The 56,936-nt window shown below is 66.1% G+C and carries 53 protein-coding genes and 1 tRNA gene (2 of these 54 cut by a window edge); 16 read left to right on the top strand and 38 right to left on the bottom strand.

Going from position 1 to position 56,936, the window contains the following annotated elements:
- A protein-coding gene (locus QX070_RS13130; protein ID WP_315737465.1) for an amidase crosses the window boundary here: on the top strand, nt 1-704 show its 3' portion. 712 nt of this gene lie to the left of the window's left edge; the window shows 704 of its 1,416 coding nt (coding positions 713-1,416); the start codon falls outside the window, past its left edge; the stop codon is at nt 702-704.
- 243 nt (nt 705-947) lie between these two features.
- The gene (locus tag QX070_RS13125) at nt 948-1,838 is read left to right on the top strand and encodes a crotonase/enoyl-CoA hydratase family protein (RefSeq protein ID WP_315737464.1); all 891 of its coding nucleotides are present in this window, start codon (nt 948-950) and stop codon (nt 1,836-1,838) included.
- A 250-nt stretch (nt 1,839-2,088) separates the two neighbouring features.
- Here the strand turns inward: QX070_RS13125 and QX070_RS13120 are convergent, their stop codons facing one another.
- The 4 genes from QX070_RS13120 to QX070_RS13105 all read right to left on the bottom strand — a co-directional run bounded on the left by QX070_RS13120 (nt 2,089) and on the right by QX070_RS13105 (nt 6,753).
- Complete coding sequence (locus tag QX070_RS13120) at nt 2,089-4,128, bottom strand: methyl-accepting chemotaxis protein (RefSeq protein ID WP_315737463.1); 2,040 nt, start codon at nt 4,126-4,128, stop codon at nt 2,089-2,091.
- A 92-nt stretch (nt 4,129-4,220) separates the two neighbouring features.
- The gene (locus tag QX070_RS13115; protein ID WP_315737462.1) at nt 4,221-5,198 is read right to left on the bottom strand and encodes an NADPH:quinone oxidoreductase family protein; all 978 of its coding nucleotides are present in this window, start codon (nt 5,196-5,198) and stop codon (nt 4,221-4,223) included.
- Entirely contained in the window at nt 5,198-5,806 is a 609-nt protein-coding gene (locus tag QX070_RS13110) for a 2-hydroxychromene-2-carboxylate isomerase (protein WP_315737461.1), read from the bottom strand. Before QX070_RS13110 ends, QX070_RS13115 begins: the two co-directional genes overlap by 1 nt.
- Before the next feature lie 242 nt (nt 5,807-6,048).
- Complete coding sequence (locus tag QX070_RS13105; RefSeq protein WP_315737460.1) at nt 6,049-6,753, bottom strand: glutathione binding-like protein; 705 nt, start codon at nt 6,751-6,753, stop codon at nt 6,049-6,051.
- A 142-nt stretch (nt 6,754-6,895) separates the two neighbouring features.
- Between QX070_RS13105 and QX070_RS13100 the strand changes: the two genes are divergently transcribed.
- Nucleotides 6,896-7,918: a methionine synthase gene (locus QX070_RS13100; RefSeq protein WP_315737459.1), complete on the top strand. Its 1,023-nt coding sequence runs from the start codon at nt 6,896-6,898 to the stop codon at nt 7,916-7,918.
- A 440-nt stretch (nt 7,919-8,358) separates the two neighbouring features.
- Nucleotides 8,359-11,595 (top strand): autotransporter domain-containing protein, encoded by a 3,237-nt coding sequence (locus QX070_RS13095; protein ID WP_315737458.1) that lies wholly within the window; start codon nt 8,359-8,361, stop codon nt 11,593-11,595.
- A gap of 51 nt (nt 11,596-11,646) precedes the next feature.
- On the opposite strand, the gene QX070_RS13090 is transcribed toward QX070_RS13095, so the two are convergent.
- The 3 genes from QX070_RS13090 to QX070_RS13080 form a co-directional block, all read right to left on the bottom strand.
- Nucleotides 11,647-12,264 carry a hypothetical protein gene (locus QX070_RS13090; protein ID WP_315737457.1) on the bottom strand — a complete coding sequence of 206 codons (618 nt, stop codon included), beginning with the start codon at nt 12,262-12,264 and terminating at the stop codon, nt 11,647-11,649.
- Between the two features lie 120 nt (nt 12,265-12,384).
- On the bottom strand, nt 12,385-12,906 hold the full coding sequence (gpt, locus tag QX070_RS13085; protein ID WP_315737456.1) for a xanthine phosphoribosyltransferase: 522 nt from the start codon (nt 12,904-12,906) through the stop codon (nt 12,385-12,387).
- Between the two features lie 39 nt (nt 12,907-12,945).
- Nucleotides 12,946-13,683, bottom strand: coding sequence for a competence/damage-inducible protein A (locus tag QX070_RS13080; protein ID WP_315737455.1), 738 nt, complete (start codon nt 13,681-13,683; stop codon nt 12,946-12,948).
- A 228-nt stretch (nt 13,684-13,911) separates the two neighbouring features.
- Between QX070_RS13080 and QX070_RS13075 the strand changes: the two genes are divergently transcribed.
- The 5 genes from QX070_RS13075 (at nt 13,912) to QX070_RS13055 (ending at nt 19,143) form a co-directional block, all read left to right on the top strand.
- The gene (locus tag QX070_RS13075; protein ID WP_315737454.1) at nt 13,912-15,330 is read left to right on the top strand and encodes a circularly permuted type 2 ATP-grasp protein; all 1,419 of its coding nucleotides are present in this window, start codon (nt 13,912-13,914) and stop codon (nt 15,328-15,330) included.
- Between the two features lie 80 nt (nt 15,331-15,410).
- Nucleotides 15,411-16,355, top strand: coding sequence for an alpha-E domain-containing protein (locus QX070_RS13070; RefSeq protein ID WP_315737453.1), 945 nt, complete (start codon nt 15,411-15,413; stop codon nt 16,353-16,355).
- A gap of 172 nt (nt 16,356-16,527) precedes the next feature.
- On the top strand, nt 16,528-17,376 hold the full coding sequence (locus QX070_RS13065; RefSeq protein ID WP_315737452.1) for a transglutaminase family protein: 849 nt from the start codon (nt 16,528-16,530) through the stop codon (nt 17,374-17,376).
- A 208-nt stretch (nt 17,377-17,584) separates the two neighbouring features.
- Nucleotides 17,585-18,343, top strand: coding sequence for a peptidase (locus QX070_RS13060; RefSeq protein ID WP_284419127.1), 759 nt, complete (start codon nt 17,585-17,587; stop codon nt 18,341-18,343).
- Between the two features lie 44 nt (nt 18,344-18,387).
- On the top strand, nt 18,388-19,143 hold the full coding sequence (locus tag QX070_RS13055) for an SDR family oxidoreductase (RefSeq protein WP_315737451.1): 756 nt from the start codon (nt 18,388-18,390) through the stop codon (nt 19,141-19,143).
- 169 nt (nt 19,144-19,312) lie between these two features.
- Here QX070_RS13055 and QX070_RS13050 read toward each other — a convergent pair whose 3' ends face one another.
- Nucleotides 19,313-20,539: an MFS transporter gene (locus QX070_RS13050; protein ID WP_315737450.1), complete on the bottom strand. Its 1,227-nt coding sequence runs from the start codon at nt 20,537-20,539 to the stop codon at nt 19,313-19,315.
- A 117-nt stretch (nt 20,540-20,656) separates the two neighbouring features.
- On the opposite strand from QX070_RS13050, the gene QX070_RS13045 reads away from it, so the two are divergent.
- Nucleotides 20,657-21,904: a NupC/NupG family nucleoside CNT transporter gene (locus tag QX070_RS13045; RefSeq protein ID WP_315737449.1), complete on the top strand. Its 1,248-nt coding sequence runs from the start codon at nt 20,657-20,659 to the stop codon at nt 21,902-21,904.
- On the opposite strand, the gene QX070_RS13040 is transcribed toward QX070_RS13045, so the two are convergent.
- From QX070_RS13040 to QX070_RS13030, 3 genes are all read right to left on the bottom strand, one after another.
- Nucleotides 21,842-23,863, bottom strand: a complete 2,022-nt coding sequence (locus tag QX070_RS13040) for an acyltransferase family protein (RefSeq protein ID WP_315737448.1) — start codon at nt 23,861-23,863, stop codon at nt 21,842-21,844. The genes QX070_RS13045 and QX070_RS13040 overlap by 63 nt on opposite strands.
- A 221-nt stretch (nt 23,864-24,084) precedes the next feature.
- Nucleotides 24,085-24,663, bottom strand: a complete 579-nt coding sequence (locus QX070_RS13035) for a cupin domain-containing protein (protein ID WP_315737447.1) — start codon at nt 24,661-24,663, stop codon at nt 24,085-24,087.
- A 187-nt stretch (nt 24,664-24,850) separates the two neighbouring features.
- Nucleotides 24,851-25,135, bottom strand: a complete 285-nt coding sequence (locus QX070_RS13030; RefSeq protein WP_315714735.1) for an usg protein — start codon at nt 25,133-25,135, stop codon at nt 24,851-24,853.
- A gap of 379 nt (nt 25,136-25,514) precedes the next feature.
- Between QX070_RS13030 and groES the strand changes: the two genes are divergently transcribed.
- Entirely contained in the window at nt 25,515-25,829 is a 315-nt protein-coding gene (gene groES, locus QX070_RS13025; RefSeq protein ID WP_008966485.1) for a co-chaperone GroES, read from the top strand.
- A gap of 87 nt (nt 25,830-25,916) precedes the next feature.
- Nucleotides 25,917-27,557 carry a chaperonin GroEL gene (gene groL, locus QX070_RS13020; protein ID WP_315714737.1) on the top strand — a complete coding sequence of 547 codons (1,641 nt, stop codon included), beginning with the start codon at nt 25,917-25,919 and terminating at the stop codon, nt 27,555-27,557.
- A gap of 329 nt (nt 27,558-27,886) precedes the next feature.
- Here groL and QX070_RS13015 read toward each other — a convergent pair whose 3' ends face one another.
- From QX070_RS13015 to QX070_RS12990, 6 genes are all read right to left on the bottom strand, one after another.
- Nucleotides 27,887-28,459, bottom strand: a complete 573-nt coding sequence (locus tag QX070_RS13015; protein WP_315737446.1) for a 2OG-Fe(II) oxygenase — start codon at nt 28,457-28,459, stop codon at nt 27,887-27,889.
- Nucleotides 28,460-28,609: 150 nt separating this feature from the next.
- Nucleotides 28,610-29,950: an RtcB family protein gene (locus tag QX070_RS13010; protein WP_315737445.1), complete on the bottom strand. Its 1,341-nt coding sequence runs from the start codon at nt 29,948-29,950 to the stop codon at nt 28,610-28,612.
- Nucleotides 29,951-30,617: 667 nt separating this feature from the next.
- Nucleotides 30,618-31,154: an HNH endonuclease gene (locus QX070_RS13005; RefSeq protein WP_315737444.1), complete on the bottom strand. Its 537-nt coding sequence runs from the start codon at nt 31,152-31,154 to the stop codon at nt 30,618-30,620.
- A 39-nt stretch (nt 31,155-31,193) separates the two neighbouring features.
- A tRNA-Asp gene (locus QX070_RS13000) sits at nt 31,194-31,268 on the bottom strand.
- 43 nt (nt 31,269-31,311) lie between these two features.
- Complete coding sequence (locus QX070_RS12995; protein ID WP_315737443.1) at nt 31,312-31,500, bottom strand: hypothetical protein; 189 nt, start codon at nt 31,498-31,500, stop codon at nt 31,312-31,314.
- 1,198 nt (nt 31,501-32,698) lie between these two features.
- Nucleotides 32,699-33,874: a DUF2778 domain-containing protein gene (locus tag QX070_RS12990; RefSeq protein WP_315737442.1), complete on the bottom strand. Its 1,176-nt coding sequence runs from the start codon at nt 33,872-33,874 to the stop codon at nt 32,699-32,701.
- Nucleotides 33,875-33,981: 107 nt separating this feature from the next.
- On the opposite strand from QX070_RS12990, the gene QX070_RS12985 reads away from it, so the two are divergent.
- Together QX070_RS12985 and QX070_RS12980 are read left to right on the top strand one after the other, a co-directional pair.
- Nucleotides 33,982-34,230, top strand: coding sequence for a hypothetical protein (locus QX070_RS12985; protein WP_315737441.1), 249 nt, complete (start codon nt 33,982-33,984; stop codon nt 34,228-34,230).
- Between the two features lie 297 nt (nt 34,231-34,527).
- Complete coding sequence (locus QX070_RS12980) at nt 34,528-35,328, top strand: FkbM family methyltransferase (protein WP_315737440.1); 801 nt, start codon at nt 34,528-34,530, stop codon at nt 35,326-35,328.
- 8 nt (nt 35,329-35,336) lie between these two features.
- On the opposite strand, the gene QX070_RS12975 is transcribed toward QX070_RS12980, so the two are convergent.
- The 3 genes from QX070_RS12975 to QX070_RS12965 all read right to left on the bottom strand — a co-directional run bounded on the left by QX070_RS12975 (nt 35,337) and on the right by QX070_RS12965 (nt 38,449).
- On the bottom strand, nt 35,337-36,854 hold the full coding sequence (locus tag QX070_RS12975) for a glycosyltransferase family 39 protein (protein WP_315737439.1): 1,518 nt from the start codon (nt 36,852-36,854) through the stop codon (nt 35,337-35,339).
- Entirely contained in the window at nt 36,851-37,984 is a 1,134-nt protein-coding gene (locus tag QX070_RS12970) for a glycosyltransferase family 2 protein (protein WP_315737438.1), read from the bottom strand. Before QX070_RS12970 ends, QX070_RS12975 begins: the two co-directional genes overlap by 4 nt.
- 264 nt (nt 37,985-38,248) lie before the next feature.
- Complete coding sequence (locus QX070_RS12965; RefSeq protein WP_315737437.1) at nt 38,249-38,449, bottom strand: hypothetical protein; 201 nt, start codon at nt 38,447-38,449, stop codon at nt 38,249-38,251.
- A 157-nt stretch (nt 38,450-38,606) separates the two neighbouring features.
- On the opposite strand from QX070_RS12965, the gene QX070_RS12960 reads away from it, so the two are divergent.
- Complete coding sequence (locus QX070_RS12960; RefSeq protein ID WP_315737436.1) at nt 38,607-39,431, top strand: DUF72 domain-containing protein; 825 nt, start codon at nt 38,607-38,609, stop codon at nt 39,429-39,431.
- Nucleotides 39,432-39,446: 15 nt separating this feature from the next.
- Nucleotides 39,447-39,908 carry a DUF488 domain-containing protein gene (locus QX070_RS12955; RefSeq protein ID WP_315737435.1) on the top strand — a complete coding sequence of 154 codons (462 nt, stop codon included), beginning with the start codon at nt 39,447-39,449 and terminating at the stop codon, nt 39,906-39,908.
- A 4-nt stretch (nt 39,909-39,912) separates the two neighbouring features.
- On the opposite strand, the gene QX070_RS12950 is transcribed toward QX070_RS12955, so the two are convergent.
- The 18 genes from QX070_RS12950 to QX070_RS12865 form a co-directional block, all read right to left on the bottom strand.
- Nucleotides 39,913-41,598, bottom strand: coding sequence for a tannase/feruloyl esterase family alpha/beta hydrolase (locus QX070_RS12950; RefSeq protein WP_315737434.1), 1,686 nt, complete (start codon nt 41,596-41,598; stop codon nt 39,913-39,915).
- Nucleotides 41,599-41,690: 92 nt separating this feature from the next.
- Nucleotides 41,691-42,992: an adenylate/guanylate cyclase domain-containing protein gene (locus QX070_RS12945; protein ID WP_315737433.1), complete on the bottom strand. Its 1,302-nt coding sequence runs from the start codon at nt 42,990-42,992 to the stop codon at nt 41,691-41,693.
- Between the two features lie 39 nt (nt 42,993-43,031).
- The gene (locus QX070_RS12940) at nt 43,032-44,189 is read right to left on the bottom strand and encodes an ABC transporter permease (RefSeq protein ID WP_315737432.1); all 1,158 of its coding nucleotides are present in this window, start codon (nt 44,187-44,189) and stop codon (nt 43,032-43,034) included.
- Nucleotides 44,186-45,124: an ABC transporter ATP-binding protein gene (locus QX070_RS12935; protein WP_315737431.1), complete on the bottom strand. Its 939-nt coding sequence runs from the start codon at nt 45,122-45,124 to the stop codon at nt 44,186-44,188. The genes QX070_RS12940 and QX070_RS12935 overlap by 4 nt, the downstream gene beginning before the upstream one ends.
- A complete protein-coding gene (locus tag QX070_RS12930) occupies nt 45,121-45,912 on the bottom strand; it encodes an efflux RND transporter periplasmic adaptor subunit (protein WP_315737430.1) in 792 nt (263 codons plus the stop codon). Before QX070_RS12930 ends, QX070_RS12935 begins: the two co-directional genes overlap by 4 nt.
- A complete protein-coding gene (locus QX070_RS12925; RefSeq protein ID WP_315737429.1) occupies nt 45,909-46,583 on the bottom strand; it encodes a TetR/AcrR family transcriptional regulator in 675 nt (224 codons plus the stop codon). Before QX070_RS12925 ends, QX070_RS12930 begins: the two co-directional genes overlap by 4 nt.
- A 120-nt stretch (nt 46,584-46,703) precedes the next feature.
- Nucleotides 46,704-47,984 (bottom strand): alpha-glucosidase/alpha-galactosidase, encoded by a 1,281-nt coding sequence (locus QX070_RS12920; protein WP_315737428.1) that lies wholly within the window; start codon nt 47,982-47,984, stop codon nt 46,704-46,706.
- A 97-nt stretch (nt 47,985-48,081) separates the two neighbouring features.
- Nucleotides 48,082-49,107, bottom strand: coding sequence for an alcohol dehydrogenase AdhP (adhP, locus tag QX070_RS12915; protein ID WP_315737427.1), 1,026 nt, complete (start codon nt 49,105-49,107; stop codon nt 48,082-48,084).
- 122 nt (nt 49,108-49,229) lie between these two features.
- A complete protein-coding gene (locus QX070_RS12910; protein WP_315737426.1) occupies nt 49,230-49,643 on the bottom strand; it encodes a DUF2000 family protein in 414 nt (137 codons plus the stop codon).
- A gap of 102 nt (nt 49,644-49,745) precedes the next feature.
- Nucleotides 49,746-50,150, bottom strand: coding sequence for a DUF4189 domain-containing protein (locus QX070_RS12905; protein ID WP_315737425.1), 405 nt, complete (start codon nt 50,148-50,150; stop codon nt 49,746-49,748).
- A gap of 183 nt (nt 50,151-50,333) precedes the next feature.
- Nucleotides 50,334-51,938, bottom strand: coding sequence for a molybdopterin-binding/glycosyltransferase family 2 protein (locus QX070_RS12900; RefSeq protein WP_315737424.1), 1,605 nt, complete (start codon nt 51,936-51,938; stop codon nt 50,334-50,336).
- A complete protein-coding gene (locus tag QX070_RS12895) occupies nt 51,935-52,636 on the bottom strand; it encodes an XdhC family protein (protein ID WP_315737423.1) in 702 nt (233 codons plus the stop codon). The genes QX070_RS12900 and QX070_RS12895 overlap by 4 nt, the downstream gene beginning before the upstream one ends.
- A gap of 2 nt (nt 52,637-52,638) precedes the next feature.
- The gene (locus tag QX070_RS12890; RefSeq protein WP_315737422.1) at nt 52,639-52,962 is read right to left on the bottom strand and encodes an XdhC family protein; all 324 of its coding nucleotides are present in this window, start codon (nt 52,960-52,962) and stop codon (nt 52,639-52,641) included.
- A 13-nt stretch (nt 52,963-52,975) separates the two neighbouring features.
- Nucleotides 52,976-54,181, bottom strand: coding sequence for a VWA domain-containing protein (locus tag QX070_RS12885; RefSeq protein WP_315737421.1), 1,206 nt, complete (start codon nt 54,179-54,181; stop codon nt 52,976-52,978).
- 171 nt (nt 54,182-54,352) lie between these two features.
- Complete coding sequence (locus QX070_RS12880) at nt 54,353-55,261, bottom strand: MoxR family ATPase (RefSeq protein ID WP_315737420.1); 909 nt, start codon at nt 55,259-55,261, stop codon at nt 54,353-54,355.
- Nucleotides 55,262-55,292: 31 nt separating this feature from the next.
- Complete coding sequence (locus tag QX070_RS12875; RefSeq protein WP_315737419.1) at nt 55,293-56,150, bottom strand: xanthine dehydrogenase family protein subunit M; 858 nt, start codon at nt 56,148-56,150, stop codon at nt 55,293-55,295.
- A gap of 48 nt (nt 56,151-56,198) precedes the next feature.
- Nucleotides 56,199-56,684 carry a (2Fe-2S)-binding protein gene (locus QX070_RS12870; protein WP_315737418.1) on the bottom strand — a complete coding sequence of 162 codons (486 nt, stop codon included), beginning with the start codon at nt 56,682-56,684 and terminating at the stop codon, nt 56,199-56,201.
- A gap of 131 nt (nt 56,685-56,815) precedes the next feature.
- Nucleotides 56,816-56,936, bottom strand: partial view of a carbon monoxide dehydrogenase subunit G gene (locus tag QX070_RS12865; protein WP_315737417.1) — the 3' end only. The gene runs 326 nt beyond the window's last position; only the last 121 of its 447 coding nucleotides appear in the window; its start codon lies beyond the right edge, outside the window — the gene reads right to left on this strand; the stop codon is at nt 56,816-56,818.

Below are 56,936 nucleotides of genomic sequence, written 5' to 3'. Positions count from 1 at the left end.
CGGACAGGCGCGACGGCACCAGCCTGCCGCCCTCGGACCTGCACTGGAAGGTCGCGGAGAAGCCGGTGCGCAAGCTGCGCATCGGCCTGATGCTCGATCTCGGCGACGTCGGCCAGGCGCTCGAGGAGCCGGTGCGTACGACGACGCTGGCGGCAGCCGAAGCGTTCGAGGGCGCCGGCGCCGTGATCAGCGAGGTCAAGGGCTTCCTGACGCGCGAGATGCTCGATGGTCTCGACAATTTCTGGCGTGCGCGGCTGTGGGACGATCTGGCGCGGCTGGCGCCCGAGGTGCGTGCGAAGACCCTGCCCTACATCCTGCAATGGGCCGAGCGCGGCGCCGCACTATCGGGCGTCGAGGTCATCAGGGGCTTCAACGTCACGATGACCTTGCGCGCCGCCGCAGCAAGACTGTTCTGCGACTACGACTACGTCATCTCACCGGTCTCGCCCGGCGTGAAATTCCCCGCCGAGCTCGCCTCGCCGGTCAACGACCCCGAGAGGCCGTTCGAGCACATCACCTACACCGTGCCGTGGAACATGTCGGAGAACCCGGCGATCTCAGTCAATGCCGGCTATGACGCCGACGGCTTCCCGATCGGCCTGCAGATCATCGGCCGCCGCTTCGACGATGTCGGCGTGCTCGGGATGGCGAAGACGTTCGAAGGATTGCGCAGCGAGCAGCGGCCATGGCCGGTGGCGCCCTGACGGATTCGTAGGGTGGGCAAAGGCGCGTACACGGCGCTATCCACGCTCACCGCTGCTGACGGGCGCCGTGCCCACCGCCGGACCATCGGTGAAAATGGTGGGCACGTCGCCGCGCGCGATGCGCGCCGCGCCTTTGCCCACCCTACGGAATACCATACGCACTTGCCGCATGGCCTGATGCTTGCGCATCGGTCCGGAATGACGTTTCTAACAACGAGAACAATAACACATCAGGAAACACCCATGGCGTATCAGACCATTCTCTACGACGTCGCCGACAAGATCCTCACCATCACGCTGAACCGGCCGGAGAAGCTCAACGCCTTCACCGGCACCATGATGGAAGAGCTGATCGACGCCTTCGACCGCGCCGACAAGGATGACGGCGTCAGGGCGATCATCGTCACCGGAGCGGGCCGCGCCTTCTGCGCCGGAGCCGACCTCTCCTCCGGCGCCGACACGTTCGATCGCGATGCCAAGCGCGGGCCGGTGAAGCGCCACGCCGATGGCCGCGTCGACTATTCTGATCCGCAGGTGCGCGACGGCGGCGGCCAGGTGACGTTGCGCATCTTCAAGTCGCTGAAGCCGGTCATCGCCGCGGTGAACGGCCCGGCCGTCGGCATCGGTGTCACCATGCAGCTCGCGATGGACATCCGCATCGCCTCGGAGGGCGCGCGGTTCGGCTTCGTGTTCTCCCAGCGCGGCATCGTGCCGGAGGCGGCGTCGAGCTGGTTCCTGCCGCGCATCGTCGGCATCTCGCAGGCGCTGGAATGGTGCTACACCGGCCGCGTGTTTCCGGCGCAGGAAGCGCTCGCCGGCCGTCTCGTCAGCAAGGTGGTGCCGCCGGAGGAACTATTGCCCACCGCGCGCGCCCTGGCGCGCGAGATCGCAGACAAGACCGCGCCGGTGTCGATCGCGCTGATCCGTCAGATGATGTGGCGCATGATGGGCGCCGACGATCCGATGGAGGCGCACAAGGTCGACAGCCGCGGCATCTACGCGCGCGGCCGCTCCGACGACGTCAAGGAAGGCGTGGTGTCGTTCCTGGAGAAGCGCCCGGCGCAGTTCAAGAACACCGTCACCGCCGACATGCCGGACTATTTCCCGTGGTGGGACGAGCGGGAGTATAAATAGAACGCTGTCATCCCGGACAAGCGCGCGGCACGCGCGCGCCGATCCGGGATCAACAGCCACCGGATGCCGTTTGGCGAGGAACGACGTCCAGGGTGCCGCACGATGGATCACGCGGTATGGGTCCCGGCGCTGAGGCCGGGACGACAGCGAGTGGCGCCCGCGTCACTCCTTCATCAGCGCCACGATCATCGGCGCCACGCGCTCGGCCGCTTTCGCTCGATGAGCAGCCAATCCCATCGCGTGCGATCGCTCACGCCGCGTTGATGCCGCGAATGAAGGCATCGACATGGCGGCGCATGCTCTCGGACTGGCGCAGCAGCTCCGCCGACGCCCCGAGCACCTGGCTGGCGGTGACGCCGGACTCGTTTGCGGCGGCCGTGACCTGCTGGATGTTCTGCGAAATCTCGTCGGTCCCCTTGGCCGCGTGCTGGACGTTGCGCGCCATCTCGCGCGTGGCCGCGCCCTGCTCCTCGACGGCATTCGCGATCGACGACGCGATCTCGTTCAGCTCGCCGATGGTCGTGGTGATGCCGCGGATGGCCCGCACGGCCTCGCTCGACACCTCCTGCATTCCGGAGATCTGCGCGCGGATCTCGCCCGTCGCCTTGGCGGTCTGCTCCGCGAGCAGCTTCACCTCGCCGGCGACGACGGCAAAGCCGCGGCCGGCTTCGCCCGCCCGCGCGGCCTCGATGGTCGCATTGAGCGCGAGAAGGTTGGTCTGGCCGGCAATGTCGCTGATCAACCGCACGATGTCGCCGATCCGTTCGGCCATGCTGGAAAGGCCCTGCACGGTCTCGTTGGTCCGCTGCCCTTCCGCGGCCGCCTTCTGCGCCATGTCGGCCGACTGCGTCACCTGACCGCCGATGCCCGCGACTGAGCTCGACAGTTGGTCCGTCGCCGCGGCCATCGTCTGCATGTTGCTCGATGCGGCCTCGGTCGCCTGCGCGACGCTGCTCGCTTCACTGCAGGTCCGGCTCGCCGTCCGGTTCATCACGGCAGCCGTCGATTCGAGCTGTGCCGAGGCTGAGATCACGCTATCGATCACGGCCGCGATATCGCCGCTGAAACGGTCGGTCAGCTCGCCGACGCGCTTGGCTTTTTCGGCGCGCTGGCTCATCGCTTCCGCATCCCTGGCGGCGAGCTCGGCGCCATGAATCATGTTCTCCTTGAAGACCTGCACTGCCCTCGCCATCAGGCCGACCTCGTCGCGCCGATCGACCGCATCGATCGCGGTGCTCACATCGCCCTTCGCCAGCCGCGTCATCGTATCGGCCAGCGCGTTGATCGGCCCGGTGATGCTGCGCGCCAGCGCGACGACGATCGCGAGGCTCAGCGCCAAGGCGAGCAGCAGCAGCACGCCGACGGCGGCGAGGCTGGCCGTGGCCGCGGCCTGCTTGCCGGCCATCAGCTCCGACAGCTCGGCGGCCAGAGCGTCTTCGACCTGCTTCAGGAGATCGATCCGCAGCGTGGCCGCATCGAACCAGGCTTTGCTCGCGAGCCCTTTGAAATCACCGCTGACGCCGCCCTGCTCCACCACCTTGCGCATGGCAACGACGCCGTCGATCGCCGGTCCGGTCATCGCCGCATCGAACGCCGCACGCCCTCTCGCCGAGGCGGCGGCGCGAAATGCCGCGAAATAACTGTCCTGCGCTGCAGCCAGCCCTATTGCACGCGCATAGGCGGCCTGCTCGAAGCGACCGGCGGCAAGTCCTCCCGCCACGACCGCGCGCTCCAGGCCGGCGCGCTCCTTGCCTTCCGTCAGGTTGCCATAGGCGATGATCGCCTTGGAGATGTCGTCATCATCGCTCAGCGTCGACATGCTGCTGATCAGACTGGTCAGCCGGGCGACAATCTCGGTGAGAGCGCTGACGGCCGCCGCCGGCGTTATGGCTTGCGCGTCGATGTCGCCGCGATGGCGATCGAGCTGCGCCAACGCCTGCTCGCTCGCCTGCGCCGCCTCGGCCAGCGCGCCGCTCCGGCGCAGCCCGTCCAGCGCGGCGACTGCATGCGCGCGCTCGCCATCGGTCAGCCTGCGCTGCTGATCCAGCTCGGCGCGCATCTGCGTGCCCTTGCTGCTGAGAAACGCCGACGACATGCCGCGCTCACGCTGCAGCTCATGAACGAAACGGCTGAGCTTGCCGACGGCTTCCGCCACCGGCTGCATGCGCGTCATCTCGACGCGCACCGCCCATTTCGTGGAGATCTCGTAGGCCGCCAACGCAGCCAATGTGAGGATGGGCAGCAATGCAGACAGGGCAATGCGGTGAAGTATCTTCGACGTCTTCAACATGATCGGCCTCAACCTGTCCGATCATTCTATGAATCCAGTGGTAAAAAAATACATAGACCCGTCCGCCACATTTTTGGGCAGGCGCCTGCAAACTAATCCATCACCAGCGCGACGCGTCCGGTCGCCCTGCGCTCGATCAAAAGCCGCATCGCCGATGCGTAGTTGTCGAAGGGCACGCGGTGCGACACGTTCGGCCGCAGTCTGCCCTGCTCGGCGAAGGCCAGCAGCGCCGCCATGCGTCGCTCTCCGAGTTCAGGGTCCCTGCGCACGGCCTCGCCGGCGCGCACGCCGAGCACGCTGGCGCCCTTCATCAGGATCAAATTGGTGCGTGCGAGCCCGATGCCGCCGGTGAAGCCGATCACCAGCAGCCGCGCGCCCCAGGCGATGCAGCGGACGCTGTGCTCGAACACCTCGCCGCCCACCGGGTCGAACACGACGTCGACGCCCCGCCCATCCGTGATGCGCTTGACGGCGTCGCGGAACGGCTCGCGCGCATACAGCACGAGATGATCGGCGCCACGCGCGCGTGCCACCGCGAGTTTCTCCTCCGAGGACGCTGCTGCAATGACCGTCGCGCCCAAGAGCTTGCCGATCTCGACGGCGGCGAGGCCGACGCCGCCACCGGCGCCGTGCACCAGCAGAGTCTCGCCGGGCTTGAGCTGGCCGCGATCGACCAGCGCGTGATGGGCGGTGCCATGGCCGACGAGATAGGTCGCGCCTTCCGCGTAGTCGAAGGTCGACGGCAGCGGCGTGAGCTGGCTCCCTGCCACCAACGCCTCCTCGGCGTAAGCGCCGAAGCGCATCCGAACGATGACCTTGTCGCCGACGGCATGGCCGGTCACGGCCGCGCCGGTGGCGATGACGTCGCCGGCCGCCTCCACGCCGGGCGTGAACGGCAGCTCCGGCTTGAGCTGATACTCACCCGCCGCCATGAGGATGTCCGGGAAATTGATGCCGGCCGCGCGGATCCTCACCCGCACCTCGCCGTCAGCCAACACACGAGACGGCAGGCTTTCCAGCCTCAGCTTCTCCGGCGGGCCGAGCTCGCGGCAGACGATCGCCCGCGGCATCAGCTGGCGCGCCCCTTCGCCCTCGCCAGCGCCTCGCGGATCAGCGGCAGCCGATCGTTGCCGAAATACATGTCGGTTACATTGACGAAGATCGTCGGCGAGCCGAAGCCGCCGCGCTTGACGACCTCCTCGGTGTTGATACGCAGCTGGTCCTTGACGCCCTGCTGGGCGATCCCATCGAAGAACGCCTTCGGGTCGATGCCGACACGCCGGCACACCTCCGTCAGCACGGCATCCTGCGAGATGTCCTGGTCCTCCCCCCAGTAGATCTCGAACACGGTCCGCGCGAACGGCACCATGTCCTGCCCAAGCCAGATGCAGCCGCGCATCGCCTTGACGCTGTTCACCGGAAACACCGTCGGCGGCATCTTGATCTTGAGCCCGGCCGAGCGCGCCCAGTCGCCGAGGTCCTTCAGCATGTAGGCCGCCTTGGCCGGCACCGGCTTCTCGCGTTGCGCATAGACGCTGGGATTGACGGTGTTGAAGATGCCGCCGACGAGAATGGGCCGCCAGACGATGTCGACGCCGAACTCGCGCGCGAGCGGCTGGATATTGTGGAAGGCGAGATAGGTCCAGGGGCTGGAGCAGTCGAAGAAGAATTCGATCATGTGTGTTTCCTCAAGGTCTTGATGCGTTCGTCATCGAGAGCGCCACGGAGTCATTGAGACCATTAGTGTCGCCCCTGGATTGCTTCGCTGCGCTCGCAATGACGGCGGAGGCAGTTGGCGCACATCACTCTCTCCGTCATTGCGAGAAGCGTAGCGACGAAGCAATCCAGGGGCTGCAACATACGGTCTGGATGGCTTATCCCCGCTTATCCCCATGCTCCTCGCGATGCCGCGGAGCTCGCTCACGATCTCCCCATCATCTCCTTCGCGCGCGCGCCGAACATCACATGACGCGACTGCTCGTTGAACGGCTCCTTGACGAACTTGCCGATCGCAAGCCCGGCCTGCAGCTGCGGCCGCGCGCGCAACGTCGCGTACCAGCGCTTGGTGTGGGGGTAGTCGTCGAGCGTGAAGCCCTGGGCCTTGTGCGTCATCATCCAGGGAAAGCAGGCGACGTCGGCGATCGTGTAGTCGTCGCCGGCGACATAGGCGCCGGTCTTACCGAGCTGCACCTCGAGCACGTGGAACAACCGTGCGACCTCGTCGCGGTAGCGCTGGATCGCATAGGGAATCTTCTCGGCGGCATACAGAGCGAAATGGCCGTGCTGCCCCATCATTGGCCCGAGCCCCGCCATCTGCCACATCACCCATTGGATCACGCGCGAGCGCGCCCGCGTCTCCTGCGGCAGGAAACGGCCGGTCTTGTCGGCGAGATAGATCAGGATGGCACCGGTCTCGAACACCGGGAACGGCGCGCCGCCATCGGCCGGCGCATGATCGACGATCGCCGGAATCCGGTTGTTCGGGCTGATCGCCAGGAACTCCGGCTTGAACTGGTCGCCGGCGCGGATGTCGACGGGAATGACGGTATAGGGCAGCCCAAGTTCCTCGAGCATGATCGAGATCTTCCAGCCGTTCGGCGTCGGCGCGTAATGGAGATCGATCATGCTTTCCCCGATTCCTTCCCCGGACCATTATGCCGCGCCGCGGAACACGCGAGGCGGCTTCGTTCTTCTGTACCTGAAGGGTAAGCCATGGCAGACAGGCGCTCAAGCCTGACCGCCCCATACGCCGACGGAGAGTTCGACCATGCTGTTTCCATCGACCATCGCAGGCTCGCTGCCGAAGCCGGAATGGCTGGCCGAGCCGAACGTGCTGTGGGCCCCGTGGAAGTCGAAGGGCGATGAGCTTGCGCGCGCCAAGCGCGACGCGACCATTCTCGCGCTGAAGCTGCAGGAGGATTCCGGCATCGACATCCTCACCGAGGGCGAGCAGTCGCGCCAGCATTTCGTGCACGGCTTCCTCGAGCGGGTCGAGGGCATCGACTTCGCGCACAAGGTCGAGATGGGCATCCGCAAGGATCGCTACAAGGCGATGGTGCCGCAGGTCGTGGCGCCGTTGTCGCTGAAGGGCCGCGTCCATGGTGACGAGGCGCGGATCGCGCGCACGCACACCACGCGCGCCGTGAAGTTCACCCTGCCGGGGCCGATGACGATCATCGACACCATCGCCGACAACTACTATGGCGACCGCGTCAAGATGGCGTTCGCCTTCGCGGAGCTGCTGAACCAGGAGGCCAAGGCGCTGCACGACGACGGCATCGACATGATCCAGTTCGACGAGCCCGCCTTCAACGTCTACATGGACGAGGTGCGCGATTGGGGCATCAAGGCGCTGGAGCGCGCCGCCGAGGGGCTGACCTGCCCGACGGCCGTGCACATCTGCTACGGCTACGGCATCAAGGCCAACACCGACTGGAAGGAGACGCTCGGCGGCGAGTGGCGGCAGTATGAGGAGACGTTCCCGGTCATCGACGCCAGCACCATCCAGCAGGTCGCGGTCGAATGCCGCAATTCGAAGGTGCCGATCGAGCTGCTCGGCCTGCTCAAGAACAAGATCGTGCAGGCCGGCGTCATCGACGTCGCCAGCGACGCGATCGAGACCGCCGAGGATGTCTGCAAGACCATCGAGGACGTCATGAAGGTGGTGCCGAAGGAGAACATCATCGCCACGACCAATTGCGGCATGGCGCCGATGCGGCGCGAGATCGCCGAGGCCAAGCTGATGGCGCTCGGCACCGGCGCAAAGCTGGCACGGCAGCGGTTCGCTTGAGCGGCCACGATTGACGGCGCACGCCGACCGATGCTGGCGCCCATCGCCACTCACGCGGTGCCTCCGGAGCATCACAGGTCACCGTCTGTCTCCCGGTCGGCTCCTCTCGCACGCTGACGAGCGCTCGCGCGAGCGCACCGGCCGGTAAGACTCCGGATGAATCAGCAGCAGCGTTGCGCCCGCTGCGCGCAGCGCTCATGTGCACCTTACTGTTAGTTTGGGGCTGCTCTCGGCCGACGGGACGACATCTCGTCGTGATCAACTTCGGCAACCGTGGTAGCGAAATACCCAGCAACATCGTTGGCAGAGCACTGTGTCTTTCGCGTTCTTGACAATGTGTGTACGAGAATTTCATCTCGTTACTACCTGTTAACGCGGTGAGCTTCCGCCGCCTGCATCAGTTTCAAATCTGACGTTTGCCTTCATTGCTGGGGATGGGGATGACTTGCATTGCGAGAACGATTACTGCTGCGCCGAAATCAAAGTCTCGGCGATGGCTGGCCCTATCGATCCTGTGCGCAAGCACTTTCCTGAGCACCCAGGCCCTGGCGATCGACGTCGCCAACCAGACCGACTGGAATGCGGCGGTGGCAGCGGTCGCCGCCGCTGGCGCCAACTCGACCGTCACCATCAACATCACCAGCGGCTTCACGCTGTCGAGCTCGCTTGCGCAACTGCAGGCCGCCAACAGCAACGTCACGGTGAACATCACCGGTAACGGCCAGACCATCAACGGCGCCTCCTCGTTTCAAGGCATCGTCGTCAGCGGTGCCAACGCGCCGACCGTCAACATCTCCAGCCTGTCGATCGCCAACATGGCAGCGATCGGCGGCAATGGTCAGAACGGACAGAACGGCTATTACAGCGGCGGCTTGGCCTATGGCTCCGGCGGCGGCGGCGGCGGTGGTCTTGGTGCCGGCGGCGGCCTGCTGGTCGGCAGCGGCGCCAACGTCACGATCGCCGCGGTGACCTTCACCAGCAACAGCGCCACCGGCGGCAGTGGCGGCAACGGCGGCAGCGCACAGAACGCGGCAGCCGACCCGGTGAACGGCGGCAATGGCGGCACGGGCGGTGCCGCGAACAACGGCGGCGCCAGCGGCGGCGGCGGTGCGGGCGGCACCGGCGGACATACCGGCACGCAAGGCACGACCGGCACCGCGGGCGCCGCGCTCGGTGACGGCGGTGGTGGTGGCGGCGGCTCCGGCACCACCAACAGCAACACCTACACCAACAACAATGGCGGCGGCACCGGCAACGCCAATGGCGGCAACGGCGGCACCGGCGGCGACGGCGCTACGAATGCCAGCGGCTCGGGCGGGCCTGGGCCCGGCTCCGACGGCGGCGCCGGCGGCAATGGCGGCGCAGCCAATGGTGGTGCCATCTATGTCGCCACCGGCGGCACGCTGACGATTCTCGACTCGCCGATTTCCGGCAACACCGTCACCGGTGGCACCGCCGGCACCCCCGGCATCGGGATCGGGCCAAGCGCGATCAACGGATTTTCAGCGGCGGCCGGCGCAGCGCAGGGCGCCGGCATCTTCCTGAGCGGCGTGATGGCCAATATCAGCGTGTCCGGCGGGACCGTGACCTATGGCGACTCGATCGGCGGCACCGGCCTGACGACCGGAGGCGTCAACACGGCACTCAACAAGACCGGTGCAGGGACGCTGGTGCTGTCGGCGACCAATACGTTCACCGGCAACGTCAACATCAGCGCCGGCACGCTCTCGGTCGGCGCCACCGCCAATCTCGGCAACGTCGCCAACGACGTGATCATTTCCAACGGCGGCACATTGGCGGTCACCGGCACGACGACGTTCGCCAACGGCCGCGACTTCAAGATTGCCGGGCTGTCGACGCTCGACATTGCCAGCGCGACCACGACCACGTTGCAAGGCATCGTCGGCGACGGCGCCTCCGCCGGCACCCTGGTGAAGGCGGGCGGCGGCATCCTGCTGCTCTCGGGCACCAACACCTACACCGGCGCGACCAATGTCGACGCCGGTACGCTGCGCGCGGGCTCGGCCGGCGCGTTCGGCGCCAGCACGGTGTTCAGCGTGCTGTCCGGCGCCACGCTGGATCTCAACGGCTTCAACAAGACGTTCGGCACGCTGAGCGGAGATGGCACCGTCACCGGCGCCAACGCGACGATCTCGGGCACGTTCTCGCCCGGCAATGGCACCCCGGCCTCCTCCATGGCGATCACCGGCAACCTCGCGTTCCAGTCGGGTGCGCAATATCTGGTGCAGGTGAATCCGAGCACGGCGTCGTTCGCGGCCGTGACGGGCACTGCGACGCTCGGTGGCGCCGCCGTCACCGCGACCTTCGCGAACGGCAGCTACATCTCCAAACAATACACCATTCTGACCGCGACCGGCGGCATCAGCGGCACGTTCGGCGGCATTACCAACACCAACCTCCCAGCCGGGTTCACCTCGACGCTGAGCTATGATGGCAACGATGTTTTCCTCAACCTCTCGATGGGCACGCCGGCGGGGAACATCAATCAGCAGAACGTCAGCAACGCGCTCACCAACTACTTCAACACGAATGGCAGCATCCCCGTAGTCTTCACCGGTTTGACACCAACGGGACTGACGCAGATCTCCGGCGAGACCTCGACCGGCTCGCAGCAGACGACGTTCAACGCGATGACGCAGTTCATGGGCGTCATGACCGACCCGTTCGTTGCCGGTCGCGGCGACTCGGGATCTGCGCCCGGCGGAGCAATCGGCTATGCGGAGGAGACGCTCGCTTATGCCAGCAAGCGCAATCCGAACGACGCCCTGGCCGCGATCTACACCAAGGCGCCGGCCGCGCCCGTGGCCAGACCGGGCTGGAGCGTATGGGCGGCCGGCTTTGGCGGCTCGCAGACCACCGACGGCAACACCGCGCTGGGCTCGAACAACACGACCAGCAACCTCTACGGCACGGCCGTCGGCGCCGACTATCGCTTCTCGCCGTTCACCATCGCCGGTTTCTCGATGGCCGGCGGCGGCACCACGTTCAGCGTCGCCAATGGCGGCAGCGGCCGGTCCGACCTGTTCCAGGCCGGCGCCTTCGTCAGGCACAATATCGGCGCAGGCTATATCTCGGGGGCACTGGCGTATGGCTGGCAGAACATCACCACCAACCGCACTGTGACCGTGGCCGGCGTCGACCAGCTGCGCGCCAATTTCGACGCCAACACCTTTGCCGGCCGGCTGGAAGGCGGCTATCGCTTCGTGTCGCCCTGGATGGGGTTCGGGATCACGCCTTACGCCGCGGCGCAGTTCACGACGTTCAGCCTGCCGGGCTATGCGGAGAATGCGGTCGCCGGCGCCAATACCTTCGCGCTCCGCTTCGGATCACAGAACGTCACCGATACGCGGTCGGAGCTGGGCCTGCGCACCGACAAATCCTATGCGGTGTCCGACGGCGTATTCACGCTGCGCAGCCGCTTCGCTTGGGCCTATGACTTCAACCCCAGCCGGTCGGCCGGGGCCACGTTCCAGGCCCTTCCGGGCGCATCCTTCGTCGTCAACGGCGCGCGGCAGGCGCAGAATTCGGCGCTGACGACGGTCTCTGCCGAGATGAAGTGGCGGAACGGCTGGTCGGCCGGCGCGAGCTTCGAGGGTGAGTTCTCGGATGTGACCCGCAGCTACGCCGGCAAGGGCATCGTGCGCTACACGTGGTGACGCGCGGAGCTCCGCGCGGCACATCCGTGCGGCGGCCCGATCACCCGACGGTCAGGTCATCGCGCTCGGATGCAGCACCGGCGCGTAGCCCGCCTTGATCGCGCGCAGCGTCGAGGGCGGGGTCAGCAGCAACGCGTCGGTGATCTCTGCGCGTGGCGCGTCATAGCCCGCCGCCGACCAGGGCAGCGCCCAGCCTTTTCGGATCAGAAAGCTCTCCTCGCCCGCCTGCACCATGGCGCCGTCGGGCAAGGCGGCGAGCGGCATCGGCAGCGGATGCAGGCGCTTGCGACCGCGATCGAGACGCTCGCGATGGAGCACCCGATCGATCTCGGAGACGCGCAGAGATCTGACGCCGTTGCCCTCCTCCCACGCCGCGCGAAACCTCTTGGCGTCGTCGCGCCGGCAATAGAAGCAGGGCCGGTGACCGGCGGCGAAGGCGGTGGCCTCGTCGAGAAAGAACAGCTCGGTCCAGCTCCGCCCCGCCATCACTTCGCGCCGGCGGCCGCGGAAGTCGCACAGGCAGACCAGCCAGGCGGGGCTCGACCAGCGCTTCCGCAGCAGCGTCTTCGTCGCGGGATCATGGATGATGCCGCGATTGCCGGTGAACAGGCCGCGATGCGGCGTGGCGACGATGTCGCCTGTAGGCGTCACGCGGTTCTGCAGAGGCATCCGTCTCCTCCGCCTTCGGCTCCGGAGCAGGCGAATAGCGAGTAGCGAATAGCGAATAGCGAACGCCTCGCCCACCCGAATTCCCTATTCGCTACTCCCTATTCGCCATTCGCCCCCTCCTCACGCCGCCCCGTCGCGCAGCGGTGGCGCGAAGGACAGCGCGGTGTCCCAGGGGAAGAAGATCCAGGTGTCCTGCGACACCTCGGTGATGAAGGTGTCGACCAGCGGCCGGCCCTTCGGCTTGGCGTAGACGGTGGCGAAATGCGCGTCGGGGAGAATTTCGCGGACCATGCGTCCGGTCTTGCCGGTGTCGACGAGGTCATCGACGATGAGGAGCCCTTTGCCGGTGCCGCCACCGAGTTGCGCGGTGTCGAGCGAGATGCCCTTCAGAACCTGAAGCTCGCCCTGCTTGGTGTGGTCGTAGCTCGCGATGCAGATCGTATCGATGACCCGCACGCCAAGCTCGCGCGCCACGATCGCCGCCGGCACCAGTCCGCCGCGGGTGATGGCCACCACGGCATGAAACGGCCCGATCTCGTTCAGCCGCCAGGTCAGCGCCCGGCAATCGCGATGAAACTGGTCCCAGGACACCGGGAAGGCCCGGCCCGCGCGCTCCTCTGCACTCAAAGTCTTGTCTGGCATCTCATCTCGTCCGTGAGTTTCTCGAAAGCTGCACCTGCTTTAGCGCGTCACGTTGAGCCCGGCGAGCATCTCCTTCACCGCAGCCATCGCGGCCGACAGCTTGTCCTGGTCGCGCGAGCGCACGACGAGATGCGTGTTCGGCTTCTGGTCCTCGTCGATGAAGGGATAGCTGCCGATGATGGCGTCCGGATGCGCCTTCGCGATCTCGCGCAAGGGACTGCCGATATCGCCCTCGCGCGCGTTGGCTCGGACGGTCTCGGACAGCATCCGCACGCCCGATTTCAGCTTCGGCGCCACGATGTCCATCATCGCCTGCATGATCGAGGGCACGCCGGCCATGACGATGACGTTGCCGAGCTTGAAGCCCGGCGCCAGAATGGTCGCGCTCTGGATCAGCTCGGCGCCGTCGGGGATGCGCGCCATGCGCAGCCGCGCCTCGTTGAGCTCCTGCTCGCTCCAGCGCTCTCGGAAGCGCGCCACCACCTCGGGATGGTGGTCGATGCCGACGCCGAACGCCTTCGCGATCGCATCCGCGGTGATATCGTCATGGGTCGGACCGATGCCGCCGGTGGTGAACACATAGGTGTAGCGATGCCGCAGCGCGTCGAGCGCCGCGATGATGTCCGGCTCGTCGTCCGAGACCACCCGGACTTCCTTGAGGTCGATGCCGAGATTGGTGAGGTATTCGGCGATGAAGCCGATGTTCTTGTCCTTGGTCCGGCCGGACAGGATCTCGTCGCCGATGACCAGCAACCCCGCGGTGACGATCTCGCTCATGGTTTCTCCTCGCATCTGCCGTCTCTTTTGGCCCGCCACGGCGCCAATGTCATCCGGAACGTCGCAGTCTATGCCGCGGATTTGAGCACGACGCAGCCGGTTTTTCGGGCATGGCTTCAGCAACCCCCACGAAATGCCGCAGGAGAATGCATATCGCGCTGGCCCGGCCCTTGCTACCGTCATGCAGAGTCATGCAGTGTATGGCGAGGCTGGGACACACGGGCATCTATGGCAGTTGCGTTCGACGAAATGAACGAGCCGGGCGGCGAGGTCCGTCAGGCTTATCAGGAGCTGTCGCGGTGGCTGAAGGAAACGCCGCCGGAGGCGCTGGAGTATCGCCGCCACGAGGCGGAGCTGCTGTTCCGGCGAATCGGCATCACCTTCGCGGTCTATGGCGAGGCGGAGGCGCAGGAGCGGCTGATCCCGTTCGACGTCATTCCGCGCATCCTGTCGGGCAAGGAATGGGCGCTACTGGAAAAGGGGCTGAAGCAGCGCGTCAAGGCGCTGAACATGTTCCTGCGCGACATCTATCACGGCCGGGACATCCTGCGCGCCAACGTCGTGCCGGATGACCTGATCTTTCAGAATCCCGTGTTCCGCCCGGAGATGAACGGGCAGGACGTGCCGCACGACGTCTACGTCCACATTGCCGGCATCGACATCGTCCGCGTCGACGCCAACGACTTCATCGTGCTCGAGGACAACGCGCGCACGCCATCCGGCGTGTCCTACATGCTGGAAAACCGCGAGATCATGATGCGGCTGTTTCCAGACCTGTTCGCGCGCCACCGCGTCGCGCCGGTCGAGCGCTATCCGGACGAGTTGCTGTCGGCGCTGCGCTCGGTCGCGCCGCTCAGCGCCTCGGCCGAGCCGACGGTGGCGCTGATGACGCCCGGCATCTACAACTCCGCCTACTACGAGCACTCCTTTCTCGCCGACAAGCTCGGCATCGAGCTGGTCGAGGGCCGCGACCTCATCGTCAAGAACGATGAGGTGTTCATGCGCACCACCGAGGGGCTGAAGCGGGTCGACGTGATCTACCGCCGCGTCGACGACGACTTCCTCGACCCCCTCACCTTCCGCCCCGACTCGGCGCTCGGCGTGCCCGGCCTGATGTCGGCCTACGTCGCCGGCAACGTCACGCTCGCCAACGCGGTCGGCACCGGCATCGCCGACGACAAGGCGATCTACTCCTACATGCCGGACGTCGTGAAGTTCTATCTCGGCGAGGAGCCGATCCTGAAGAACGTGCAGACCTGGCGCTGCCGCGAGCCGCAGGATCTGTCCTACGTGCTCGACCATCTCGGCGAACTCGTGGTCAAGGAGGTGCACGGCTCGGGTGGCTACGGCATGCTGATCGGCCCGGCCGCCACCAAGGCGACCATCGAGGCGTTCCGCGACAAGCTCAAGCGCGAGCCCGAGGGCTTCATTGCCCAGCCGACCTTGGCGCTGTCGACCTGCCCGACCTGCGTCACGTCAGGGCTGGCGCCGCGCCATGTCGACCTGCGCCCGTTCGTGCTCACCGGACGCGACCACACCACCATCGTGCCGGGCGGCCTCACCCGCGTGGCACTGAAGGAAGGCTCGCTGGTGGTCAATTCCAGCCAGGGCGGCGGCACCAAGGACACATGGGTGCTGGATGAGTAAGCCTCGCCTCACAAACCTTCGATCCATACTTGCCTTTCCCGCCACCGAGGCGGGATCACTCCGCAGCTTGTAGATTGCCCATGCTGTCGCGCACCGCCGAAAACCTGTACTGGCTGGCTCGCTACGTCGAGCGCGCCGAGTATCTCGCCCGCACCATCGACGCCACCTTGCGCGTCACCGCCCTTCCCGCGGCCTATATCGGCAAGACCAACGAGTGGGAGTCGGCGCTGATGACCGCCGGCGTCAATGTCAGCTTCTACGAGCACTACTCCGAGGCCAACGAGCAGAACGTCGTCGAATATCTCTCGTTCAATCCGTCGAACCCGTCCTCGATCAAGAACTGCATCGAGGCCGCCCGTCTCAATGCCCGCTCGGTGCGCACGGCGCTCACCTCGGAGATGTGGGACACGCTCAACGGTTCCTGGATCGAGCTGCAGGAAGTCTGGAGCAAGGGCACCAAGACCCGCGAGGATCTCGCGCGCTTCCTGCGCTTCGTGCAGGAGACCTCGCTGCGCTTCGACGGCTCGGCCTACCGGACGATGCTGCGCAACGACGCGTACTGGTTCTCGCGGCTCGGCCTGCATCTGGAGCGCGCCGACAACACCGCGCGTATTCTCGACGTCAAATATCACGTGCTGCTGCCCGAGGACGAGCATGTCGGCGGCCCGCTGGACTATTATCAATGGACCTCGATCCTGCGTTCGGTGTCGGCGCTCACGGCCTATCACTGGGTCTATCGCGAGACGCTGAAGCCCTGGCTGATCGCGGACCTCCTGATCCTCAACGACACGCTGCCGCGCTCGCTGGCGAGCTGCTACGGCAACCTCGTCCGCAATCTCGACCAGATTGGCGTCGCCTATGGCCGCCAGGGGGCGGCGCAGCGCCATGCCCGCGGCGTCCGCAACCGGCTCGACCACTCCAACATGGACGACATCTTCCAGCGCGGCGTGCACGAGTTCATCCAGGAGTTCATCGCCGACAATTCGCGACTTGGAGAGATCATCACCAAGCAGTATCTGATCTGAGCGCCCGGAGCGCAGCGGAAACAGCGATGGGCGGCCGTCGGCCTGTGTCTGCGAGACCACGTCCGGCGCCGGGCGCCCTCCCCTTCGCCCGAGGGGTCCTCCTTCCCCCTTTCAGGGAGAGGTGAAACGAGCTACCGCGGACAGCACATCTGACGAAGACTGGTCGACCGCCATGCGCCTGCGTATCTCCCATTCCACCACCTACCGCTACGAGCCGGCGGCGACCGGCGCCATCCAGATCATCCGCATGACGCCCGGCAGCAATGACGGCCAATATGTGGCGGAGTGGCAGATCGACGTGTCGACCGATGCCCGCCTCGACATGCATGAAGACGCATTCGGCAACGTCACCCATGTGATCACCCATGGCGCACTCGAGGACCTCACGATCACGGCCGAAGGCCTGGTCGAGACGCACGACACCGGCGGCGTGTTGAAGGGAGCGGACGAGCGCTTCCCGCCCAGCTTCTTCCTCCGGCAGACACCCCTCACGGCTGCCAATGCCGCCATGGCTGCCGTCGTGCGCGATCTGCGCGCGGAATCGGACAGCGACGTGCTCGGTCTTCTGCACACCCTGATGGTGCAGGTCTACGAGCACATGACCTTCGACGAGGATCCGACCCACAGCGGCACCTCGGCGGCGGAAGCCTTCGTGCTGAAGCGCGGCGTCTGCCAGGACTATGCGCACATCTTCATCGCCTGCGCGCGCGCCGCCGGCATCCCCGCGCGTTTTGTGTCCGGCCACTTCCTGCGCTCTGATGGTGCAGTGCACCAAGAAGCCGGCCATGCCTGGGCGGAAGCCTATGTGCCGAATCTCGGCTGGGTCGGTTTCGACGCCGCCAACTGCATCTGCACCACCGACGCCCATGTCCGGGTCGCCATCGGGCTCGATTATCTCGGCGCCGCCCCGGTGCGCGGCACCCGCTATGGCGGCGGGACCGAAACGCTCACCGTGAAGGTGAAGGTCGAGCAGGTCGGCCGCGGCGGTCCGTCGCAATCGCAGTCGCAGCGCCAGTCCTGAATTCCGGAACCGCCGGTCTTCCCGTGGCCCGCATGAGCGGCTTGTCCGCCGAAGCCCGCAAGGGCGAAGGCGGAAGCGACATGCGGGTTCACCGAGACAGCGCGTGAGATCCCGGATGTCGCTCCGCTCATCCGGGCTACGGAAGTGCGGGGTTGGACGAAGGGGCGATTTTCGCTAGTAATTCGCGCAATGGCTCGAGGGGACTGAGATGACCTATTGCTGCGGAATTCTGGTGCGTGACGGCCTCGTCATGATCGCGGACACCCGAACCAACGCCGGTCTCGACAACGTCTCGACCTTCCGCAAGCTGCACATCTTCTCCAATCCGGGCGAGCGCATCGTGGCGGTCGCCAGCGCCGGCAATCTCGCCGTCAGCCAGTCCGTGCTCTCGACCTTGACCGAAGGGATGGAGGACCCCGAGACCGGCGAGGTCGAGACCCTGATGAACGCGCCGACGATGTTTCAGGCCGCACAGCGCATCGGCAAGGCGATCCGCATGGTGCACGCCACCGAAGGCCCGGCGCTGAAGGCCGAAGACATCTCGTTCGACGTCTCCTTCCTGTTCGGCGGCCAGATCAAGGGCTCGCGGATGCGGCTGTTCATGGTCTACACCGCCGGCAACTTCATCGAATGCACCACCGACACGCCCTATCTGCAGATCGGCGAGCACAAATACGGCAAGCCGGTGCTGGACCGCGCCATGCATTACGACGTCGAGCTCTACGAGGCGCTGAAGACGGGCCTGATCTCGATGGACTCGACGATGCGCTCCAATCTCGGCGTCGGCCTTCCGATCGACGTGCTGGTGGTGCGCGCGGAGGCCTGCGAGGCCGACCTCAACCACCGCATCGAGGCCGGCGAGCCCTATTTCCACGATCTCCGCTCGCGCTGGTCGGCGGCCCTGCGCGCGGCGCACAACAACATTCCAAGGCCGCCCTACAAGACTCAGAGCGAGTCGAAACACTGAAACTGCAGAACACTGCAAGACACGTGAACTGAAGGTGAGGAAACATGGCTGAAGCGGCAAAGAAGATCGCCCTGGTGACGGGCGCAGGCACGGGGGTCGGCCGCGCCGCATCGCTGGCGCTGATGAAGGGCGGCTTCACCGTGGTGCTGGTCGGCCGCCGCAAGGAGATGCTGGAGGAGACCGCGAAGCTCGGCGAGCCGGGCATGAGCCTGCCCGTCCCCGCCGACATGACCGATCCCGCCTCGATCGCGGCACTGTTCGACACCGTGAAGTCGACCTACGGCCGACTCGACGTGCTGTTCAACAACGCCGGCATGGGTGCGCCGCCGGTGCCGTTCGAGGACCTCACTTTGCAGCAGTGGCAGTCGGTGGTGGCGACCAACCTCACCGCGCCGTTCCTGTGCACGCAGCACGCCTTCCGCATCATGAAGGATCAGTCGCCGCGTGGCGGCCGCATCATCAACAACGGCTCGATCTCGGCGCATGCACCGCGGCCGTTCTCCTCGCCCTACACCTCGACCAAGCACGCGATCACGGGTCTGACGAAAGCGTCGAATCTCGACGGCCGCGCCTATGACATCGCGGTCGGCCAGATCGACATCGGCAACGCCGAGACGCCGATGACCGAGCGCATGGTCGGCGGCGTACTGCAGCCCGACGGCCGCATGATGCCGGAGCCGCGCATGGACGTGAAGGCCGTCGGCGACGCCGTCGCCTACATGGCCTCGCTGCCGCTCGACGCCAACGTCCTGTTCATCACGGTGATGGCGACCAAGATGCCGTTCGTGGGACGGGGCTAGCCACCGTTTGTAGGGTGGGCAAAGGCGCTGACGCGCTGTCTCGGCAAACGAGATAGCAATGGCGCCGTGCCCACCGTCTGGCCGCTCATGATGCCGCTCAATGGTGGGCACGCTGCCGCCCTTCGGGCGGCCGCTTTGCCCACCCTACGGCAGGGTGCCTCCACGACTCCTACTCCAACCGCTCCACCTTCCGCAGCTCGGGAAACAGCTTCATCCACAGAAGCGCGACCGCGATGGTGCCGACGCCGCCGAGGATGGCGGCGGGCATGGCGCCGAGCAGCGCGGCGGTGATGCCGCTCTCGAACTGGCCGAGCTGGTTGGAGGCGTTGATGAACAGGAAGTTCACCGCGCCGACGCGGCCGCGCATCTCGTTGGGCGTCGCGAGCTGCACCAACGAGAAGCGGATCACGACGCTGATGGTGTCGGCGGCACCGAGAATGGCGAGCGCAGCGACCGAGATCCACATCACATGCGAGACGGCGAACACGACCGTCGCCGCGCCGAACACGATCACCGCCTGGAACATGCGCAGGCCGACGCGCCGCCGGATGGTGTAGCGCGCCAGCACCGCCGTCATCGCCAGCGCGCCGACCGCGGGCGCTGCGCGCAGCACGCCGAGCCCGAACGGCCCGGCCTGAAGGACGTCGCGCGCATAGATCGGCAGCAAGGCCGTGACGCCGCCGAGCAGCACCGCGAACAGATCGAGCGAGATGGTGCCGAGAATCGCAGGATGGGCGCGGATGAAGCGGACGCCAGCGAACAGGTCGGCCTTGCTGCCGTTGATCCGTTCGACCGGAACGTCCTCCGGTACCTGCATCAGGCCGGTCAGCCCCATGCCGGCAATCCAGAACAGCATCATGATGCCATAGGGTAGACCCGGCGCGACCGCGTAGGCGAAGCCGCCGATGGCGGGACCGGCGATGGTCGCGAGTTGCGCGGCCCCGCTCGACAGTGCGCTCGCCCGCTGCAGCGTGCCTGCCGGGGCGATCAGCGGCAGCAGCGCCGCAGTCGCGGGGCTCTCGAACGCCCCGGCAATGCCGAGCACGAAGATCGCAGCAAACAGTTCGAATTCGCCGAGCTGACCGGCGTAGGCGCCCCAGCACAGATAGAGCGCCGTCAGCGCCTCGACGAGCTGACAGAGCTGCACGACGCGCTTGCGCTGGAATCGGTCGGCGGCGCTGCCGGCGACGAACACCAGCAGCGCCGTCGGCAGGAACTGGATCAGCCCGACCATGCCGAGATCGAAGGCACGCCCGGTGAGATCGTAGATCTGCCAGCCGATCGCCACTGCGGCGATCTGGCTCGCAAAGCGCGACAGGCTGCGGGACGAGAGGAAGAACAGGAACGCGCTTTGCTTCAAGAGATCGCGCGCGCCGATCGGGACGGTGGACGACATGGTGGCGCCTGCGTGACGCAGGCCCAACTGCTTGTCAATCGCAAGCCCCGCATGGCCGCACGGCATTGCGCGCGGCTGTTCCCTGCGCTCATAATGAAACGGGGTTCGGGGGATCTGATGCTGCAGCTGCAATCGGGATTCGGGATCGTCGCGCTGCTCGCGATCGCATGGGCGCTCGGCGAGAACCGGCGCGCGGTGTCGCTGAAGCAGGCCGCGCTTGGCCTCGTGGTCACGATCCTGACCGCGCTCGTCCTGCTCAAGGTCCCCGCGGTTGCCCGCGCCTTCGGCGCCATCAACGACGTCGTCGGCGCCATCTCGTCGGCCTCGCGGGCCGGCACCTCCTTCGTCTTCGGCTATGTCGGCGGCGGCGCCCTGCCCTTCGACCTCAAGGCGCCCGGCGCCGATTTCGTGCTCGCCTTCCAGGCGTTGCCGATCGTGCTGGTCATGAGCGTGCTGACCACGCTGCTGTTCTACTGGCGGGTGCTGCCGCCCTTGGTGCGCGGCATGGCCTGGCTCTTGGAGCGCACGCTCGGCGTCGGCGGCGCCGTCGGCCTGTCGACCGCCGCCAACGTGTTCCTCGGCATGGTGGAAGCGCCGCTGTTCATCCGGCCGTATCTGGCGCAGATGACACGCAGCGAATTGTTTCTCGTCATGACCGGCGGCATGGCCGGAATCGCCGGCACCGTGCTGGTGCTCTACGCCACGCTGCTTGCGCCGCTGATCCCCGATGCCGCCGCGCATTTCGTCATCGCCTCGGTGCTCGGCGCGCCGGCGTCGATCCTGATCAGCCTGATCATGGTGCCGGAGACGTCGAAGCAACTCACCGGCGGCGCGCTCGGCGAGGAGACGCAGGCCACCTCGACGATGGACGCGATCGTCAAGGGCACCAGCGCCGGGCTCGAGCTGCTGATGAACATCGTCGCGCTGCTGCTGGTGCTGGTCGCGCTGGTGCATCTTGCCAACGCGATCCTCTCGCTGTTGCCCGCCATCGGCGGCGCCGACATCTCGCTGCAGCGGCTGCTCGGCCTCGTCATGGCGCCGGTGTGCTGGCTGATGGGCCTGCCGTGGTCGGAGGCCGTCACGGCCGGCAGCCTGATGGGCACCAAGACGGTGCTCAACGAGCTGATCGCCTATGTCGAGCTGGCGAAGCTCGATGCGACGGCGCTCGATCCGCGCGCGCGGCTGATCATGCTCTATGCGATGTGCGGCTTCGCCAACTTCGCCAGCCTCGGCATCATGATCGGTGGACTCGGTACGATGGCTCCGACACGACGCGACGAGATCAACGCGCTCGGCCTCAAATCAATCGTCTCCGGCACCCTCACCACCTGCCTGATGGGTGCGATCGTCGGGCTGCTGACGTGAGCTGAGCTCGGTCGTCATCGGCAGCAGTTGCGGCACGATCCTCGCCATCACGAGCTGGGAGCCCTGCGCCGTGAGATGCGCATGATCGAACGACAGCGGGACGTCGCCGACCGTGAGCGGACAGCGGCCGTTCTCGCAGACCGCCGACAGGATCGAGATGTAGGACAGGCCTTCGCTCGTCGACAGCGCCGCCTGCATCGCCTGATCCAGCGCAAAGATGTCGGACCGGACGAACGCAACGGGATCCGGCGCCACGCCGCGCAAGGTAGCGCGCGCCAGCATCGAGGGCAGCCGCGCCCGGAATTGCACGGAGGGACCGAGCAGCACCACCGGAATGCCGGCCTCGCTGAGACGCGCCAGCGTCAGCCTGAGATCGCGCACCATGCCGGCAAAGCGCGGCGGGCGGGCGTTCTCGAGCCAGTCCGCCGACATCACCACGAGATCGGGCCGCGCCGTCACGAAATAGTCGCGCATCTGGCTTGCCAGGGCGCGGCAGGCCGCGATCCCCTGCGTCTCCGCGCTGAAGGTCGGCATGCAGGTCGGCTGGCTCGCCTGCATGACGTTGACGGCCTGCGGATCGATGCTCGCGGCGAGGCCGTGATAGTAGTGGGCCGCAAAGCTGTCGCCCCACAGCAGCACGTTGACCTTGCCGCTCACCGGACGGAGACAATCCCCGGGCACGCGCCCGTCCGGCGTCGTGAAGCAGGTGCCGTAGCGATAGACCGGCTTCATGTCGTAGGCGTTGTAGGCGTCCAGCCGCTGCGCCGCGCGGTCGGCGTCCGACACGGCACCGGCGCGCAGCAGGCCGACGCCGCTGCCGGCCAGCAGCAGCAGGCTCGCCAGCGCCGCAAGACCGAAGGCCGCGCGCGGGGTCGCTGCGAGCTGGCGATTGCGGAACGGTTGCTCGATGAAGCGCCAGGACAGCGTGGCGACCGCGACCGTGAGGGCGAACAACGCCGCCCGCTCCCAGCCGTCGAGCGCCAGGCCGGGCTTGGCGAAGCGCGCGAAGGCGAACAGCGGCCAGTGCCACAGATACAGCGAATAGGAGATGCGGCCGACGAACGCCGCTACGCCGAGCGGTGACAGCCGGCTGCGCGGCACATTGGCCACGCCGACGCCGCTCCACAGGAACAGCGCCGCGCCAAGGCATGGCGCGAGCGCGTCGACGCCGGGGAAACCCGGTCCGGGGCGCAGCGCCAGAATCGGCACCGCCATCAGCAGCAGCGACAGCGCGCGGGCGCCGCGCTGGGCGAAACCCGGCCGCGGTGCGGGAAGTCCGGAAATCGCGACCAGGCCGCCGAGCAGGAATTCCCAGGCGCGCGGCGGGCTGAGGAAGAACGCACTCGCGGACGCGCCGCCTCGCATCAGCAGCAGACCGAGCGCGAACGAACCAACAGCCAGCAGCGCCAGCGTGACCGGCAGCGCCTGCCGTCGCCCGCGCGCTATCAGCAACACGGCCCAGACCACGACGGGCAGCACCAGATAGAACTGCTCCTCGACGGCGAGCGACCAAGTGTGCAGCAGCGGCTTCTCGACCGCGGCGTGGTCGAAATAGCCGGACTGCTGCCAGAAGAAGATGTTCGAGGTGAAGGTGACGACGGCGGCCGCGGAACGGAAGAACTCGGCGCGCTCGGAGCCCAGCATGTCCTGCGACGCCGGGATCGCTGCGAACGCCACCATGGCGTAGAGCGCCGGCAGCAGCCGCCGCACCCGCCGCTCGTAGAATTGCGCGAACGAAAAGCGGCCCGCCGCCATCTCCGCGGCAATGATGCCGGTGATCAGGTAGCCGGAGATGACGAAGAAGATGTCGACGCCGACGAAGCCGCCGAAGATCGCCGGCGCCTCGAAATGGAATGCGACAACGGAGAGCACCGCGATGGCGCGCAGCCAGTCGATGTCCTCGCGATGGGCGGCACCTGAAGCCGAACCGGCGCCCGCGTTGGCGATGCGGGGCTGCATCGATGCGCGCGTGCGAGGCGCGCGCGGGATCGTGGGAGCGAACTGAACGACGAAGCGCGGCAACGGGACGGGTACGCCTTTACGCAAGCCCGCGGCGAACACCTCTTACGGATTCGTCGCCGGCCCATCCGTCCCAGTGACGCGAGACCGGATGTCAACACACACGCGCGATGCGACCGCCGTCCATCGCACGCAAATGTTTCCATCCATTTCTGTCGGCTTTACGTCGACAGTTCGACGGTTTTGAAGTCGGCCGGCAGGATCACTTCCAGCAGCTCGACGTCGTCGGAATAGTCGAGGATCATGTGCCGGATCTTCGGCGGCTGAGTCCAGCAGCTGCCCTCCTGCATCAGCGTCTCGCCGACGCCTTCGAGGTAGCTCTTCACCCAGCCCTTGAGCACATAGACCATCTGGAAGTCGACCGCATGGGTGTGCAGCTTGGAGACTTCCTGCGGATTGCATGGCGGCAGCATGCGGATGACATGCGCGCGCGCCAGCCCGTGAGTCGCGTCGGCGATGCCGAGGTCGCGGTAAACAGCATAGGCGCGCAAGCCGTCGGCCTTGAAGTCCTCCTCGCGGTGATGGCTGATGGCGACCTTCTGTTTGCGCCGGCGCGGCGCCGGCGCTGGTCGCCCCTTGCTCGCGAGCGCCTTGCGCGCCGAGGGTTTCGCCACCCTTCCCGGCTTGGCAGGCGCCGCGAAGGCGGTCTTCGCCGTCGGCTTTGTCTTTGCGGTTTTTCGCGGCGCGGCTTTCGCGGCGGCGCGTGATGCTGATTTGGCGGTGCGGCTCTTCTTGGCCATGGCGCTCTCCCTGCGTGTCCTCGCACGCGAGGATAGCACAACCTGCCGCTTTGCGGTTCGACCGATCGACGACCTCAACAGGGCCGAGGCAGCGCTTAACCCGGATGAGCGAAACGACATCCGGGGACTCACGCGCGTCCGCGTTGAACCCGGATATCGCTTCGCTCACCCGGGCTACGCGTCGGCCTCAATGCAGCCGGAACACGCCGTCGACGGCGCGCAGCTCGGCCGGCTTGATCAGCTTGGAATGCGCCACCGTGACCGAGTACAGCGGACCCTCGATCTTCTCCTGCCAGAACGCCAGGAAGTCCTGCAGCGCGGGGAATTTCGGAAACAGGTCGTAGTTCTGCCAGACGTAGGTCTGCAGCAGCGAGCGGTGATCCGGCATCCGATACAGGATCTGCGCCGTCGTCAGCCCGTAACCCAGCACCTGTTTCCGAAAGTCCTCGGAAACCTCAACCTTCGACACCATGCCAACCTCCGTTTCTGGAGCGCATGTCCGTGTGGCCAACCGGGATGGAGCCACCCGGCAAAGATGCGCTCACTGCCAAGAAATGTGACGCATGTCCTCAACCCATCTCAAGCTTAAATGTTTAACGACATGTTGAAAAATGCTGCATTAGCAGCCACTTAGCCCAGGTGCTAATACGGGGTTTCATGGTTCGTTCCGCTCCCGTTAACGCTATCGGAACGCTTTGGCAGAGCCCGCAGTTGACTGCTAATTTTTCTGCTACAAGCCCTTGTCCGGCTGAATGCTCTCCCCTAAATCCAGCCCACGTGCTGGCACTCGCCGGCACCGACTGCCAAAATTCCAGAAACTGACAATCGCCTCAATAGCTTAGGAGGACTGTATGGCTTTCCGTCCGCTTCACGACCGCGTCGTGGTCAAGCGCATCGACGCCGAAGAGAAGACCGCTGGCGGCATCATCATCCCCGACTCGGCCAAGGAGAAGCCCTCGCAGGGCGAAGTGATCGCGGTGGGCCCGGGCGCCCGCGACGAGAGCGGCAAGCTGGTCCCGCTCGACGTCCAGGTCGGTGATCGCGTGCTGTTCGGCAAGTGGTCGGGCACCGAGGTCAAGATCGACGGCCAGGAGCTGCTGATCATGAAGGAAAGCGACATCATGGGCGTGCTCACCGACACCGCGTCGAAGAAGAAGGCCGCCTAAGCCAACCCGCTCAACGCTCACCCTGAGGAGCGCCTGCGGGCGCCCTGCCCAGGGTGAGACGACCAATTCAACTCAGGGAAACCCAATATGTCAGCAAAAGACGTTAAGTTCGGCGTCGACGCCCGCGATCGCATGCTGCGCGGCGTGGACATCCTCGCCAATGCCGTCAAGGTCACGCTCGGCCCGAAGGGCCGCAACGTCGTCCTCGACAAGTCGTTCGGCGCTCCCCGCATCACCAAGGACGGCGTCACCGTCGCCAAGGAGATCGAGCTCGACGACAAGTTCGAGAACATGGGCGCACAGATGGTGCGCGAAGTCGCCTCCAAGTCCGCTGATGCGGCCGGCGACGGCACCACCACCGCGACCGTGCTGGCCCAGGCCATCGTGCGCGAAGGCGCCAAGGCGGTTGCCGCCGGCATGAACCCGATGGATCTGAAGCGCGGCATCGACCTCGCGGTCGAGGCGGTCGTTGCAGACCTCGTCAAGAACTCCAAGAAGGTCACGTCGAACGACGAGATCGCCCAGGTCGGCACCATCTCCGCCAACGGCGACGCCGAGATCGGCAAGTTCCTGGCCGACGCCATGAAGAAGGTCGGCAACGAGGGTGTCATCACCGTCGAGGAAGCCAAGTCGCTCGAGACCGAGCTCGACGTGGTCGAGGGCATGCAGTTCGACCGCGGCTACATCTCGCCCTACTTCGTCACCAACGCCGACAAGATGCGCGTCGAGATGGATGACGCCTACATCCTGATCAACGAGAAGAAGCTCTCCTCGCTGAACGAGCTGCTGCCGCTGCTCGAGGCCGTGGTGCAGACCGGCAAGCCGCTGGTGATCGTCGCCGAGGACGTCGAGGGCGAGGCGCTGGCCACCCTGGTCGTCAACCGCCTGCGTGGCGGCCTGAAGGTCGCGGCCGTCAAGGCGCCGGGCTTCGGCGATCGCCGCAAGGCCATGCTGCAGGACATCGCGATCCTGACCGGCGGCCAGGCGATCTCGGAAGACCTCGGCATCAAGCTCGAGAACGTCAACCTCTCCATGCTCGGCCGCGCCAAGAAGGTGATGATCGACAAGGAGAACACCACGATCGTCAACGGCGCCGGCAAGAAGGCCGACATCGAGGCGCGCGTTCAGCAGATCAAGGCGCAGATCGAGGAGACCACCTCGGACTACGACCGTGAGAAGCTGCAGGAGCGTCTGGCCAAGCTCGCGGGCGGCGTCGCGGTGATCCGCGTCGGCGGCGCGACCGAGGTCGAGGTCAAGGAGCGCAAGGATCGCGTGGATGACGCGATGCATGCGACCCGCGCGGCTGTCGAGGAAGGCATCCTGCCGGGCGGCGGCGTCGCCCTGCTGCGTGCTTCCGAGCAGCTCAAGGGCCTGCGCACCAAGAACGACGACCAGAAGACCGGCATCGAGATCGTCCGCAAGGCGCTCTCCGCCCCGGCCCGCCAGATCGCGATCAACGCGGGCGAGGACGGCTCGGTCATCGTCGGCAAGATCCTGGAGAAGGACCAGTACGCCTACGGCTTCGACAGCCAGACCGGCGAGTACGGCAACCTGGTCTCCAAGGGCATCATCGACCCGACCAAGGTGGTTCGCGCCGCGATCCAGAACGCCGCCTCCGTGGCTGCGCTGCTGATCACGACCGAAGCCATGGTCGCCGAGCTGCCGAAGAAGAACGCCGGCGGCCCCGCAATGCCTCCGGGCGGCGGCATGGGCGGCATGGACTTCTAAGGTCCAGCCTCCTCAAGAGATACGAAGGGCGCGGCGAAAGCCGCGCCCTTTTTGTTTCGCCGGGGCCCGAATGTCGCCGGGGCTCATGCGGGCTTCGTCGCTAAACTCCTCTCCGCCGTCATTCCGGGGCGTTCAAGCGCAAAATGGCGAAGCCATTTTGGAGCAGCGCGAATGAGCCCCGAATCCATAGCCCGAGCGGTGGTTGGTCGAAGACAGACGCCACAAGCACCTCGCACCACACGACGGCCTGTGGCTATGGATTCCGGGCTCGCGCTACGCGCCCCCCGGAGTGACGAACGGAGAGCGCGCGCCTTGTGCGACGCGCCCCCTCACCTGCTCCGCCGATACATCACGTCCGTCCGCAGCACGTATTTGCGCCCCTTCGTCACGGGATCGCCGCGATGCATGATCGGGTGATGAAACAGCAGCGCCATGCCTTTCTTCGGAATGATCCGGAACGGACCATCCGGCATCAGGCCGGTGTCGTCGCAGAACGACGTCGTGCCACCTTCGAAATCATCGTTCAGATAGATCATGAAGGTGAACTGGCTGCGCTCGCCATCGTCACGCTCGAAATGGCCGTCGCGATGCCATTCGAACTTCTGTCCGACATCATAGCGATACAGCCGCAGCCGCTCGTTCAGCCCGACCGGCTGCCAGCGATGCTGGAACGACGGTGCGAGATGGCCGGCGAGCCGCTGATAGAGCCCTTGCGCGCGCTCGGTATCGTCGACGATGACGCGATCGTTGTTGCGATAGTCCTTGACGCTGCGCGGCGCGAACAACGTCGCCTCCTCGAAGCCCATCTGCTCGCCCAAGCGGATGTAGTCCTCGCACTCGGCAGTGGAGAAGAAGTTCGCAATCGTCTCGATATTGTCGGCGTGCCAGGTCAGCCCGGTCATGATCGTGTCTCCGTCATCGTTGCGCAATCGCGTAGCCCGGATGAGCAAAGGCCGGCGCCTTGCGGGCGCAGGCCGGAGCGACATCCGGGGTCTCACGAACTGCACGTGCGGACCCGCATGTCGCCTGCGCTCATGCGGGCTACGAGAGGCTCAATCCTTGAACGGATCGAACTCGCCCTCGCCCGCCATCACCACGGCGAACGGCCGCAGCGTATGCACCACCCTCACCGAGCCGGCGTGCTCGGCCAGCACCTCGGGCAGACGGCGATAGGCCATCGGGCTCTCGTCGAGATCGGCGCCGATCAGGGTGACGCCGCGGCCCTGCAGCCAGGCGTCCATCTCGTCGCGCGTGAAGCGCCGCTTGGCCTCCCTGCGCCCGAACAGCCGCCCGGCGCCGTGCACCGTGGAGTACAGCGAGGCCTTGGCCTCCTCCGACTCCACGCCCTCGATGATGACGGCGTCGTCGCCCATCGAGCCGCCGACGAAACCGCGCTGGCCTGGAAAGGCCGGCGTGGCGCCCTTGCGCACCACCCACAGGTCACGCCCGTCATGGGTCTCACGCCAGGCATAGTTGTGGTGGTTGTGCACGCTGTCGGTGACCGCACCGCCAATGATCTGGCGCACGCGCTCGGTCACCCACTCGCGTCCCGCATAGGCGTAGCGCCCGGCGAGCTGCATCGCGGCGATGTAGCGCTGCCCAACCTCCGAGTCCTCGTCGACCACGGCGGGCGGCACGTTCATGCCGTCCTTGCCGCCGGCGGCCTTGAGGTAGCGCGTCGCCGAAGTATGGCCGAGACCACGGCTGCCGAAATGCACGCCGATCCAGACGAAGCCGGCCTCGTCGCGCATCAAATCGACATAGTGGTTGCCCGACCCGACCGTGCCGAGCTGCCCGACCGCCTTCTGCCGGTACGCGTCCATGTCGGAGCAGCGCCACGCATCGGCGTCGTCGAACAGCTCATGCTCGACCCGCTCGGCGTTCTTGCGGCCGACGCCGAACGAGATCACCCTGGCGACATCCTTTATGATGGTGCCGACCTTGTCCTCGATCGCGCCGAACTGCGTGTCGAGCCGGACCGCCATGTTGCCGCAGCCGATGTCGAAGCCGACCCCGGAGATGCTGATCTGCTTCTCATAGGCGATCACGCCGCCGACCGGCTGGGCATAGCCGAGATGGCCGTCGGCGCAGATCACCCCGGCCACGGCATTGCCGACCGCCATGCAGCTCCTCATCTGCGCGATGGTCGCATCCTCGTGACGGCCAAACACCTTCAGCGGGCTGTTCTGATACTGCGCGGCCTGTGGCCGGCTCGCGACCGTGTCGCCCAGCGCCGTGGCCTCGCGCGCCAGCTGCTCCTTGCGCGCGGCGTCGCGGAACGTGCACCACAGCGGCATCGATCGCTGCCCGGGCCGCTCGACCCGTGCATCCGGATCGAGCCCGGCCTCGATCGCCAATTGCCTCGCGCGCTCCTGATAGGGATCGGCTCGCATGTGATCCTCCTCACTCGTTCATGCATGACCCTGCCGCGCCGGCGTGGCGCTGCAATGATCGGGACTTGCACGGCGTGACGCCGCGCAAGTCCGGTGGTGCAAACAGAGAGACGGATCTGATCGGAGTGTCCCGGATGGGACATCAGCCTGGCGGATCGTCTCTCTGGCGTTCAAGACAGAGGGACGATCCCGCTGCCTCGCTACGCTGCTAGTTGATTGTGACGGGACAGCGCGCTCCCCGCGGAGACTGCCGGCACGCACAGGACGCAACCACGGCGCCGCAGTTGCGGCAGCGCGCTGTCCTCTATCTGACGTGGGGTCGAAATCGGCATGGCTCTCTCGCTGGCGGATGTCCGCCGGATAAGTTGGCGCGTGCTCTTACAGGATTTTACCCGTTTGTAAAGTAAGCCGTACGTAGCTGAAATAACTTCGTGGCGTTTTAGCACCGCCGACGCACGTCATGAGTTGTCATGGTTATGGCTTCGGGCTCGCACTGCGCGCGCCCCGGAATGACGACAAGATCGTTGCAGCTCAGCATGACGAGTAGTCGTAGCCCACATGAGCGCAGCGACATGCGACTTCATACGAGTGGCACGCGAGACCCCGGATATCGCCTCCGCCGAAGCCCGTTGGGCTTCGGCGTCCGCTCATCCGTGCTACGCGGCGCTCACCGCTCGAGCTCCACATCCCAGTACAAATGATCCTGCCAGGTCACGTGCAGGAATCTCGGCGGAAACAGGCGCTGCGCAGCCATCAGCTCGTGCCGTGCCGGCTCGAACGGCGGCCGCCGCGGCTTGAGATGGCGCCGGTCCTTGCGCGCGTTGCAGGGACTGCAGGCGGCGACGATGTTGGTCCACGACGTCTCGCCGCCGTCGACGCGCGGCACGACGTGATCGAAGGTCAGCTCGCCGTGGAGATAGCGGCTACCGCAGTACTGACATTCAAAGCGATCGCGCAGGAAGACGTTGAAGCGCGTGAACGGCACGCGCATCGCCGGCCTGACATAGTCGCGCAGCGCGATCACCGACGGCAGCCGCATGGTGACGCTCGGGCTGCGCACGACGCGGTCGTACTCTGCGACCACGACGTGCGACTCGCCGACAACGGCCCTGATCGCGTCCTCCCAGAAGACCACCGACAGCGGGAAATAGCTCAGCGGCTGGAAGTCGGCGTTGAGAACCAGCGCCGGGTTTGTTGCTGACATCGTCGACCTCCTCTCTTCGCTTCATCTGCCCGGTCGTGTTGGCGCCCATGACGGGAATCGAACCCGCCTTCCCGGATCGACAATCCGGTCCCTTCACCAGACGGGAACATAGGCCATGTCATCGCGCCCGGACTGCACCGGGCATGGTCATCGTCAATCAATCGAACGCGACCGGAGCGTGCTCCGGCTGAACCCCGTTGATGTAGTCGAGATAGATCTGGCGAGCCCGTGCCTCGCTGACTCCGCGGCACGTCATGACGATGCGCACGAAGGCAACCGCCACCGGCGAGCACAGCGCTCGGGCGTGGTCGACTATCTCGGAATCTGGGCTCATCATGCGGGTCATCAGACCCTCCGCTATGTCTGCGGAGGGTGAGATCCCGCCGCCGGTTATGCTCTTGCTGGAATTTCGCGTCCCGATGTCGTCAGGGACAGCACGAGATCAAATGGACCCTGACAGGCGACGCCCATGCCCGACCCATCGCGCGACCAGTTAAGCGGTCGTTCGTTGGTGGCGGCGTTCGCGAGATGTGAGCGTAGGCTCAACACGATCGTGGTCCTCAAGAGCGCGCCGGCGAGCGGCGCGTCAATTTCGATGGGGCAGAGCTATGCGCAGAATTTTCCGAAGCCGTCAAGGCCGGAGGGGGAAGCGATGACGGCGCGCCTCCGGCGACGCGACAGATTTGCAACGACCAGACTGGTCGTCGGGCAAATCAGTTGCGCATTATCGCGAGCTCCAAGGCCGCAATCGGCCCTGCGAGAGGTCGAAAACGCGTGCGCGCGAAAATTCGTTTGTCGAGCCCGGTCAATGGGATCGCCCCGCTCACCGCCAACCCCGAACATTTTCCTGTTTCCAAAAATCAGAAACCGTGCATTCTATGCCGGTCCTGTCCTCATGAGAGGGGCGCTTCGCGATCGTCATGAACGTGGAGGGCGGGATGCGGTGGGCGCGTCGGGTTGCAGCGTGATCTGATCACGCGGACGAACGATCCGGTGCGCACGGCGAAGTCGTGATGTCCTGGCACCCCGATGCTGGTGTCAAGGTCGGAGAGACGAATGCTCCGACCGATGGTGGCCAGAAAGCCCGGCGCACCAGGGAGACCACGTATAAGCCGTAAGGCCATCGCGCGGGGAATGCCGGATGATGCGGCTGAACCTGTGGTGACTGCCGCCTGCTTTTTCTTCTGCAGGCGGGCCATGGGTGAGGCCCTCACCCGGCATTCCCCGCGCCCTCTTCCGATTTCGGAGGGCCAGTTTACGAGCAGCACTCGGGCGCCAGGCGCCGCGAGAATGCGCAGTCATGGCCGTGCTTTTTGAAGCGTGAAACGGATCTCATTCCGGCCCCGGCTCAACGCCAGGCGACGGCGTTGTTTGTCGATGCAGGACCTGTGGGGTGGGCAAAGTGGCCGACGAAGGCGGCAGCGTGCCCACCGTCAATCAGCCCTCTCCTCGGCAAAACGGTGGGCACGGCGCCAACTACAAATATTCGTGTGGCACGCGCGGAATGGGCGCCTTTGCCCACCCTACTCCGTAACGGCTGCGCCTCAGTCGATGCGCGAGAGCACGGCGAGCTTGCGGATGCCCTTGTTCTTGTAGGCATCGAGGAACGCGTAGTAGTCGCGGAACGAAACGCAGCCGTTGGAGTCGCCGTTCGGCCCGAGCATGAAGGTGTGGGCCAGGAGGCCGTTGCGACCGTGGATGGCGTCCTCGCCGCCGATCGGATTGAGCCGCAGCGCCGGCACGCCGTGGAACAGCGCCTCGCGCGGCTTCAGCTCGTAGATGTGCGGCGGCGTCACGCCGCGCATCTTGATCTTCTCCGAGCTCGGCTTGTCGAGGTTGTCGCCGAGGCCGGAATGTGCCTCGAGCTTGGTGCCGTCGGGCAGATACACCGCCTTGGCCGAGATGTCGTAGACTGCGGTGCTCAAATCATACGGCGGCCGGCCGCCGCGGGTCGGATCCTTGGCGATGCTGGCGGTGATGTTGGAATCAGCCGAGGCATAGGCCAGGAGGCCGCCATCCTGGTTCTCCGGCTTGCCCCAGAGCTTTTCCTGGATCGAATGCCGGTCGCCGGCGATCGACAGCACCGCCGCCTTGGCGCGCTCGGTCATCGCGCGCAGCGAGAAGCCACTGCTCTTCGGCGGATTGGCCTCGGCGGCCTGCGCCGGCGTCGCGGGCTGCGCGGCCGGCTTGGCATTGGCGAGCGCCAACTGCATCGGCGGCCGGGCATCCTTCTTCGGCGCCTCGGCGACCTTCGCAGTCTCGGCCGGCTTGGCTTCGACCGACTTGGCCTCGATCTGCTTGGCCTCGATCTGCTTGGGCGCGGCTTCGGCGAGCCTGGGCAGCGGCGGCGCGCCGTTCGCGGCGTTGGAGGCGACGCCCTGCGGCACGGCCGCGCCGAAGCGGTCGTTGAACATCTGCGGCGTGATGGCGGCGACCGTGGTGACGGGCGGAGATTCCGGGAATGCCGAGAAGGCCTCACCCACCGCATCGGCGGCGCTGCGCGTCGCAAGCCGCGGCGCCGGGCGCACGACGGGCTCATCCTGCTCGATGCTGCCCAGGGTCGGATAGGCATCGGCCGCGATGATCTCGGTATAGACCGTCACAGCGCAGCCCCCGATCAGGCATGCGATTGCCGCGCCACCGATCAATTTGTGAGAGAACGCGATCAGGGAAGACTTCCTGCGATTTCGTGCGGCCAACGCAGCTCGACTGTTACTCATTCACTCACGCCCGAACGAATACTCGATAACTCTCGCTCGATGCGCCACGGACAACCGCTTTGCATCTCGCAGAAGCACAGAGCTTCATTAGGGCGACTTTTAGTTAAATGCTGATTAAGTTTTGGCAGATTAAGGGCGGGTTAACCATGGACGTCTGTTTTGCCGGCAAACAGGGCAAAAACAGGGCGAAATTCCAGCCAAAAGCAATATTGCCGCCCCAGGCCGTTCCTGAGGAGCAGCATTCGACGGCCGCCGGAATCCGTAAACCATCGCAGGCCGCGTTAACGATTGAGCTCTGCCAGAGGGGCGCTATCGATGACTCACGTTTAGGCGTGCTGACGAGGGAAAGGGCGTAGTTTTCACTTGTTCAAGGCCCCTGCTCGGACATGGTCTTGCCGATCTTCTCGACGCGTCTGAAAGCATTGGTCACGTACAATCGCATGTCGCCCGGTCTCCGCGGCAATCGGATCAGGACGGTCGTGGTCCAAGGCGCAATGGCGACGGCAGCCGCAGGTGGACCGCATCCGTAACAAGCCGGGATTTTCCGCGCTGTGGACACCGGCGGCGGTATGGTAGGGAACGATTCTCGGCAACACTCCGCCGGCGAATCGTACCGCGTCCGCTCCCTGCCGAACACGACACGAGAGGACTCCATGCAGATCCCCGACCGGAAGCTGGCCTTCGTCTTGGCCGCGAGCAATCACGGGACGATGATCGTCAACCGGCTCGACTATCGCATGGTCGACGCCAACCGGGGCTACGGCGTCGGCTATCAGATCCTCGACACGGGGGCTTTCGATCCGGGCGAGGTGCAGCTCGCCGTCCGCCTGCTCGGCTTGCGCCGCCGGCACCATGGCGATGGCGCCGTCGCGATCGACTGCGGTGCCAATATCGGCGTCCACACCATCGAATGGGCGAAGGCGATGACCGGCTGGGGATCCGTGCTCTCGATCGAGGCGCAAGAACGGATCTACTACGCGCTCGCCGGCAACATCGCGATCAACAACTGCTTCAATGCGATCGCCATCCATGCCGCAGTCTCGTCGGAGCGCGGCGTGCTCAACATCCCAAGCCCGAACTACCTGACCCCATCGAGCTTCGGCAGCCTCGAGCTGCGCCAGCGTCCCAACACCGAGTTCATCGGCCAGGCCATCGACTATGCGGAAAACACCGTCGAGGTGCGCAAGCTCCCGCTGGACGATTTCAATCTGCCGCGCTGCGACCTGATCAAGCTCGACGTCGAGGGCATGGAGATCGAGGCGCTCGAAGGCGCGGCGGCGACGATCGAACGCTGCACGCCGATCATGCTGATCGAGAAGATCAAGACCGATGCGGAGCAGCTGCGGCAATGGCTGGATTGCCGCGGCTACAAGACCATCGATGCCGGCATCAACATGGTCGCAATTCATGCGCGGGACAAGGCGCTGGCGGACATCATCCCGCAGCAGCCCTGAAGCGGGCGTCAGCGCTGCAGCTCCGGCGGCGGGGTGCGGTCGAGCACCTCCCGCTTGGGCTCGCTCAGCGCATAGAAGGCATAGGTCTCGATGGTCAAAGGTCCACGCCTGCGTTCGGCCTCGCCGATCTTCTCGACGCGGCCGAATGTATTGCTGACGTAGAACCGCGATGCGATCTGGACCTCGTCCACGAGCAGCTGCGTGCCCGCCAACTGCGCCGGATCCGGCTCCGGAAAATTGACCCAGCGGATGCGCTGGATCGGCTGCAGCACGCAGGTCCCGGACGGAAGATAGAACGACAGCCAGGCGGTGGTGCCATAATCCATCGCCAGCACGCAGGAGGCGCCGGCGCGCACGCGCGCTGCCTCGATCTCGGCAGCCAGGGGGCGCCAGCCGACGCCGACGCTGCGGACGGTGGCATCGCGCCGATAACCGGACAGCAGGCCCGTGTTGGCCTGCACGATCAGCGCGACGAACATCACGACGCCGGCGGGCACGGCCCAGCGCAGGCAAAAGTCCGCCGTGCGCTGCTCGCGCGGGGACCAGGCGACAAGACGGGCCGCCGCAGCGGCAGCCACCACGAAGGCCGGATAGATCGGCGCGAACCAGTTGGCTTCGACGCGGGCATGCAGCGAATGCCACGCGAAATAGGCGACGATGACCCAGACCATGGCCTCAATCAGGACGCGGGCCGCCGCGTCCGCTGCCCTGCGCCGGGCCAACCCATAGAGGCCCATCACGCCGAGGATGAAGACCAGCGGCGTGGCGAAGGCGAACTGCGTCGGGATGATCTCGGCGATGTAGACGGGGCGGACCTCCTCGATCCTGGCGCGGCCGAGCTGCTTGATGAACGACACCCATTGGTGCTCGGCATTCCACAGGATCACCGGCGAGAACAGCGCGAATGCTACGAGGCCGCCGAGATAGGGCCAGGGCGAGGCCAGCCAATGGCGCAGCTTCGGCACGGCGACGAGCCAGATCAGGATCGCCGCGCCGAAGAACATCGCGGTGTATTTCGACAGCAGCGCCGCGCCGACGGCCGCGCCGACCGCGAGCCACCACATGCCCCTGCCCGTCTCCAGCAGCTTGGCACAGAAGAACAGCACGAAGCTCGAGGCCACCAGCAGCGGCGCGTCGGGGGTCACGATCAGCGTGCCGACCGCAGCCATCAAGGTGACGTTGAGCAGCAGCGCCGCAGTCGCCGCAACGCGCACGCTGCCGAACAGGATCTCGGCGGTGCGATAGACCGCATAGCTCATGGGCAGGCCGAGCAGGATCGAGACCAGGCGCACGCCGAGCACGCTGTCTCCGGCGATCAGCGTGCCCAGCCGGATCACGACCGCGACCATCGGCGGGTGGTCGTAGTAGCCGCCGGCGAGATGCTTCGACCACATCCAGTAATAGGCTTCGTCGAAGGTGATCGGCGTGACCGCGGCGGCGATCAGCCGGAGCACGACGAGGCCTGTGATGGTCAGCCAGACATTGCGGACCAGCCGGGCGTCGTCGGCGCCTGCCGCAGAGGTCATCGCTTGCGCCAGACGAACAATCCGGAGATCGCGTAATTCCAGACCACGCCCATCAGCGCGCCGGCCGCGCCCGCCAGCCACCAGATCGGCTCCTGGTCATAGACCGAGAAGGCGACGCCGACATTGGCGAGCAGGCCGACCGAGCAGACCAGATAGAACGCGAGCAGGCCGCGCAGAATGGCAAAGCCCTTCAGCCGCTGGTCGCGATAGGTGAGGAAGTTGTTGAGGATGAAGTTCGAGGTCATCGCGATGAAGGCACCGAGCGCCTGCGCCTCCGCGAACGGCATGTCGAACGCATTGAGACCAAGAAAGAGCGTGGCCAGATGCACGACGAGGCCGGTGCCGCCGACCATGGCGAACAGCAGGAAGCGCAACGACACCACGTCGTTGGTCATCTTGGCCAGCACGAGGCCGAGGAAGTCGAGGGCGACCATCGAGTCGAGCTTGCTCTCGCCATGCAGGCGCGAGCCGAACGTATAGGGCACCTCGACGGTGCGCAGGCCGCCTTCCGCGCTCGCAATGATGTCGAGCAGGATCTTGAAGCCCTGCATCGACAGCTTCGGCGCGATCTGTTCGAAGCGGTCGCGGCGGATCATGAAGAAGCCGCTCATGGGATCGTTGACCTCGACCTTGAGCGCGCGGCGCGCGATCTCGGTGGCGAAGGCGCTGGCCCCGGCCCGCTTGCTGTCGAAGCTCGCGGCGCTGCCGCCCGCGATGTAGCGACTGCCGACGACGAGCTCGGCGGCGCCACTCTGCAAGAGCGCCAGCATCTTCGGCAGCTGGGTCTCGTCGTGCTGCAGATCGGCGTCGATCACGGCGGCATAGGGCGCACTGGCGGCCAGGATGCCCTCGATGCAGGCACCGGACAGGCCGCGGCGGCCGATCCGGCGGATGCAGCGGACGCGTTTGTCGCTGCGCGACAATTCGCGCACCACCTGCCAGGTGCCGTCCGGAGAGTTGTCGTCGACGAATACGACCTCCCACGGCACGTCCCTGAACGCCGCCTCCAGCCGCCGGTACAGCGTGGTGACATTGTCGCGCTCGTTGAAGGTCGGGACGACCACCGAAACGATCGGAATATCAGCGGTTTGCGGCGGCGCGGGCATGGCCGGTCGGAGGACATCGTTCATGGTGCGGATGCGTATATCTGCCGCGTTCCACACTGCCAAGCGCAACGGCTGAAGGAGGGCCCAAAAAGGCCGGACTGTGGTGCCGGCTTGCATCGCTCCCAAGCGAGGGGCCCAAAATGCCAACGACCACAAACAAAGGGTGCGCGTACATCCGGCGCAACCGCTCTGCCGTGGTCGTCTCGGTGCCGGAGCCGTTACAGCTCGACGTCACCGTCCCGACCAAGATGGGGCGCCTCGGCTGGATTGCAAGGGGCCCCGGCCGGCCTAGTTCGGAACCTCACGGACCACGGGTCCGCGCACGGCCGGAGCCACCGGAACCGTCTGCACCGGGGTTGGCGGCACCTCGACCTTGGCCGGCTGCATCTGACGGGCCATCGGCCCGACGGGAACATAGTAGAAGGCTGCCGCAAGCACGGCAGCGGCGACAATCGCCCCCAGCAGGCCGCCGACCGATTCCGCTCTCATTGCCATATCTCCCCTTCCCGGCCCGTGCCCTGGATACACGAGGCTCCGGAGCACGGGAAGAGTGACGGCGCAACAGCGCCGAACTGGTCAGAACTGGCCCGGTTGACTATCGTCTCCCTACCGCAACACCCTCACCAATCAGCATCGGAATCGATCCGTGAGCAAAGCCCCTGCACGCGCCTCGCAATCCAAGAGCCACATCTACATCGGCATCGGCGGCTGGACCTTCGCGCCCTGGCGGGGCGTGTTCTATCCGGACAAGCTGCCGCAGTCGAAGGAGCTCGAATACGCCGCCTCGAAGCTGACCTCGATCGAGATCAACGGCACCTATTATGGCTCGCAGAAGCCGGAGAGCTTCCGCAAGTGGGCACGCGAGGTGCCGGACGGCTTCATCTTCTCGCTGAAGGGGCCGCGCTTCGCCACCAATCGCCGCGTGCTCGCCGAGGCCGGCGATTCCGTGAAGCGCTTCTACGACACCGGCGTGCTCGAGCTCGGCGACCGGCTCGGCCCGGTGCTGTGGCAGTTCGCGCCGACCAAAAAGTTCGACGAGGCCGATTTCGGCAAGTTCCTCGAGCTGTTGCCGCGCGAGCTCGACGGCCGCAAGCTGCGTCACGTCGTCGAGGTCCGCCATGACAGTTTCTGCGTCCCCGGCTTCGTCGCGCTGCTGCGCGAGTTTGCAACGCCGGTCGTGTTCGCCGAGCACGGCAAATATCCGGCGATCGCCGATGTCGTGGGTGACTTCGTCTACGCCCGACTGCAGAAGGGCAATGACGAGCTTGCGACCTGCTATCCGCCGAAGCAGCTCGACGCCTGGGCGAAGCGATTGCAACTGTGGGCCGGCGGCGGCGAACCGGACGACCTGCCACGGGTTGACGACAAGCCGGCGAAGAAGACGCCGCGCGACGTATTCGCCTATGTCATCCACGAGGGCAAGGTGCGCGCGCCGGCTGGCGCGATGGAGCTCATCGAGCGCGTGAGCTGAGGCAGGAGGCGCATGATGGCCAAGAGCAAGACCCTGTTCACCATCGGCTATGAGCACACGCCGGCCAAGGCCGTGCTCGATGAGTTGCAGGCCGCCGGCGTCAAGCTGCTGGTCGATGTGCGCGCGGTGGCGGCCTCGCGCCGGCCGGGCTTCTCCAAGAGCCAGCTCGCTGCCGGGCTCGACGAGCGCGGCATCGGCTATGTGCATCTGCGCGGGCTCGGCACGCCGAAGGAGGGCCGCGAGGCCGCCCGCAGCGGCCATTACGACACGCTGCACAAGATCTACAGCGCCCATCTGAAGACGCCGCAGGCGAAGGAGCAGATGGACGAGCTGACCTCGCTGGTGAAGAGCGCCGGTCCCGTCTGCCTGCTCTGCTACGAGCGCGACCACGCCCATTGCCACCGGCAATGGATCGCCGAGATCATCGAGGACCGCGATCAGGTCAAGGTGAAGAACCTGGTCGCGCCTCAGGTGTGAGTCGCTACTCCGCGGCGCAGGTGAACGACGACGCCTGCTCGATGTCGCCGCTGACATATTTGGCGAATTTCGGCCACGGGCACAGCGGCCGCGTCCGCTGCGGGCTCCATGTCGATGGGAGCTCCTTGTTGGCCGCATTGACCGAGGCCGTGATCGCCTCCGGCGTCTTGCCCTTCTCGACCCAGTCCATCAGCGCGCCCAGCGCATCGAACTTCTCCAAGGTGACGCCGCCGCCGCAATGGGTCTCGCCGGGCAGCGCAAACAGCCGCGCGAACGTATCGGCCTTGCCCTGCACATTGGCATTGAGCTTCTCGTACCAGCGGACAGTGTCGTTGATCGAGAACACCGGATCGGCCTGGCCGTGATAGATCAGCATCTTGCGCGCGCCGCCCTGGAACGCCGGCAGGGTCGGATTGTCGACCGCGGGCGGGGCCATGAAGTCCATCGCAGACTCGGTGAATGGACCTTCCTTGGCGTAGATCTTCGGTGCGTCCTTGTCGAAATCATAAGTCTGCAGCTTCTCGACCAGCTTGTCGGGCGAGCCCTCGATCTCGACTGGCGGCGTTGAGAAGATGTAGTTGAGCGAGGCGCCGCCCATGGTGGCAATGATCGGAAGGTTGTTCCACGGCGCCACCGGGCTCTCGACCTTCCAGGCGCGCCAGTTGCCGGTGCCGACCCCACCATCCACCGGCCAGTCGGAATACAGCGGCTCGCCCTTCGAATTGTGGGGACCCGCGAAGACTTTCTTCAAAGCATCGACCTTGGCGGCCGGCAGGCAGGCCTCGGCCGCACCAGCGGCGCAGCGGAGGCTGTCGAAATTGAACGCTTTCTGGCACGCCATCAGGTTCGCCGTCAGCCCATCCTTGGCGCCGTCGAGCCCGTCGCAGACCTCCGTGATCTTGGAAGCGATCAGCTTGGCATCCTCCCGCGTGATCGACTTGCGGATGTCGACATCGGCCTTGGTCAGCGCCTGCACGTCCCAGGCGTGCTGCACGGCAGCGCGCGGCAGGTTGAAGCCGGGATTGCCGACCAGGAAGCCGTCATACTGCTCGGGCATGCGCTCGGCGGCCACCATGGTGTGGCGGCCGCCATTGGAACAGCCGGCGATGTAGGAATAGTCCGGCTTCCTGCCGTAATGCGCCGAGATGATCGCCTTCGCGATCGGCGCTAGCGTGATGTCGGCCGAATAGCCGTAGTCGCGGCGCGCCTGCGGATCGAGCCCGAAAGCTGAGCCGGACGCAAGCCCGCGCGGCTTGTTGGCGGGATCGTTGCCGGAGTGGCCGCTGTCCGACGACAGCACGGCAAAGCCGCGGGCGAGCGGCGTCACACCGCCACCGACGAGACCGTCGGCCTTGTCGCCGAGCGCCGGCACCACGACGCCATCATTGCCGCCATTGACCTGGTGCAGGAAGCGGCCGTTCCACGTCTCCGGCAGCCGCATCTCGAACTGGATCGCATACGCATGGCCGTCGACGCCGGTGCGCTCATTGACCTTGCCGGACAGAATGCAATGCCGCGGCAGCCCGTCGGCGGCCTCCTGCAGCTTCGATCCCGTCAAGGTCAGCCCGGGGACCTTCAGCACCTCGGCCGTCACCTTGCTGCAGGCAACATCCTCAGCCCGCACCGCCTCCAGGCCGGCTGCGCACACGATGCCTGCTGCGGCCAAAAACGACGCCCCGGTTCGGATCATGCGTTCCCCCTGATCATGCTTTTCGTTGAGGGCAGTTAAACGCGAAGACCATCCAATGTAAATCTCAGACGTCGGGCGACGGGTCGCCTGCGTCAGTGCAATTGCCAGATCTCGAACGGCCGGTCGTAGCCGCGCACCGACACCGCGCCGTGGAAGACGGCGTCGCGCGCCCCGTCGCCGGCCGCCTGCCGCACCTCGCTCGAGATCAGGAGCTGCGAATCGAACTCCTTGTTCAGCGCCTCGAGCCGCGAGGCGAAGTTCACGGTGTCACCGATGACGGTGTACTCTTTGCGCCGCGGCGAGCCGATGCTGCCGGCGACCACCTCGCCGAGATGAAGACCGATCCCGATCCGCAGCGGCCAAGACGACATCGCGTTGACACGCTCCATCGCGGCCACCATCTCGCGCGCAGCCACGACCGCCTGCACGGCGGCATCGCGCGACTCGAACGGCGCGCCGAACAGCGCCAGGAAGCCATCGCCGAGGAACTTGTTCACGATGCCGCCATGGCGCTCGAGTATCTCGACCAGCACCGCGAACGCGCCATCGAGGCGATCGACAACCTGCTGCGGCGTCTTCGACCGCGCCGCCGCGGTGAAGCCGCGGAAATCGACAAACATCACCGCGACCTCACGGATGTCGCGCGCCTCCGCCGTCCCCTCCTTCATGAGGCGCTCGACGACCTGGGGCGAGACGTGCTGGCCGAACAGATCGGTGACCCGGTCGCGCGCCGACGCGGCCTCGATGCTCGCCGCGAACTGGCGTCGCAGCTGCACGCTGACGGCACCGGCGAGCATCCCGCACAACAGGATGATGAAGCTGCGCTCACCGTGATAGTAGATCTCCGGATTCTGGCTCGCATCCATCGAAGGCCGATCGATCAGTGCCACCGCCAACAACTCCACCGCGGCGACGAGGCCGGTGAAGCTCGACAGCCAGAAATCGAGACGAAGCGTCGAGAGAACGATGAAGATGAAATAGACCAGCGGCACGCCGAAGCCCAGCGCCTTGTCGTGGCCGATGCCCTCGATCTGCAGGATGAGGACGAACGTTGGCAGCGAGGTCTCGACCAGGGCGCTGACATAGCGCCAGATCACCGGCACGTCCCGGCCGTGGCGGATGTCCGCCTTGATCCTGAACAGGATGAGGGTCTCGAAGCTGATGAATGCGACGATGATCGCGTAGACGTAGAGGACCCCGATCCGGCTCGGCCAGATCCACTCCGAGATCCTGGGCTCGAAGATTTCGACCAGCACCGACATCACGAGAAACAGAGCCGCAGTGGCGATCAGCGCCCTCACGCGCAGCAGCTCGGTGTTCAACGTCTGACGCATCAGCGCCTGGTCGAACTCGGCCGGCGCTTCGTTCGCCTGTCCTCCTCCCACGATCTGCATCTTGCCTCAGCCGTTCCTGCTCCCAGCCGCCATTGTGCCTCAATCGAGGGTGCGGCGGAAGCGCAGGACGGCGACCGTCATGGCGAACAGCATGAGGACGAACAGGGCGATCGTATCATGCTGCAGGTTCTGGAGCGTCGAGCCCTTGAGCATGATGGCGCGGACGATGCGCAGATAATGCGTCAGCGGCAGGCACTCGCCGAGCACCTGCGCCCATTGCGGCATGCCGAGAAAGGGAAACATGAATCCGGACAACAGGATGCTCGGCAGGAAGAACATCATCGACAGCTGCATCGCCTGCAGCTGGTTCTGCGCCAGGGTCGAGAAGGTGTAGCCGATCGACAGGTTGGTGGCGATGAACAACGTCGACAGCAGCGCCAACAGCAGCAGGTTGCCCATGATCGGAACGCCGAACAGCAGGAGGCCGATGCCGATGATGATCGTCGCCTGCAGGAAGCCGACCATCACATAGGGGATGATCTTGCCGAGCATGACCTCGACCGGCTTGATCGGCATCGACAGCAGGCTCTCCATCGTGCCGCGCTCGATCTCGCGCGTCACCGAGAGCGCAGTGAAGATCAGCATGGTCATGGTCAGGATGGTGCCGACGAGGCCCGGCACGATGTTGAGCCGCGACGAGGCCGCCGGGTTGTAGCGCGCGTGGGCCCTGATCTCGAACGGCGTCGTGACGGGATTGCCGGTGTAGAGATCGTGCGCGAGCGCGGTCTGCACGATCATGCCGAGCGAGGACAGTGCCGAGGATGCTGCGACCGGATCGGTCGCGTCGGCCGCAACGAGCAAGGCCGGCCGGTCGCCGCGGCGGACCGCGCGCTCGAAGCCGCGCGGGATCTCGACGCCGAACAGGACCTTGCCGGACAGCAAGAGATCGTCGAACTCGGTGACGCTCGTGACTTCCCGGGTGAAGCGGAAATAGGCGGTGTTCTCCATCGCCTTCAGGATCGAGCGTCCGAGATCGCTGTCCTCCTGCAGCAGCACCGCCGCCGGCAGATGATGCGGCGTGGTGTTGATGGCGTAGCCGAACAGCATCAGCTGCATCACCGGGATCATCACGATCATCGCGAACGAGACCCGGTCGCGCTTGAGCTGGATGAACTCCTTGACCAGCATCGCGTAGGTGCGCCGCCAGAAGCCGAAGCGGGACTCGGGAGATGCCTGGTGGACGGCCGCGTCGCTCATTGGAAGTTGTCCCGTGAGCGGTTCATCAGGTCGATGAAGACGTCCTCGAGCGAGGGCGCGGCGGGCTGCCAATGCAGATCAGCCTTGTCGCGCCAGGACGCGATCGCGGCGTCCAGCGCGTTGCGGTCGCGGCCGGACACGTGCAGGCTGGTGCCGAACGGCGCCACCATGTCGACACCCGGCTTGCCGGTGAGATCTGCCGCGAGTTCGCGCAGATCATCGCCGCTCACCGTGTATGTGGTGAGCGCCGATTGCGCGATCACTTCGGAGACCGTGCCGTGCGCCAGCAGATGACCATAGGCGATGTAGGCGATCTCGTGGCAGCGCTCGGCCTCGTCCATGTAGTGGGTCGAGACGAGCACGGTCAGCCCTTCGCCGGCGAGCGCGTGGATCTCGTTCCAGAAATCGCGCCGCGCCTTGGGATCGACGCCGGCTGTGGGCTCGTCGAGCAGCAGCAATTGCGGGTTCGGCAGGGTGCAGGCCCCGAGCGCCAGCCGCTGCTTCCAGCCGCCCGACAACTCGCCGGCGAGCTGCCGCTCGCGGCCGGCAAGCCCGAGCCGCTGCACCATGTCGCGCGCGGCCTGGCGCGGATCGGGCATGCCGTAGAGGCGCGCGACGAATTCGAGGTTCTCCCGCACCGACAGGTCCTGATAGAGGCTGAAGCGCTGCGTCATGTAGCCGACCAGGCGCTTGATCTTGTCGGCATCGCGGCGGATGTCGAAGCCGAGGCAGGTGCCCTCGCCTCCGTCGGGTGTCAGCAGGCCGCACAGCATCCGGATGGTCGTGGTCTTGCCCGAGCCGTTCGGGCCGAGAAAGCCGTAGATCGAGCCGCGCTTCACTTGCATCGACAGATCATGCACGACCTCGCGGCCGTCGAAGGACTTGGTCAATCCCTGGACGTCGATCGCGATCTCGACGGGACCCGTTCCGTTCATTGCTTGTCCGCCACCGGGGTCTTCGGATCAGGCGTCTTGGAACGCGGATAGATGCTGACGGGTTGGCCGACGCGCAGTGCATCCGGCCGCGACGGCCGCGCCTGGATCAAATAGACGAGCTTGTTGCGCTCATCGAGGCTGTAGATCACCGGCGGTGTGTACTCCGCCGAGGTCGCGAGGAAATAGACGCGTGCCGTCAGGTCATCAGCGCAATTGTCGCAGGTGACGCGGACCTCGTCACCGATCGCGAGCTTCGGCAGATCCGGCTCCGGCACGTAGAAGCGCAGCTTCATGTTGCCCGGCGGCATGATCGACAGCACCGGCCGTTGCGCCGCGACCATCTCGCCCTCGCGGAAGTAGATCTGCTGGATGGTGCCCGCGACCGGCGCCACGCCCTTGCGCCGTGCCAGCCGCGTCTGCGAGGTCACGAGATGGGCCTCGGCGACGCGCAGCGCCGAAACGGCGGAGTCGAGCGTCGCCTGCGTCCCCGCGCCCGTCTTGCTCAGGGCCGCGGCGCGGTCATAGGTCTGCTGCGCATTGGCCAGCGTCGCCTTGGTCTGGTTGAGATCGGCCTGCTGCAGATCGTCGTCGACCGAATAGAGCGGATCGCCGACCTTGACCACGTCGCCCTCATGCACGTTCAGCTTCGTGATCCGGCCCGCTTCGTCCGGGCTGACGAAGATCATGTCGGCCTCGACCCAGCCTTGATAGCCAGGATCGCGCGTCTCCTTGCAGCCGTTGAACGTGAAGGCCGTGACCAGCACGGCAAGGCAGTGCAGCAGGCTCATGTCGGCCTCCTCGCGCCAAAGATCAGATCGAGATGGGTCTGCAGCATCGCTTCGGCGTCGAGCGGCGCATGTCGTTCGAACAGGCTCTTCCAGAGCACCGCAACCATCATCGGCGCGATCATCAGTTGCGGATGTTGCACCAGCTTGGGCTCGCGGATCTCACCGCTGACGATCCCGATCTGGATCAGGGCGCGCATGGCCGCGAGACCACGGGAAACGACCTCGCGGTAGTAGAAGTCGGCAATCGCGGGAAAACGGGGCCCCTCTGAAATGATGAGCCGCACGAGATCACCGCGCCGCGTGCCGGCGACCTCCTGCAGGAACATGCGCGCCAACGCCTCGACCATATCGCGCACCGAGCCGCCGGCCGGCGGCGGCGCGGCAAGACGGCCGACGAAGGGCACGATCGCGGTCCGGATCAATTCCTCGAACATCGATTCCTTGTCCTTGAAATGCAGATAGATCGTGCCCTTGGCCACGCCAGCCCGCTTGGCGATGTCGTCCAGCCGGGTCGCCGCGAAACCGCGGGCAATGAACTCGTCCATCGCCGCTTGCACGATCGCCGCGCGGCGCTCGGCGGAGCGATCCGCCCGGCGCGACGTGGCAGCTCCCGCGTCCGCTGTCTTGACGGCCTGAACTCTGCGCTCGGACAATTTCGAAGGTTTCGACATCGAGCAATTATGACTGACTGGTCAGTCAATGTAAAGAGGCCTCGCAGAGGCCGGTCTCGGCCCGCGTCAGGAGGTCGTACCCGACAGCGCGCGGCCCCCGTCAGACGACGCCGGCCGCGATCACGCGCAGGATCTGATGTAAGGCCGATTGATCTCCCAGAGCTCGTCCACGATCTGGCGCGCAGCGGCGGCCGAGTTGACCACGGGATCGATGAGCAGCGCCTGCAGCGCGAGATCCTTGGAGGCAGTCATGGCCGCCTGCACCGCCAGCTGCTGGACCTGAACCTGGACCGACATCAGCTTGGCGACGGCATCTGGAAGCGGGCCCAGCGACACCGGATGGATACCGACGCGATCCGCGACAACGGGCACTTCGACGGCGGCCTCGGCAGCCAGGTTGGGAATGACGTGACGGTTCAGAACGACGCCGGACTCGATGACCTGCTTCCGATCGTGCAGCACCGAGCCGATCACGGTGACCGCGCGCTCTCCGGACGGCATTCGCCACCAGTCCGGCATGCCGGCCCTGCCCGCCAGGACCTCGTCGATCTGCCGGATCAGCTTGGCCCGCTCCGCCTCGTCCCACGCGAAGTCGTACCCGCTCTCGCCCGCTTCCCAGCCATAGGCGAGATACTCGCCTACATGGCTGTCGCCGCAGCCCAGCCAGAAGCCGAAGTCGCGCAACAGCGCCCGCGTCAGCGGCGCGACCTTGGGGTCGTGGCTCCCAGCCTTTTCGCGGAGCAGTGGATAGAGATCGGCCCCGGTGTCGCGATCCCGGATCTGCATGAGACATTGGAAATGGTTGAGCCCGGCGCCCCACACCTCCACGCGCTCCTCGGCCAGTCCCAGAATGGAAGCCACCTGGCTGCGCGCGATGAAGATGCCGTGGCACAGGCCGATATGCGCGAGGCGGCTGTGAAGCCCCAGCGCGAGGATGATGCGGCTCTCGGGATTGGAGAAGTTGATGAGCAGCGCGTCCGGACAGCGCCGCTCCATCTCGCGCACGAAGTCGAATACGACCGGCAAGGTGCGGAGCGTGAAGAACAATGCGCCCGGCCCGCCATTCTCGCCCAGCGTGTGACGGATGCCGTATTTGCGCGGCACCTCGAAATCGAGCTTCCATAGGCGGTTGCGGTCGATCGCGGTGGCATGGATCACGAAGCCGGCGCCGTCGAGCGCCGCGCGCCAATCCGTGGTCGCCTCGATCTTAAGGCCGGCGCCGGAGAGGTCGTTGAGCAGCCGGGCCAATGCTTCCGACCGGGCCAGCCGGGTCGGGTCGCGGCCGACCAGCACGAGCGTAGATCCCGCGAGATCATGCGTCGAGAACAGGTCCCGGAACACGCTGAGTCCAAAGGACGCGCTGCTCGCGCCGAGGAAGACGATCTTGGTGACGGCTGCCATGAGCAATTTGTGCCAGCACCGCGCGTCCCCATGCCTGATCCAGATCAAACCGCCGCCCCAATGTTGGGCACGGCGGCGCGTCAATCGGTCTTGCTGATCAGCCGAAGTCGAGCACCACGCGACCGTCGATCTTGCCGGCCTTCATGCGGTCGAAGACGGCGTTGATCTCCGACAATGGCGCCGTGGTCACCTCGGCCGTCACCTTGCCGTCCGCGGCGAACGCGATGGCTTCGTCGAGATCACGCCGGGTGCCGACGATCGAGCCGCGCACGGTGATGCGCTTCAGCACGACATCGAAGATCGGCGTCGGGAATTCGCCCGGCGGCAAGCCGACCAGGCTGACCGTCCCCTTGCGGCGGACCATGTGCAGCGCTTGGGCAAAAGCCGACGTCGACACCGCGGTGACCAGCACGCCATGCGCGCCGCCGCCGGTGATTGCGATCACCCGCTCCACGGCATCCTTGTCGAGCGCGTTGACGGCGTGCTCGGCGCCGGCCTCCAGCGCAAGTTTCAGCTTGTCCTCGGCGATGTCGAGACCGACCGCCTTCAGCCCCATCGCCTTCGCATACTGGATTGCGACATGACCGAGGCCGCCGACGCCGGAGACCACCACCCACTCGCCCGGTCGCGTGTCGGTCTCCTTCAACCCCTTGTAGGTCGTGACGCCGGCGCAGAGGATCGGGGCGATCTTGGCGAAGTCCACATTGGCCGGCAGGCGCGCGGCGAACGCCGCGGATGCGATCACGTATTCCGCGAAGCCGCCGTTCACGCTATAGCCGGTGTTGTGCTGGTGCTCGCACAAGGTCTCCCACCCGGTCTCGCAATATTCGCAGCGCAGGCAGGCATCGTGCAGCCACGCCACGCCGACGGCATCGCCGACCTTGAAGTCGGTGACGCCGGGCCCGAGCGCGGCGACGATGCCGGCCGCCTCGTGACCGGGGATGAACGGCGGCACCGGCTTCACCGGCCAATCGCCGGAGGCGGCATGAAGGTCGGTGTGGCAGACGCCGCACGCCTTCACCCTGACCAGAAGCTCGCCCGGCCCCGGCGCAGGAATCGGAACGTCCTCGATGACCAGCGGCTTGCCAAAGGCTTTGACGACGGCGGCTTTCATGGTCTGCATCTGTCTGCTCCTCATGTCGCGGCGCAAACTAACGACGTCGGCGTATTCCGGTCTTGATCGGCATCAAGCCGCGCCGCTGCATGAAGTAACAGTTTGATGACCGCGCAATGTGCCCGTGGCTGTCAGGCGTGAAATTTGAGTCCGTCGACGACCTTGTCGACCAGCTTGCGCTCCGCGCGAAACGCCAATCCCACCAGATTGAGATCGGCGCGCGCCACCGCCTTCACGGCATCACGGTTGGCCTCGTCATGCGTGGTCTTGAACATGTCCTCGGTGTAGAGCGCCGGCTTCACGCTGCGCGACAGCGCGCGATCCAGAGCACGCGCCAACGCTGCACGATCCGGCGCGCCGTAGATCAGGATCGGCTGCCCGATCAACGCGTGATACAGGGTTGCCGAGCCGTCCTCATAAGGCGCGCCGATGCATTCGGGAAATGCAGCGGCGATGCCGCTGGAAAGAAACGCCGCGACGTTCAGCTTCTGCCAGGCTTCGAGATCGTTGCGAATGATCAGCGCGATCTTGGTGTCGAATTGCATGCCATTTCCAGAGTTCGATGTCATCGAACGCTCAGAATAGCCGAGCCGCTCTCGAGGTGAAGCATCGAAATGAAAGCGCGGACGAGAGACATCAGGCTCAGATCAGCCCTTGGCGTCGCACACCCAGGCGCGGATGACACATTCCTTGCCGCCATATTTGTAGCATTCCCGGGTCGCCTCGTTGAGCGTGGTCGAGATCGTCGGCCGAACAGCATAGCCGTGGGCGCCGCAGGGATTGGTGAGATCGACCGCGAACGCGGCGCAGGCCTTCTTCATCGTCACCGCGGTGCAGTCGCCCTTGCACTGCTTGAGCGCCGCAGCCTTGGCGAGATGCTCCGCCGGATAGTCGAACGCCTGGCCATAGGCGGCGCACCGGCCAATGGCGAACGCGCCGGCTGCATGCGCCGGGCTGATGGCGCCGTAGCTCGCGATGCGCGCAACGCCGACGAGAACGGTCAATCCAAATGCAAACAGCGCGACACGGCGCGCAGCAGTCGAAGCGATCACTTTTTCCTCCCCCGAGGCCCAATGCCGGCAAATCTAGCCGGGGGTCGTTGAAACTTGGTGAATGGGAGGTTGAGGGCGGGCGAGGTCCGTTGCCCGCATGAGCGCAGCGATATGCGGGGGCGCGGCATCCGTGGAGAGAGACTGTCCCCGCATGTCGCATACGCTCATGCGGGCTACGCTGGCTCAGCCGCGCCGGGCGGCTTCCAGCGCCTGCGGCGTGTCGATGTCGAGGAAGGCGCTGTTGCCGTCGACCGGCACCTCGGCGACGGCCTCGGTATGCTTGGCGATCAGGTGCCGCGCGCCGACGTCACCGTCCAGCGTCATCAGCTCGGCGAAGAAGCGGCGTGACCACAGCACCGGGTTGCCGCGGCGTCCCTCGGACACGGGCACGACGATCAAATTGCCGCGATCGGGCGCGAACGCGCCGATCAGACGGTCGAGCAGATCCGAGGACACCATCGGCATGTCGCCCAGGCACACGACCGCGCCATCGACGCCCTCAGGCACCGCGGCGATGCCGGCCTTCACCGAGCTGGCAAGCCCACCGGCGAAGTCGGGATTGCGGACGAAGCGAACGTTCAAGTCGGACAGCGCCTGCTCGACCAGCTCGGCCTGATGACCGGTGACGACGATGACCTCACCGGCCTTGGAGGCCAGCGCCTGCTCGGTCACGATGCGCACCAGCTTCTTGCCGTCGAGCTCGGCCAGCAGCTTGTTCGGCCCTCCCATGCGGGTCGAGCGTCCCGCAGCCAGCACGACCGCGGCGACCTTGCGTTCGCCCTCGGCCTCCGGCTTGGCGCGCGGCTGCGGCCGTGTCACGATCTCCATGAGGAGTCCGCCCACGCCCATGGCCGTGAGCTCGGCGCGGGTGACCTTGATGCCGGCGAGCAGCCGCATCAGCACCCAGTCGAAACCGTTCTCCGCCGGCGAGCGGGCGCAACCGGGGGCGCCGAGCACCGGCACACCGGCAGCGCTACCGATCAAGAGCAGATTGCCGGGATCCACCGGCATGCCGAAATGCTCGATCGCACCGCCGATGCCGGTGATCGCGGCGGGAATGACGTCGCGGCGGTCGGCGATCGCGGACGCGCCGAACACGATGACGAGCTCGGCGCCCAGCGCCAACAGCTCCTTGATCGCAGCGGCCAGCGCGGCCTGCTCGTGCGGCACGCGGCGCTCCGCGATGATGGTGGCGCCGGCCGGCGCGAGCCGCTCTGCGGTGACGCGCAGCGTCTTGTCGATGACCTTGGGTGCGAGCCCAGGCAGAAGCGTCGAGACGACGCCGACGCGCTTGATCACATAGGAGGCGATGCTGAGCGCGCCCCTGCCCGCCGCAGCGACGGCGGCATCGCGCAGACGGCCTTCGACGCCGAACGGGATCAGCTTGACGGTGCCGACCATCTCGCCTTCGACCACCGGCTTGAAGGCCGCCAAGGTCGCAAAGGTGATGGCCTCGTCGACTCCGTTGATGCGCTCGACGGCGGCGCGGTCGATCATCAGCACGCCGGGCTGCGCCGCGAACAGATTGGCGCGACCGGTGAAGGCGCGATCGACGTGAATGCCTTTGCCTGCGACGACCTTGGCGACGTCGGCCGCCGCCTCGTCCTCCGAGACATCGCCCGCCTCGAGCCGGACGACCACGATCTCCTTGACGCCCTCTCGGGCCAGCGCCTCGACCTCGGCGGGACCGATCAGCGTGCCCTTCTTCAGCACCAACGATCCCTTGCGCAGGGTGTGCACGGTCACCCCGCCGATCGCTTCAGTCGGACTGGCAGGACCGAACTTCATGCCGCCTGCTCTTTCTCCTTGGCCGGCAGCCGCAACGTGGCGGTGATCTCGGCCATGATCGAGACCGCGATCTCCGACGGCGACACCGCGCCGATGGCGAGCCCGATCGGCGCATGGATGCGGGCGATGTCGGCGTCGCTGGCGCCTTGGGCGCGCAGGCGGTCGCCGCGCTTGGCATGCGTCTTCCGTGAGCCGAGCGCGCCGATATAGAAGCAGTCGCGCGAGAACGCGTGCAGCAGCGCCGGATCGTCGATCTTCGGATCATGCGTCAGCGCGACAAAGGCCGTGTAGTGATCGACGTTGAGCGGCGGCAGGGCCACGTCGGGCCATTCGGCGATCAGCGGCACGTCGGGGAAGCGCTCGGGGCTGGCGAAGGCCGTGCGCGGATCGACGACGGTGACGTCATAGCCGAGCGACTTGGCGATCGGTGCCAGCGCCTGGCTGATATGGACGGCGCCGATGATCACGAGCTTGGCCGTCGGCGCGTAGACGTTGAGGAACAACCGCTTGCCGCCCACCTCGACCATGCCGCTCTTGCCCATCCGCAGTTGCGTTGCGAGCTCGTTGCGCAAGGGATCGGCGGCGATGTCGGCGGCCTTGACCAGACGCTGCTCGCCGGAGGCGACGTCGGTGACGAGAATGGCCGCGCGGCGCGCGGCGCGTTCGGCATTGAGTTCGGCCAGCGTGGCGAGCTGCATGATCAGCCCACCTTCTCGACGAAGACGCGGATGGTACCGCCGCACGACAAGCCGACATTCCAGGCGGTCTCGTCGGCAACGCCGAACTCCAGCATCTTGGGCTGGCCGCTGGTGATCACGTCGAGCGCCTCGGTAACGACAGCGCCCTCCACGCAGCCGCCGGACACGGACCCTAAGAACGTGCCCTCGTCGTTGATCACGAGGTTGGACCCGACCGGGCGCGGCGCCGAGCCCCAGGTCTCGACCACGGTGGCGAGCGCCACGCCGTGACCGGATTTGTGCCAATCCTCGGCGGCCTTGAGGATGTCTTCGTCGCGGTTGAGCATGACTATCTCCTTCTCAGGCGGCGGGCCGGATCGCGCTGCGCTGATGCGGCGGCAGCGGCGACGACAGCGCCGAGATCAGCGTCCCGATCGAGGTCAAGTTATGTACCGGGCGGAATTCGTCAACGTGGGGCAGCATGGTTTTGATGCCCTGCGCCTTCGCCTCGAAGCCGGAATAGCGCAGCAGCGGATTGAGCCAGATCAGCCGCCGGCAGGAGCGGTGCAACCGGTCCATCTCGAAGGCGAGCTTGCTGTCGGCCTCGCGCTCCAGCCCGTCGGAGATCAAGAGCACGATCGCGCCCTGCCCGAGCACGCGGCGCGCCCACTGCTTGTTGAAGGTCTGCAACGAGGTGGCGATCCTTGTGCCGCCGGCCCAGTCCTCGACATTCGCCGAGCAGCTCGCCAGCGCCTCGTCGGGATCGCGCTGGCGCAGCGCGCGCGTCACGTTGGTCAGCCGCGTGCCGAACAGGAATACCGAGACGCGCTTGCGCGCATCGGTGATGGCGTGCAGGAAATGCAGGAACAGGCGGGTGTACTCGCTCATCGAGCCGGAGATGTCGAGCAGCGCCACGATCGGCGCCGGCTTCTCGATCCGCCCCAGGCGATGGAAGTTGATGATCTCGCCTTCGGTGCGCAGCGCCTGACGCAGCGTCTTGCGCATGTCGATTCGACGGCCGCGCGGGTCCGCGGTGTGGCGGCGCGTTTTCAGCTCGGCCTGCGGCAGCCGCATCTTGGCGATGGCGCGTGCGACCTCGGCGATCTCCGCCGCGCTCATCTGCGCAAAGTCCTTCTTCTGCAGCACCTCGCGGTCGGACACCGCGAGCCGCAGGTCCTGCTCCTGCGCCTTCGGCTCCTCATGGGTCTGCGGCTGCGACATCGCCTCCTGGACCCGGCGCGAGGCCGGCGGCGGCTTCTTCTTGGCGTGGTCCGGCAGCGGCACCGAATCGAGCATGGACTTCCACTCCTCGGCGGGGCGGAAGAACAGGTCGAAGGCCTGAGAAAAGATCAGGGCATGCTCATGGCGCTTGACGAAGATCGATTCGAGCGTGGTGAAGACGTCCGCGCGCTTGCCGATGTCGATGACCTCGAGCGCGGTCATGGCATCGATGACAGCACCCGGACCGACCGGAAGGCCGGCGGCGCGTAGCGCCCGCGCGAAGCCCGCGATGTTGTCGGCGATGCCGCCGGTCGGCGGCGCGAGGTGATTGATGGGCGTGGGCATCGGTCTATCCCCTCGTCATTCCGGGACGTGCCTCAAACTGAGTTCATCATTCCGGGGCAACCCAAAGGGCTGAGCCCGGAATCCATACTCACGGTCGTGGTTATGGATTCCGGGCCTGCGTGCTGCGCACGCATCCCGGAATGACGACCTTCGCTGTGACGCGACCGCGGCTCAAGTCTCGCTGGTCGCGTCCTTGATCGCCTTCTGCAACGCATCACCCTGCATGCGGGCGATGTCGTCCTGATACTTCAACAGCGCGCCCAGCGTGTCGCCGACGACCTCGGCATTCAGCGAACGCGCATCGAGCTCGGTCAACGCCGTGGCCCAGTCCAAGGTCTCGGCGACCCCTGGCGACTTGTAGAAGTCCTGGTCGCGCAGCGCCTGCACGAAGCGCACGATCTGCTGCGACAGCCGCTGCGAGATGCCGGGCAGCCGGGTCTTGACGATGGCGAGCTCGCGCTCGGCGGAGGGATAATCGACCCAGTGATACAGGCAGCGCCGCTTCAGCGCGTCATGGATCTCGCGAGTCCTGTTCGAGGTGATGATGACGATCGGCGGATGCGGCGCCTTGACGGTCCCGAACTCCGGGATCGTGACCTGGAAGTCGGAGAGTATCTCCAGCAGATAGGCTTCGAACGCCTCGTCCGCGCGGTCGAGCTCGTCAATGAGAAGAACCGGCGCGCCTGCGACATCCGGCTCCAGCGCCTGCAGCAGCGGGCGCTTGATCAGATAGCGGTCGGCGAAGATGTCCGACGTCAATTGATCGCGGTCGACCTCGCCGCCCGCTTCCGCCAGCCGGATCGCGATCATCTGCGCCGCTGAATTCCATTCGTAGACGGCGGAGGCGACGTCGAGACCCTCGTAGCACTGCAGCCGGATCAGCTTGCGGCCGAGCGCGGCCGACAAGACCTTGGCGATCTCGGTCTTGCCGACGCCGGCCTCGCCCTCGAGGAACAGCGGCCGGCCCATCCGCAGCGACAGATAGGTCACCGTCGCCAGCGATCGCTCGGCCAGATAGCCGCGCGAGGACAACAATTCGAGCATCGCGTCGACCGATGCTGGCAGGGCCGGAGCACTCATGGGCGAGACCGCTTCCTTCCTCACGCGTCCGTCACGAAGCCGGAGCCTCCGGTTCGGCGGCTCCCTCCGATGCGGTTGAGGCCTTGGCGCCGGCATTGGCCGCATCCACCGCGCGGCGCGCCAGCACACCGATCAGATGGGCGCGATATTCGGCGCTGCCGTGAATGTCGCTGTTGAGGCCTTCGGCCGAGACCGGAATTCCCTCCAGCGCCTTCGGCGAGAAACGCTTCTGCAGCGCTTCCTCGAAAGCAGTGACGCGAAACACGCCATTGCCGCCGGCGCCGGTCACGGCGACGCGCACGTCCGAGGGACGACGGGCGACGAACACGCCGACCAGCGCATAGCGCGAGGCCTGGTTGCGGAACTTCACGTAAGCGGCCTTCTTCGCCAGCGGAAAGCTCACCTTGGTGATGATCTCGTCCGGCTCCAGCGCGGTCGTGAACAGCCCGAGAAAGAACTCCTCGGCCTTAAGCTTGCGCTTGTTGGTGACGATGGTGGCGCCGAGCGCGAGGCATGCTGCCGGATAGTCTGCGGTCGGATCGTTGTTGGCAATCGAACCGCCGATGGTGCCGCGATGGCGCACCGCGGGATCGCCGATCAGGCTCGCCAGATGTGCGAGCGCCGGAATGGCTTCGCCGACCGTTGCGGAGTTGGCGACGTCGGCATGACGCGCCATCGCGCCGATCACCAGGTTGCGGCCTTTCACCTCGATCGTATCGAGCCCCTCGACATGGGAGAGATCCACCAGATGCGGCGGGCTCGCGAGCCGCTGCTTCATGACCGGCACCAGCGTGTGGCCGCCGGCGACCAGCTTGGCGTCTTCGTTCTTGGTGAGGAGATTGGCGGCCTGGCGCACGGTCGCCGGCCGATGATATTTGAATTCGTACATGGGGAAATGTCCTGTGCGCAGCGGGCCGACTGGGGCGAGGTCAGACGTTTAGGCGAGGTCCGATTTGGCCATCGCCTTGGCGCCGGCGGCGATCGATTGCACGATGTTCTGATAGCCGGTGCAGCGGCAGAGATTGCCTTCCAGCTCCTCGCGAATGGTCTCTTCGCTGAGCTCATGTCCCTTGCGATGGACGAGATCGACCGCGGTCATGATCATGCCGGGCGTGCAGAAGCCGCATTGCAGGCCATGGTGTTCGCGAAACGCTTCCTGCATCGGATGCAGCGGCGCGCCGTCGGCGGCGAGCCCCTCGATCGTCCTGACCTCATGACCATCGGCCATCACGGCCAATGTCGTGCAGGACTTGACCGCCTTGCCATCGAGATGGACGATGCAGGCGCCGCATTGCGACGTGTCGCAGCCGACATGGGTGCCGGTGAGGCGCAGATTCTCGCGCAGGAACTGCACCAGCAGCGTCCGCGGGTCGACGTTCGCCGTGACGGGATTACCGTTCACAATCATGGAAATCTTGGCCATTCAGGACTCTCTATTATCCGCGCGACAGCGTTGCACTGCAGCGCAGCCCAGCAAAATCAGTCGAAAACCATCATATGGGCGCTCCCGGCGGCGGGCAACCTCGCCCCCGGCCGCGCATGGGTCGGTTGCGGTCAGCCTTGAACGGCCTTGGCGAAGTTGGCGAAGAATTCGTCGGCGAGTTTCTTTGCGGTGCCGTTGATCAGCCGCTGGCCGAGCTGCGCCAGCTTGCCGCCGATCTGTGCCTCGACATTG

Source organism: Bradyrhizobium sp. SZCCHNR1093, assembly GCF_032381175.1.
Taxonomy (GTDB): Bacteria; Pseudomonadota; Alphaproteobacteria; order Rhizobiales; family Xanthobacteraceae; genus Bradyrhizobium.
The sequence above is the reverse complement of the archived record's forward strand: the minus strand, read 5'-3'. Positions and strand labels throughout refer to the sequence as shown.

Bases quoted from the DNA above. Each gene is read 5' to 3' on its own strand.
- QX070_RS13055 (WP_315737451.1), top strand. From the start codon at position 18,388: ATGGCTGAAGCGGCAAAGAAGATCGCCCTGGTGACGGGCGCAGGCACG.
- QX070_RS12950 (WP_315737434.1), bottom strand. From the start codon at position 41,598: ATGATCCGAACCGGGGCGTCGTTTTTGGCCGCAGCAGGCATCGTGTGC.
- QX070_RS13035 (WP_315737447.1), bottom strand. From the start codon at position 24,663: ATGGCCAAGAAGAGCCGCACCGCCAAATCAGCATCACGCGCCGCCGCG.
- groL (WP_315714737.1), top strand. From the start codon at position 25,917: ATGTCAGCAAAAGACGTTAAGTTCGGCGTCGACGCCCGCGATCGCATG.
- QX070_RS13005 (WP_315737444.1), bottom strand. From the start codon at position 31,154: ATGTCAGCAACAAACCCGGCGCTGGTTCTCAACGCCGACTTCCAGCCG.
- QX070_RS13050 (WP_315737450.1), bottom strand. From the start codon at position 20,539: ATGTCGTCCACCGTCCCGATCGGCGCGCGCGATCTCTTGAAGCAAAGC.
- QX070_RS12980 (WP_315737440.1), top strand. From the start codon at position 34,528: ATGCAGATCCCCGACCGGAAGCTGGCCTTCGTCTTGGCCGCGAGCAAT.
- QX070_RS12990 (WP_315737442.1), bottom strand. From the start codon at position 33,874: ATGAGTAACAGTCGAGCTGCGTTGGCCGCACGAAATCGCAGGAAGTCT.
- QX070_RS12945 (WP_315737433.1), bottom strand. From the start codon at position 42,992: ATGCAGATCGTGGGAGGAGGACAGGCGAACGAAGCGCCGGCCGAGTTC.
- QX070_RS13040 (WP_315737448.1), bottom strand. From the start codon at position 23,863: ATGCAGCCCCGCATCGCCAACGCGGGCGCCGGTTCGGCTTCAGGTGCC.
- QX070_RS13100 (WP_315737459.1), top strand. From the start codon at position 6,896: ATGCTGTTTCCATCGACCATCGCAGGCTCGCTGCCGAAGCCGGAATGG.
- groES (WP_008966485.1), top strand. From the start codon at position 25,515: ATGGCTTTCCGTCCGCTTCACGACCGCGTCGTGGTCAAGCGCATCGAC.
- QX070_RS12935 (WP_315737431.1), bottom strand. From the start codon at position 45,124: ATGAACGGAACGGGTCCCGTCGAGATCGCGATCGACGTCCAGGGATTG.
- gpt (WP_315737456.1), bottom strand. From the start codon at position 12,906: ATGCCAGACAAGACTTTGAGTGCAGAGGAGCGCGCGGGCCGGGCCTTC.
- QX070_RS12925 (WP_315737429.1), bottom strand. From the start codon at position 46,583: ATGTCGAAACCTTCGAAATTGTCCGAGCGCAGAGTTCAGGCCGTCAAG.
- QX070_RS13110 (WP_315737461.1), bottom strand. From the start codon at position 5,806: ATGATCGAATTCTTCTTCGACTGCTCCAGCCCCTGGACCTATCTCGCC.
- adhP (WP_315737427.1), bottom strand. From the start codon at position 49,107: ATGCAGACCATGAAAGCCGCCGTCGTCAAAGCCTTTGGCAAGCCGCTG.
- QX070_RS13030 (WP_315714735.1), bottom strand. From the start codon at position 25,135: ATGGTGTCGAAGGTTGAGGTTTCCGAGGACTTTCGGAAACAGGTGCTG.
- QX070_RS12930 (WP_315737430.1), bottom strand. From the start codon at position 45,912: ATGAGCCTGCTGCACTGCCTTGCCGTGCTGGTCACGGCCTTCACGTTC.
- QX070_RS12870 (WP_315737418.1), bottom strand. From the start codon at position 56,684: ATGGCCAAGATTTCCATGATTGTGAACGGTAATCCCGTCACGGCGAAC.
- QX070_RS13045 (WP_315737449.1), top strand. From the start codon at position 20,657: ATGCTGCAGCTGCAATCGGGATTCGGGATCGTCGCGCTGCTCGCGATC.
- QX070_RS13070 (WP_315737453.1), top strand. From the start codon at position 15,411: ATGCTGTCGCGCACCGCCGAAAACCTGTACTGGCTGGCTCGCTACGTC.
- QX070_RS13105 (WP_315737460.1), bottom strand. From the start codon at position 6,753: ATGATCGATCTCCATTACGCGCCGACGCCGAACGGCTGGAAGATCTCG.
- QX070_RS13060 (WP_284419127.1), top strand. From the start codon at position 17,585: ATGACCTATTGCTGCGGAATTCTGGTGCGTGACGGCCTCGTCATGATC.
- QX070_RS12875 (WP_315737419.1), bottom strand. From the start codon at position 56,150: ATGTACGAATTCAAATATCATCGGCCGGCGACCGTGCGCCAGGCCGCC.
- QX070_RS12890 (WP_315737422.1), bottom strand. From the start codon at position 52,962: ATGCTCAACCGCGACGAAGACATCCTCAAGGCCGCCGAGGATTGGCAC.
- QX070_RS12920 (WP_315737428.1), bottom strand. From the start codon at position 47,984: ATGGCAGCCGTCACCAAGATCGTCTTCCTCGGCGCGAGCAGCGCGTCC.
- QX070_RS12970 (WP_315737438.1), bottom strand. From the start codon at position 37,984: ATGAACGATGTCCTCCGACCGGCCATGCCCGCGCCGCCGCAAACCGCT.
- QX070_RS12995 (WP_315737443.1), bottom strand. From the start codon at position 31,500: ATGACCCGCATGATGAGCCCAGATTCCGAGATAGTCGACCACGCCCGA.
- QX070_RS13015 (WP_315737446.1), bottom strand. From the start codon at position 28,459: ATGACCGGGCTGACCTGGCACGCCGACAATATCGAGACGATTGCGAAC.
- QX070_RS13090 (WP_315737457.1), bottom strand. From the start codon at position 12,264: ATGCCTCTGCAGAACCGCGTGACGCCTACAGGCGACATCGTCGCCACG.
- QX070_RS13010 (WP_315737445.1), bottom strand. From the start codon at position 29,950: ATGCGAGCCGATCCCTATCAGGAGCGCGCGAGGCAATTGGCGATCGAG.
- QX070_RS12965 (WP_315737437.1), bottom strand. From the start codon at position 38,449: ATGAGAGCGGAATCGGTCGGCGGCCTGCTGGGGGCGATTGTCGCCGCT.
- QX070_RS13120 (WP_315737463.1), bottom strand. From the start codon at position 4,128: ATGTTGAAGACGTCGAAGATACTTCACCGCATTGCCCTGTCTGCATTG.
- QX070_RS12955 (WP_315737435.1), top strand. From the start codon at position 39,447: ATGGCCAAGAGCAAGACCCTGTTCACCATCGGCTATGAGCACACGCCG.
- QX070_RS13095 (WP_315737458.1), top strand. From the start codon at position 8,359: ATGACTTGCATTGCGAGAACGATTACTGCTGCGCCGAAATCAAAGTCT.
- QX070_RS13075 (WP_315737454.1), top strand. From the start codon at position 13,912: ATGGCAGTTGCGTTCGACGAAATGAACGAGCCGGGCGGCGAGGTCCGT.
- QX070_RS13065 (WP_315737452.1), top strand. From the start codon at position 16,528: ATGCGCCTGCGTATCTCCCATTCCACCACCTACCGCTACGAGCCGGCG.
- QX070_RS12895 (WP_315737423.1), bottom strand. From the start codon at position 52,636: ATGCAGCTCGCCACGCTGGCCGAACTCAATGCCGAACGCGCCGCGCGC.
- QX070_RS12880 (WP_315737420.1), bottom strand. From the start codon at position 55,261: ATGAGTGCTCCGGCCCTGCCAGCATCGGTCGACGCGATGCTCGAATTG.
- QX070_RS13080 (WP_315737455.1), bottom strand. From the start codon at position 13,683: ATGAGCGAGATCGTCACCGCGGGGTTGCTGGTCATCGGCGACGAGATC.
- QX070_RS12910 (WP_315737426.1), bottom strand. From the start codon at position 49,643: ATGCAATTCGACACCAAGATCGCGCTGATCATTCGCAACGATCTCGAA.
- QX070_RS12975 (WP_315737439.1), bottom strand. From the start codon at position 36,854: ATGACCTCTGCGGCAGGCGCCGACGACGCCCGGCTGGTCCGCAATGTC.
- QX070_RS13125 (WP_315737464.1), top strand. From the start codon at position 948: ATGGCGTATCAGACCATTCTCTACGACGTCGCCGACAAGATCCTCACC.
- QX070_RS13115 (WP_315737462.1), bottom strand. From the start codon at position 5,198: ATGCCGCGGGCGATCGTCTGCCGCGAGCTCGGCCCGCCGGAGAAGCTG.
- QX070_RS12900 (WP_315737424.1), bottom strand. From the start codon at position 51,938: ATGAAGTTCGGTCCTGCCAGTCCGACTGAAGCGATCGGCGGGGTGACC.
- QX070_RS12985 (WP_315737441.1), top strand. From the start codon at position 33,982: ATGCTGATTAAGTTTTGGCAGATTAAGGGCGGGTTAACCATGGACGTC.
- QX070_RS12940 (WP_315737432.1), bottom strand. From the start codon at position 44,189: ATGAGCGACGCGGCCGTCCACCAGGCATCTCCCGAGTCCCGCTTCGGC.
- QX070_RS12885 (WP_315737421.1), bottom strand. From the start codon at position 54,181: ATGCCCACGCCCATCAATCACCTCGCGCCGCCGACCGGCGGCATCGCC.